Here is a 43199-nt window from a genome sequence, read left to right as displayed (position 1 = left end):
GCTAAAATGTAGAGGGAATAAAAAAGAACTGCTAGACTATATGAATAAAAGAGAATCATACTTTCGGAATGTAGACGAAGAAACCTACCAGGTGATGCGAGAATTCCTGCATTCCGAAAAGATGTTAAAAGAAAACGTAGAAAGGATAGAGGGAAAGGAAACGGTGGATATGTGTAAGGCATTGGATGAATTGTATAATGATGGAATAGAGCAGGGAATAGAGCGTGGAATGATTCGAGGAACAATAGAGACAATGAAGGAATTCAATATTTCTATGGAAGAGGCTATAGAAAGAATCTCGAAGAAATTCGAGATTACAAAGGAACAGGCAAAAGAAGAGGTGGAGAAGTACTGGAGCTGATATGAAAGTGGAACGTAAATCGGTGAAAAGATATAGGCAAATCTCTATCAGTATCGTTCTTCTTCTTGTTATCCTCATTCTGGGAGAGGTCTGGTGCTCTACTCATTGGCTGATTGTGCGGAACTATGAATATCAAAGCGAGAAACTGGAGCCAGGACAAGAGATTAATGTAGCAGTATTATCAGATCTTCATGATCATGAGTTCGGAGAAGAGAATGCGAGGCTGGTAAAAAAGGTAAAAGAACAAGAGCCGGATCTTATTCTTCTGGGTGGAGATTTTCTGAATGAAGACTCTGAAGATGCAGATGTGCCGTGTGCTCTTATCCGGCAGTTAAAAGACGTTGCGCCAGTCTATTTTTCTCTTGGAAATCATGAAGTTTCTTATATGGAGAACGGGCATACGGACCTGGTTGGGCAGCTGGAGGCGGCAGGCGCAGTTGTGTTGGACAAATCATATGAAGATATTGAGGTAAATGGAGTGCAGTTCCGGCTGGGCGGGCTGTATGATTATGCATTTGCTCTGGATGGAAATGACGATGCAAAGAACACACCGGAGCCAGTCAAAAGCTTCCTGGAAGATTATCAAAATACCGACCATCTAAAACTCATGATGGCGCATCGCCCGGAGAGCTTCTGCTTCGGAAATGCATCTTCGGTCTGGGATGTGGATCTGGTCATCAGCGGACATATCCATGGAGGGCAGGTGGTACTTCCGATTCTGGGTGGTCTGTACGGAGGAGATCAGGGATGGTTCCCGGAATATGTTCACGGGATGTACCGGAAAGACGATATGAATATATTCGTAACCAGCGGACTTGGAAGCCACCATCAGCTGCTTCCAAGATTCTGGAACCGGCCAGAGATAGCAACGATAAAGATTCATGGATAACGATAAAGGGCATCTGAAAATATGTGTTTTCAGATGCCTTTTCCATATGAGGCGGCAAAAAAGAATTCTGTTGCAAAAGAAATGTAAGCCATGCTATACTTGCATCACATCAAAATCACAGACGAGCCCGCTCGGGCAATTCTTGCGTCTGAATCACCGTTTCAAAGACGGTCTCGAAGGTCAAAGGCAATTCGCCGAAGCATTCAATTTTGATGAGAAAATGAATATCAGGAGGTACATGCATGGGAAAAGGAAATGCAGCAGTCAGAGAATGGATGAGCAACCCGGTAAGATTTTCAGATCTGTACAATGGGATCGTATTCCGGGGAAAGCAGGTGGTATTGCCGGAGGAATTGGAGTCGGCAGAAGGAGAAACGGATATCCTGCTGGAAGACAAAGAACAAAAAGTTCAGGAGATCCACAGATACCGTGACATTGTAATGCGTTGGAAAAAGGGAGCATTACTGGTGCTATTGGCATGTGAGAATCAGGAAAAAGTACATTACGCCATGACCGTGCGCAACATGCTTTATGACAGCCTGTCTTACGTGGGGCAGATCCAGCAATTGTGGAAAGAACGGGAAAAGGAAGAAAAACAGAAGATGACAGCCCCGGAATGCTCCGATGGGGAGACGGAGAAGAAAATCAAGAACTGCTGAGAGAATACGTGTCCAATTATCGCATTAACCTTGTAGACGCGGGAAATCTAGAACATCTGGAACGCTTCCAGAGTGATTTACAAGAAATATTGGGTACGCTAAAATGTAGAGGGAATAAAAAAGAACTGCTAGACTATATGAATAAAAGAGAATCATACTTTCGGAATGTAGACGAAGAAACCTACCAGGTGATGCGAGAATTCCTGCATTCCGAAAAGATGTTAAAAGAAAACGTGGAAAGGATAGAGGGAAAGGAGACGGTGGATATGTGTAAGGCATTGGATGAATTGTATAATGATGGAATAGAGCTGGGAAGAGAACAAGGAATAAAACAGGGAAGAGAACAGGGGATAGAGCTGGGAGTAGAAACATTGAAGGAATTCGGTGTATCCATGGAAGAGGCCATAGAAAGAATCTCGAAGAAGTTCGAGATTACAAAGGAACAGGCAAAAGAAGAGGTGGAGAAGTACTGGAACTGATATGAAAAGGCAGAAATCTGACAGCGTTCTCCTCCGAAAAACAAATATGATTGTATTTTTTTAGTACAATTCGCACTGGCTTTTATTAAGCTTGACAAGCATGGCTGTTTTTGCTAGGATGTAAGAAGGAGTATTGGAAAGAATGCCAAAGAATAATGAGGGCGAGAGAAACAAAAGAGGGAGTGGAGTGCTATATGAAGAAAGAATATGTTAAACCAGTGATAGAGAGCGAAGAATTTGTAGCAAATGAATATGTGGCAGCGTGTTATAAGATTGTCTGCAATGGAGGAGAGGAAGATTATATAAAAATGGAAAAGGCTCCAACATGGGATATGTACGACAATGACAACGATGGATTCGGTAAATCATTAAGCGGTCATTATTATAAAGGATTAATTGATGGAAAAGAAGGACATGATTTGACTCTTGATGGTTGGGTACACCTCGTTTCTTATGTTACAAATGTGGAGGGTACAAATGATCCGCATCCTAATGCTTCGGTTTAAAATTGAAATGAATTAGGAAAAAAGAAGTTGTCTTGACTTTGGAGTTTGGACGACTTTTTTCTTCGTATATTAAGGAGTTATGAGTTTTATATGAGTGTTTTATCTGAAAAGACAAAAATAGAAGAGCGTCTTGTTATCTCAGCCACCCGGAAGCGTATTCCTCTGGGTGGTTCTTTTGAATTATTGCCTCTGTGCAACATGGACTGCCGGATGTGTTTCTTACGGTTATCTCCAGAGGAGATGCGGGCTCAGGGGCGGCTTCGCACGGCGGATGAGTGGCTGGCTCTGGCGCAGGAAGCCAAGGAAGCAGGAGTGTTGTTCCTGCTTCTGACCGGAGGGGAGCCATTCCTATACCCGGAATTTGCCCGGCTGTATCGTGGCTTGGCGGAGATGGGACTATATCTGACGCTGAATACGAATGGAACCTTGATTACGGAGGAATATGCAGATCTTTTGGCAGAGCATCTGCCAAGGAGGGTGAATATTACGCTCTATGGTTCTTCTGATGTGATCTATGGGCGGCTTTGCAGGAATCCCCATGGATTTACGCAAGTGATGCGTGCGATTCATCTCTTGCAGGAGAGGCACGTGCCGGTGAAGTTGAATGGAAGCTTGACGCCGGACAACTGGGAGGATCTGGAGAGGATCCAGCAGATTGCTCATGAGCTGGATATCCCGTTGGAGGTGGATTCTTATATGTTCCCTTCTTCCCGAAAAGGGGTGTGTAAGTTCAATGAGAAGGCCAGACTTATACCGGAGAAGGCGGCGGAAGGATATGTGAAGATCCGTCGGGATGAATTGTCTGCGGAAGAGTTCCGTAAGCTTGCGAAAGCCATGGCCAAGTGTTATCATAAGGGGGAAGATTTTCCGGGAGAATGTGCCCCGGAACCATTGCCATGCAGAGCGGGGTTAAGTTCTTTCTGGATCAACTGGAAGGGCATGATGACACCTTGTGTTTTTATGGATAAGCAGGAGATTCCGGTATTCGAATGTGGATTTGCGAAGGCATGGGAATCTGTGAAGCAGGAGAGGGCTAAGCTGTTCCTGCCGCCGGAGTGTTCCCGGTGTGGGAAGCGTGCATTTTGTACGGTGTGCGGAGCATGTGCATATACGGAGACCGGCGATGTTCAGAAGCGGCCGGATTATATGTGTGCAATGACGACGGAGAAGCTTCGTCTGATGGCAGAATACGCAGATGAAGGGTCAGGCAATGAGAAAAGGAGATCTAAGAAATGAGAATTGCGAAGGAATTTATATTAAGAGAGATTGCGGGGGAATGTGTACTGGTGCCGACAGGGGCTACGACACAGGAATTCAATGGCCTGATCACGATGAGTGACACGGCCAGATTCATCTGGGAAAATATGGAGAAGGCAGAGAGTCTGGAGGAGATGATCCAGATGATTCTTGACGAATATGAGATTGATGAGGAGACGGCGAAGAAGGACGCTATCGGATTCATCTCTCAGCTTCTTCAGGCTGGTTTTGTAGAGTGTACGAAGGAGGATAAGACCTGGTAATGGGAAAGAAGAGTACACAGTATCGTCTTCGGATTCTGTTATTGGCAGTGGCTGTCGGGATGGGAATCTTATATATTGCCAATGAGTGGGTGCTTTATAGTCGATTTGACCGTTCTACACCAGAGATTACCTTTGACACAGATGTGCTGGAAGTATCCGTAGGCGTGACGGAAGAAGAACTGCTTGCCGGAGTGAAAGCTACCGATAAGAAAGATGGAGATGTAACGGATACAGCTATTATAGAGAGCATTTCCAAGATGCTGGGAGATCATCAGCGGGTGATTACCTATGCCGCTTTTGATCAGGATAACCATGTAGGAAAAGCGCAGCGAAAGATGAAGTATGTAGATTATACACCGCCACGTTTTTCTCTGGATGGACCGCTGAGGGCATATTCGGTCAATGCAGAGATGTCTGAGATCCTGGAACCGCTTCATGCATCGGATTGTATTGATGGAGATCTGACCAGTCAGATTGTCGTGACGGATACAGAGATGGTGTCTATGACGTCAGATGCTATGACAGCGCAGTATGAAGTACAAGTAACGAACAGCTGCGGTGACGTGGCAACGCTAAGGCTTCCGGTGAAGATTGTGATGAATAGTACTGGTGCATATGCAAGTGTGGAGTTGTCTCAGTATCTCATCTACTCTAAGGTGGGAGAAGGTGTGGACTTAGGTGCTTATATTGTGCGCGCATCTGCGGGAGGCCGGGAATATGGAGTGGGAGATGTGCAGATCAGTTCGGATCTGGATACTTCTATGCCGGGAATCTATACGGCGACATATACATTAAATACAGAACAGGCCAGTGCGTCTACGGATCTGATAATAGTAGTGGAAGAGTAGGATTATAAGAAGATGACAGAACGGATAGATATTGTAAATATATTAAGACGCGTGCTCAGGCAGTGGCTGGTGATTCTTCTGGTTGGAGTGATCGCGGCTCTTGGCTGTGGTATTGTGGCAAGCAGGATGTATCGGCCTCAGTATGAGACAAAGGCCATTATAGTTGTATATGAGCGAGATGGTGCCGGAGCTACCAGCGGTACCAGCGGAGCACAGGAGACGGCGGAGATCTTTCAGGAAGTGATTACCAGTAGTCTTCTGCAGAAGAAGGTTGCAGAGGCACTGGAGATATCCTCGCTTCCAGGCAGCATTTCTTGTGAGAGTATTCCGAACACGAATATGATCACTATGAAAGTACAGGCAGCAACTCCGCGGGATGCCATGATTGTTATGAATGGGATTCTGGATCATTATGGGGAAGTAACAGAGAAGCTTCTGAGCAATATGGTGCTTCAGGTACTGGAGGAGCCGAAAGTACCTATGGAGGCTATGGAAGCGTATGATGCAAAGCATTTGCTGGCCAAAGTGTTTCTTGTAACGGCAGCAGGAATCGTTTTTTTACTTGCATTGTTCTATTATTTCCGTGATGATATTAAGAATGAAGAAGAAGTAGAGAAGAAACTGGATACACGGTTATTTGCGACGATTTATCATGAAGATCTGAATAAAGGCCTGCATCTCGGGCTGCGAAAAGAGAAGACAGGACTTCTCGTGAGTAATCCGGTTACCAGCTTCGGCTATATTGAGACTTTCCAGAAGCTCTGTATGAAGCTGGATTATAAGGTCGGACGTAAGGGTAAGAAGGTAGTCCTTGTTACCAGTGTTCAGGAAAATGAAGGAAAATCCACAGTGTCAGCCAATCTGGCGCTGTCTCTTGCCAAACAGGGGAAGAAAGTACTTCTGGTGGATGCAGATCTTCGTAAACCGGCGCAGTTTAAATTGTTTGGGCAGAGATATACTAAAGGTGAGGCTCAGGTGGGAAGTGTTCTGGCAGGGAAAGCGGAGCTCTCTGAGGCAGTGAGGGAGATAGAACACACCGGTGTGCGACTTCTGGCAGGAAGCCGCAGTTACAAAAATGCAATGAAGCTCCTTGTAAGCCAGAGCGCAGCAAAAGCATTTGACCGGTTTGCAGAAGAAGTGGATTACGTTATTATTGATACACCGCCGCTTTATCTGGCGGCAGATGCAGAAGAGATCATGCAGCATGCGGCGGCAGGGCTTCTGGTAGTGCGGCAGAATACTTCAAAAGTAAAAGATATTAATGATGCAATTGATATTTTCAAGAAAAACGGATGCCAGCTTCTGGGGTGTATACTGAATGATGTGGAGACAGGGCTTCTTGGCAATGTGTTTCCGAGATCAGACAGTTATCAGCAGAAATATGGCTATGGGTATGAATATTATAATAAGAAGAAAGAACCAAAGGAGAATGCATAAATAAGCTATGGATAAGAAGGAAGAACTGAATTTAATAGATATTACTTCTTTTCTGGAAGATTTCCTGAAGACGGTAAAGAAGTTCTGGATCTCTTTGCTGATATGCATTCTGGCAGTGTCAGCAGGGTTCTATCTCTATGTCAGACTTCATTATCAGCCGGAATATCAGAGCCAGGCAACATTTTCGGTAAATACAGAAGGAAGCTCTGTTGTCGGCAGCGGTGCCAGCGGAAGTGAGCAGGTAAAAGAAAGCCTTCCATATATTCTGCAGTCCGATGTAATGAAAAATATGGTCATGGAAGACATGGAGTTAAGCACATTTCCTGCAACAATCGAGCTGGAGAGTAAGGAGTCTGCGAATTTCTTCGTACTCAAGGTAACTTCCGATGATGCGGGTATGGCATATGGGATTCTGCAGTCGATTCTGAAGAAATGTCCGCAGGCCAGTGTATATGTGCTGGGAAAGATTCAGATAGAGGTGCTGGATGATTCCGGAATCGCTGCGAGACCATGGAACTATCTGGACAAGCGCATGAGTCTTCTGGAGGGTGCTGCAGTCGGGGCGTTTCTCTGGCTGGTATTTGCCTTTTTCTATACGATGACCAATCATACGATCCAGAGAGAAGAAGATTTTAAAAAATATCTAAGTGTAACATGTATTGCGATCATACCGCAGATTATTTTTAAAAAAAGGAGAAAAGAATTCGACAGACATATTCATATCTACAATGATAAAGTAGGTTATGCTTTTCTGGAAGCGATGCGTACCATCCGTACAAGAGTGATGCGGGAAATGAATCGCGTTGGCGGACAGGTAATTATGGTAACCAGTTCTGTTCCGGGAGAAGGGAAATCAACGATTGCGGCAAACCTTGCTCTGTCTCTGGCAGAAAGGGGAAAGCAGGTGGCACTTGTAGACATGGATCTTCGCAATCCTTCCATTGGAAAAGTACTGGGAATGGAGGAGCGGACCAAGATTGGGATGTCGGATATTCTAAAGGGCAGATGTGCGGCAGAAGAAGCCATGCAGTCGCTGGAAGAATGGGGACTTGATGTGATCTTCGCAGGGGAGCCGCAATCGGATCCCGTGAAGCTTCTAAGTACAAAAGTATTGGGAGAAGTGGTTGATGGGCTGGAGGAGCGTTATGACTATGTAGTGCTTGATACGCCTCCGGCTGCCATGTTATCTGATGCTTCTGCAGTTGCAAGATGTGCAGACTGTGCGCTCTATGTGGTAAAACAGGACTATGCGCGAATCGAAAGAATCGCAGAAGGAATGGATATGTTGACGTTCTCGAAATTGCCGATTATCGGAGCAGTATTAAACGGTGCAGAGCGGACACTAAGTAGCTATGGCGGCTATCGTTATGGTCGTTATAGTCATTATGGGGTCTATGGAGAACGTGTAAAAGAAGGCGAAGAAAATGCGGAATATGTAGAAGTGGGCGAACAACAGGAGAAATAATCGTGAAGAAGAAGTATCAGTTTGGTCATGTAAATATAGAGGTGCATATGCCGGAAGGAATGCCAATTCCTGAAAATATGCAAAAATTCCTATGTGAAAGTGATGAAGTAGATCGTATTTATGAGATTGTATATACCAGAGCATTGAATGAAATCGAGCAGGCATTCAGAAAAGCCTGCCCGCAGGCAAGGGAGATTCGAAGAGAGAATCTGCGGGTGCTGACCGTGCCAGAGATAGAATGCCGGATCTTGAATTTTCATGGGGCTGACCGTCCCTATGGGATTGTCCTTGAAGAAGCGGGGAAGCCAATCCGGGTGTGGGTAGATGAAGAGATCCGGCCAATGCTTATCTATGATACGATATTTGTGTCACTGCTCGCACTGGAGAAACTGATGATTCAGCAGGATTCCCTGATCTTACATTCTGCGTATATGCTCAGAGACGGGAAAGCGATTTTGTTCTCGGCCCCTTCCGAGACAGGAAAATCAACGCAGGCAGATTTGTGGGAGAGATATCGCGGTACCAGAACGGTCAATGGTGACCGGTCTCTCCTTATCTGTGAGAAAGACGGCTGGTATGCCTATGGATGGCCGGTCTGCGGAAGCTCTGAGATCTGCTATAACGAATCCTGTCCGATTGAGGCAATCGTGATGCTCCATCAGTCGAAGACAAATGAGATCGTAAGGATAAAAGGATTTGAAGCGGTACAGAAGCTCATGGCTCAGATAACCATTAATATGTGGAACGCAGAATTTCAGATGAAAGCGATGGACCTGATCGAAGAAATGATTGGAGAAGTCCCGGTATTTGAACTGGGCTGTGACATCTCGGAGGAGGCAGTCAGATGTCTGGAGAAAGAATTGGAAAAATTGAATTAACATCATTGCAGGAAGAATTCTTAAAGATTCTGGAGAGCTTCATGCACGGAAAGACTTATCATTTTCCGGAAGCATTTGTACAGATAGAGGAATTATATCAGATGGCAGGGATCCATAAGATGACTGCTGCCGTCTATGAGCAGATCCGGGAGGAAGAACTGCTTCGAAAGCCAGAATATATGGGTCTGGCAGGAGTATTCAAGAATTACACTATGCGGGAAGTCATGATGCAGATGCAGCGGGCCGATGGTTTCTTGCGTATATATGAAAAAATGTGTGCCCAGGGAGTACGGCCTCTGGTAGTGAAGGGGATCATCTGCCGCAATCTCTATGAGAAGTCTGATTACCGCGTGTCCGGCGATGAAGACATTCTCGTGCGGAAAGAAGATTTCCCTGTCTGTGATGCAATCCTGGCAGCCGGAGGATTTCAGAGAGAAGAGCTTGACACAGCGCATCTGCCTCAGGAAATTCCTTATATCAATCCGCAAAATGGCGTGTATATCGAGATGCATTTTGACCTGTTTGCAGAAGAGTCGGGCGCTTATGGACACCTTAACAGGGAATTTGCAGATGCATATGCCACATGTATAGCAGAAGAAATCCAGGGCAAAACGATCTGGACCTTGCATCCGACCCTGCATCTGTTCTATTTGATCTGCCATAGCCTGAAGCACTTCCTGCACGGAGGATTTGGCATCCGCCAGGTCTGCGATATGGTCATGATGGCAGAACATTACGGAGAGCAGATCGACTGGGATTATATATATACGAGACTGCAGGCACTTCGCATGGAAGTATTCTGGAATGGTCTGGCGGAAATAGGACGAGAGTATCTCGGATTCTCCTGTGAGAAAGCACACTATCCGGCGTTCCTGCAGGAAGAACACGTCAACTGCGATCATTTACTTCTTGATCTCCTTGACAGTGGCATCTTCGGAGACAGCACTATGGAGCGCAAACACAGTTCCAACATCACACTGGCAGCGGCAGAAAGTGGGAAGAAAGATACGATGGCTTCTGTGAAAGCGTCCCTTTTCCCTGGAAAAGATTATATGAAGAGAGGATACCCGTGGCTGGACAAATATCCGTGGCTTCTGCCGGTGGCATGGGGCATGAGGATCGCGGGATATCTGGGCAATAAGAGGAAGGATGACAAAGAAGAACCAAGTGGAATGGAAATCGGAATGAGCCGGGTGGAACTGCTGCGGGAGTATGATATTATAGATTAAACGGAAACCAGTTAACACTCCATCAAATGATATTTTTACAGAATATTTGGGTAAAAATGGAATATATCTGTATGAATACGAATATTATTTATTTGTAAGTAATAATGAGGGAGTGGGTAAAAATATGAAGAAAAGATATGGGAAGCCATTAATGCATTGTGAGGAGTTTGTCCCAAATCAGTTTATTGCGGGATGTGATTTAAACATTGTAAGTGGCACAGATACAGTAAAGATCTATTGTGCAAAAACCAGTTATGTTACTGTATTTACCTCTGCTATAGGTTGTGCATATCAGCGAGCAGCATTTACATCTACATCTGAAGCCGAAAAGTTCTTTAGCCAATTGTTCCAATGGGGAGACGGTGTGGCAGAAGGTGGGAATGTTACAAACAACACTACTTCTTTGGGGTGGACTAGTACACAAAAAAATGCAGCAAATGCAGAAATAGATAATGGTCGACCGCTATATAGTGGTACTGTTGATTTAGGTGGATATAGCAGCAGTGGACATGGTTCAAGAGTTCACGCCGGTTACGCTCTTGATTATTTGAATGGTTTTGAAGAGGGAAAGGCGTTATCATAAAAAGATGTATTACAAAAGAGTGGATTTTTCATTCACTCTTTTTTTTATTAACAGGAGTGGCAATGGTTTATTATTTTGAATTTGCAAATCATATTTTTGCTATTCAGGCAGATTTTGAAATCCCATGGTGTGAATGGCATATGCATTTTTTGCAAACATCGTATGAGAAAAATTCATTTCCCGTTACGCATTATTATATCCAATGTTACGATTCAGAGCCGGATGTATCACGGCTGGTCTGTTTATACCATGGCAAAAATCAACATATATACCAGGGAAGTGAAGGGGAGATTCGTGTTCATTATCTTCTGGGTGAAGAAGTGAGTATCTACTGTGAAGAGAAGAAAGATGGATATTATATATTTATCAATCCTGTTTTGAAACAAGAAGCATATATGTATTTTGTAGCCATGATGTTAGAAAAGGTACTATTGGAAAGTAGTGCGCTAATCATACATTCTGCATATATAGAATATGAGGAGAAGGCAATTTTATTTACAGGGCCATCCGGTATTGGGAAATCAACACAGGCCGATTTATGGGTTAAATATAAAAATGCACATGTTGTGAATGGGGATCGTTCTGTTTTACAGAAACGCGACGGACGATGGACTGCATGTGGATTCCCCATATGTGGTAGTTCAAAGATTTCCGAAAATAAGAATTATCCAATCCGTGCAATTATATATCTGAGTCAGGATCCAACGGATACTGTACAGCGTTTGTATGGCTTTCAGGCATTTCGAAAAATATTAAGTGAGATTAGCGTGAATTACTGGAATGAAAAAGCAACGGAAAAAGCCTTGAGTTTAGTTGAAAATTTATGCAAAGAAATACCCATATATTTTTTGAAGTGTACACCAACTCTGGATGCTGTTGATTGTCTGTTTAAGGAGATTACGTAAATATGGATGTATTAGAGATGACAATGCCTTTTGAAAAACATATTTGTGCAAAAGCGGATGGGCTTCGCATTCCTATTGGGGCTACTGTAGAATTAATTCCTACTTGTAATATGGATTGCCGCATGTGTTATGTCCGCATGTCACCGGAGCAAATGAGAAGAGAAGGCCGCTTATTATCCGTGGAAGAATGGCTGCGCATCATTCGGGAAGCACAAGAGCAGGGCCTTTTATTTCTGCTTTTAACTGGTGGCGAACCTTTATTGTATCCAGGATTTAAAACTCTTTATCGTGAACTGAAAAAACTCGGGCTTATTATCTGTATTAACACAAATGGAACACTCATAGACGAAGAAATGGCAGATTTTTTGGCTGAAGATCCTCCGCGACGTGTGAATATCTCTATTTATGGCGCGTCAGATGAACGATATGGTGCATTATGCAACAATCCACAAGGTTTTAGTCAAATGATGCAAGGCGTACATCTGTTAAAGGAACGAGGAATTGCTGTAAAGTGGAATTACAGTGTAACTAGATTAAATGTAAATGATATGGAACAGATCTACCATCTGGCAGAAGAAAATGATATATACGTCGAGACTGCTTATTATATGTTCCCTCCGGCAAGAAAAATGAACGCATGCAAAAAAACGCCAGAATTCTGGCTGACAGCCAAAGAGACGGCAAAAGTACGGATTCTTGCAGAAATTCACGATTTGGGAGAAAAAGAGTTTTTAGAAAAATGTAAAGTTGTCAAAGCGCTAAGCGAGGGGAAAATCAAAATTGAAAAACCCATACAGAACTCTTCTTTTACATGTCGTGCCGGGACAAGTACCTTCTGGTTTAACTGGAAAGGAGAGATGTTATCATGCGGAATGATAGGCATAGGCGGAAATAATGTACTGGAACAAGGTTTTCCTGCATGTTGGGAAAACCTGAAAAAATGGACAAAATCCTACAAGCATCCCGCAAAATGTACAGAATGTCAGTACGAAACAATCTGCGTTCGTTGCGCTGCAGCAAGTTATGCAGAAGAACTGGACTTTGAAAAATCTCCCCAATACGTGTGCGAAGTGATGGAATGGTATGTTAAATATGTAAAAGAGATCTTGGAGAAGAAAGAATCTCAAATCCTGTCCCGTTCTTTCAAAAGGAGTCGATAGCTTTCCTTTGCATAACGGCACAAATAATCCGGCACACCGTTATAAGTTCCGGTTTCCAAGAGCGAAGCAGCGGCACAAATTTTACATAAAGGCTGGAATCGGCATCTGGTGCATTTTTCGTTAATACAGATATTCTGTATTTGGGTGGAAAGTGTGGCCCATGCAGATGCAAACCCCGTATCAAACACAGGAATGGACGGTTCTGGCATCATAACACAAGGTCGCATTTCTCCCTGCCAGTTGATCAGAAAAGAACAATTTCCTGCAAGGCAGGAGAGGTGTCTGTCCCCTCTGGGGAAATCCGGGTCGTCAACCCTTTCGATGCTTTGAAAAATATATTGTCGAAAGATATCTTCGGGAAATTGCAGCTTTAAGGTTTGCAGGGATGCCTGTGCTGCTTCTTCTGGAAGTATCCTCGACTGCTGCGAGAAAGGACGATTCCGCTCTCGAGTGCCAGGCATCATATAAGGGTCTATATGGACGGGCACACCTAATTCTGTGCCGATGTCAAACATTTTCTCCAGATGGTTAAGATTTTCTTTCGTGACACTGATGCTAACCTTTACATCTACCTGACGCTCCTGCAATAACCGGATGGCCCGAACGGTTTTGGAGAAGCCATCGGAATAATGGCACAGTCGCCTATAGTCTTCCTCATCCGCTCCATAAAGTGTAATGTTGATGCGCCTTGGTTTGTATTTTCCGAAAAAACTTGCCCATTCTTCGTCGATTAAGGTTCCATTGGTATTCAGGGTGAGTATCATGCCCATCTGCTTCAGCCCAAGGTATAGTTCCTGAAATCCAGGGAAAAGCAGAGGCTCCCCACCGGTGAGCAGCAAGAATAACGTTCCGGATTTAACCATTTGCTGACCAAGACTCAGCCATTCCTCGACTGTTCGCAGACGACCCTGACTTTCCATCTCACTTTTAGTCAGATGAATATAGCACATTTCACAGTCCATATTGCAGAGGGGAAGAAGTTCCATTACTCCGGTAATAGGGATTTTCAATTGCCTGGCCTGTTCCACCATAGCCTTCTCCGGCGTGGAAGTATCTTCTGTAAAGTCCATTGTTATTTCCTTTCTGATAGAATGAGAGCCGAAGCATGGCTTCGGCTCTGCGCTTATATGTTATTTATTATTGGTTATACCGATTCAGATACGATAATAAAAAATTAGGATTTGGTGGTTTCCCATGTACTCATATCCAGCTCACCAGTACAGTGAATATTATGCCCATCATCCCCTTGCCATACAATTACGTCCTCATTATAGCTTGTAGCTGCCAAAAGGGTGGGGATAAAGTAACCTTCCTTAAAAGTATCCTTAACCGGAGCCTCGTGTGTCTTACCACATGGGTAGTAATTACCCAACCTATGGTCTGGATTAGCCCCAATTCTTTGCAGTCCAGGTTCTCCATTCGTCTCGAGATAGACGATACCTCCAGTATTTAAATACTTTGAAGACTTGTCGCATTCAAACTTATAAACCTTATTCTCATCACCGCACGCCGCCACATACTCATTAGGTGTAAACTGCTGAACTATAACATTTGGTTTTTCCCATTTCTTCTTTATCATTATCACATACCCCCCTCTAAATTCTAATACCTCAAGGTATTTATTAGGAACAATGTATTGGCTATACTACGAAGCACCTTTTAACACTCATTTCTCGATTATAATTATATGCATTCAAGCTTGATAAGTCAAGAATATTTTGATGGCTGCGACGAGAAAAATAGAATGAATCTGTGCATTTTCTGTGTATTTGCAAGAAATCTGTGCCAAGAAGTATCGATTTATGCTACAATGCTTCTGTATAAGCATATGGCAGAGTGGAGGTTATCCATGAGAAGAGTTGATACGCAGGAGTATTTATCTGTATTGAAGGAACTGGTGCAGGAGGGGAAGGAAGTAAGCCTTCTGTTGGCTGGCAGCAGTATGTCTCCGTTCTTGATCCATGAACGGGATTATGTATATTTCCGGCAGCCGGACCGGGAACTTCGTAAGGGGGATATTGTATTTTTTCAGAGGAAGAGCGGGCAGTATGTGATGCACCGGATCTGGAAGGTGCGTCCGGAAGGATATTATATCGTTGGAGATGCGCAGATTGACATAGAAGGGCCGGTCCCTGGGGAACAGATATTTGCAATTGTGACAAAGGTGCAGAGAAAGGGCAGATGGATAGAGCCCGGAGACTTCTGGTGGGAGTTTTTTGAGCATGTGTGGCTTCATATGATACCGTTACGACGTATGATCATGAGCGTGTACGCGAAGATAAGAAGATAGAAGTTCTGATACGTGGAGGAATTAGATGGAAGAAAATCAAAGTGGAAAAGGAATATCCTTTGAATCGTTGGATATATTGATAAAGAGATGGAAGGATGGGACATTTTCGGAGATCATTGATGATTGGAAATGGATATTTTCCTATAGTAAGAGATACAAGGGTGCGATCATATTCTATACGCTGCTTGGTATATTCAGTACATCCATGGGGCTTGTGAGCAGTGTGGCGAGTAAGTATATGATTGATATTATTACCGGATATCAGACGAGCAAGCTGTGGATCATGATTGCGATCACACTGGGAAGTGCGGTGTTCAGTCTGGTGTTTTCCAATGTGATCAATCGTGTGTCAGCAAAGCTGAGTATCTATATTAATAATGATATTCAGGCGGATATATTTGATAAGATTATAGATGCAGACTGGCTGGAGATTAATAAGTACAGCAATGGAGATGTGCTGAACCGTTTTAACAGTGATGTGAGTACGATCAGTAGTAATGCCATTAGCTGGCTTCCGACGATTGTGATCGCAGTCTATAATTTTATCGCTACGTTTGTTGTCATCTGGCATTATGATAAGATTATGTCTCTGCTTGCATTTGCCAGTGCGCCGATTATGCTTCTGATGTCGAAGTTTTTGATCTCGAAGCAGCGGGAGTATGCAAGAAAAGTCAAAGAGATGAACAGTGATATGATGACGTTCGAAGTGGAGACTTTTTATAATTTTGATACGATCAAGTCTTTTGGCATCTCTTCTTTATATGGGAAGAAGATGAGGGAATGGCAGCGCAAATATAAGGATGTAAGTCTGGAGTACAATATGTTCTCTATTAAGACAGGGGTATTCATGTCAATCATGGGAATGATCGTGCAGTATGCGGCATTTGGCTACTGTCTGTTCCGTCTGTGGACGCATGATATTACGTATGGAACGATGACATTGTTCTTGCAGCAGAGAGGCAACCTGAATTCTGCGTTTAATAATGTGATTTCGATTATTCCGAACTTTTTAAACAGTTCTATATCTGCGCACCGTATCCGGGAGCTGGCACAGCTTCCGAAGGAAGTGCATATTGCGGAGAGCAGTAAGCTGGATGCGCTTGCAGAGCATGGATTCGAAGTGCGGATGCGGGATGTGGATTTTTCCTATGTGGAAGGAACACGGGTAATTACAAAGTCTTCGTTCCGGGCATGCCCGGGAGAGATCGTGGCTTTGGTAGGACCGTCTGGAGAAGGTAAGACAACCATGATTCGTCTGATCCTTGGATTGATTCGTCCGGAAGCGGGACAGGCGGTCATCAGGGGCTTGGATGGAAGTGAAGTGGAGATGAATGTGGAGACGAGACATCTCTTTGCCTATGTTCCCCAGGGAAATACAATTCTGTCGGGGACGATTGCGGAAAATATGCGGATGGTGAAGGAAGATGCCACGGATGAGGAGATTATTGAGGCGTTGAAGGTATCCTGTGCATGGGATTTTGTCGGAAAGATGCCGGAGACGATCAATAGTAATATCGGTGAGAGAGGCCGTGGCTTTTCGGAAGGACAGGCTCAGAGGATTGCAATCGCACGGGCAGTGCTTCGGGATGCTCCGATCCTGCTGCTGGATGAAGCAACGTCTGCATTAGATGTAACGACGGAACGGCAGGTGCTGAGAAATATTATCAGTCAGCGGCCGAACAAGACTTGTATTGTGACGACGCACCGGCCGAGTGTGTTGAATATGTGTCAGCGGGTATACCGGGTGATGGAAACGACGGTCACTGAACTGTCAGAGGAAGAAGCTGGAAAGATGGCGATGGATTTTTAGTAGTTTTTTACACAGAGAATGCATTTTGTGATATAATTACACATTATTGCATGAATAAAGGATGATAAAATGATAGATATACATGCGCATATTTTACCAGGTATAGATGACGGGGCGGAGGATATATACGATACTCTTGAGATGGCGAGAATGGCGGTAGACAGTGGCGTGAAAGCTATGGTGGCGACGCCGCACTGTAATCTGCCGGGGCTTTTTGATAATTATTTTAGCGATGCTTATGTCAAGGTGTTCCAGGATAGTGTACAGGCGTTGGCAAGGGAGAAGATTCCGCTTAGGCTGTATCCGGGAATGGAGGCTTTTGCGACGGATAATCTGCCGGATCTGCTTGTGGATGGGAAGATTATGCCGCTCAATCAGAGTCGCTATGTGTTGGTGGAATTTTCTTTTGATGAAGATCCTGATTTTGCAACGGATCTGCTGCGCAGGATGTGTGCGGTAGGTGCCAAGCCAGTAGTTGCACATGCGGAGCGATATGAATTTATTCAGGATCGGCCGCAGATTGCGTATCAGTGGAGACTGAGCGGATGTGTGATACAAGTGAATAAGGGGAGTTTTCAGGGGAGATTCGGAAGAAAGGCACAAAGGATAGCTTATCGTATGCTTAAGCATAATCTGGTCTCTGTTGTGGCAAGTGATGCACACAGTCCGTTTCAGAGGACACCGTATATGTTGGATGCATATGAGGAAGTGTGTGAGGAGTATTCTAAGAGATGTACAGATCTTGTGTTCAAACACAATCCTGAGAGAATCTGCAGTAATAGTCCCATATTGAAACGGAAACCAATCGAGTTTTCTGAGTATGATATATAGATAAGGAAGTAGAGTATGAAAAGATTAAGAATAGTCATATGTATAATATTTGCCGTGTCGTGTATTCTGTTTGCAGGATATCAGGTGAAGTTAAGAGTGTTGGAAGATCATACGGCACCAGAGATTCAGTGTAAGGAAGATACGGTGTCCGTCAGTGTGGCAGATCAGGAGGAGGCTCTCTTAAAGGGGGTTACGGCGAAGGATAATAAAGATGGGGATATTACAGATTCTATTCGCATCTCTGCAATGTCACATTTTATTAATAATAAGCGTACCGTGACGTATGTGGTCTTTGACAAGGCCAATAATATGGCAACTATGGAACGGACGGTGGAATATACAGATTATACGTCTCCGAAGATCCACATGCTGAAGCCTCTGCGTTTTTCCAGTACAGATCAGGCGGATACAACGATGTCAGAGTATCTGTCCGCGGAGGATTGTCTGGATGGGGATCTGACCAATCAGATTCGTACGATTGTGGATAACAGTTATTATAGTGGACAGGCAGGAACATTTCCAGTGACTCTGCAGGTCAGCAACAGTGCGGGAGATGTGTGCTCGGTAGCGGCAGAGATGACGATTACGGATTCAGATGACCGTCAGGAGCGTTATAAGGAGTATCCGCTTTTGTCAGAGTATATCGCATATACAACGGTGAATCAACCCATTGATCCGGCAACTTACCTGATTGGAATTGAGAAAAATGGGACGGAATATACTTATGAAGCGGATGGTGCTATGATTGCCGGAACCAGGGAGGCAATCGGAATTGCATCTTATGTAGATTATGAGAATCCAGGTGTCTATACGGTGGAATTTACTTATACAGGTGACAGTGGTGTGACTGCAGTTACCAAGTTGTATGTGGTTGTGGAAGGAGAATAGAATGAGCAGAGATGAGAAAAATAGAGACGAGATATCGGCAGCAGTTGATTCGGGAGTCGATCTTTTTACTCTGGTGCAGGATATTCTCAGGAATTGGTGGGTGATTCTTCTGGGAGCACTTGCAGGAGCGATGTTAACCTATGTAGTAACGAGTGTACAGTATGTCCCGGAATATACGACGACGGCTACATTTGTAGTCGGTTCCAAAGGAAGTAATAATACCTACAGTAATCTTTCAGCAGCATACAGTATGGCACAGACCTTTGAAAAGGTATTAAAAAGTAATGTCATGGAGAAGATTATCTGTGAGAATCTTGGAATGGAAGAAGTAGATGCGAAGATTACTACGGAGGTAAAGGAAGGGACCAATCTGCTCACGCTAAATGTGACAGCAGACACGGCGAAGGATTCCATAGATATTATCCGGACGATCATGGAGCACTACTCAGAAGTGTCTATTTATACAGTGGGAAATGCAGTCCTTAGTGTACTGGAAGAACCGAAGATGCCTTATGCATCGACCAATCCATTGAACACGAGAAGAGAGATGAAGAAGGGATTCTTAGGTGGAGCCGGAATGTGTATCCTCTTATTTGGACTCTTATCCTTTATGCAGAATTCGGTCAAGCAGGAGAAAGAGATCGAGAAAAAACTGGATGCGAGAAGTCTTGGAGCGATCAGCTATGAATTCAAATACAAGACGCTACGGGAGTTCGTACATCATAAGAAATCTGCTGCGCTGATTGATAATCCAATCGCAAGTTTTCCGTTTGTAGAGAGTTACAAGAAGCTGGCGGCGAAAGTGGAATATCAGATGGCGAAGGATGATCGCAAAGTTCTGGTGGTTACAAGTGCCGCGGAGAATGAAGGAAAGTCTACGGTGGCAGCGAACCTTGCAATCAGTCTTGCGGAGCAAGGGAAGAAGGTAATCCTTGTTGATGGTGATATCCGCAGGCCTTCTCAGTTCCTGATTTTTGATCTGAAGGTTGAGGAGAAGAATGAGCTGGGTGAATTCCTGAAAGGTTCAGGTGTGCTGACAGATATATTGATGAAAGGGGAACGACCGCATCTGTTCTTCCTTGGCGGAAGAAACTGTTATTCTTCTTCCACTGAGATTCTTCATACAGATAAGCTTCCGAAGCTGATAAATGCATGTAGAAAATATGCGGATTATGTAATCATTGATACTCCACCAGCAGGTCTCCTTGGAGATGCGCAGGTATTTGCACAGTGTGCAGATGCGGTATTGATGGTGGTAAGACAGAATTATATGCTGGCTGAAGATATCAATGATATTATGGATGATTTTCGTGATAATCATACGAAGATCCTGGGTGTTGTGCTCAATGGAGTCCAGACATTTTCCAGTGTGGCAGACAGCTCGGTCGGACGCTATTATGGCAAGTATGGATATGGACAATATGGTCATTATGGGAATTATAATAAGAATAGAGGGAATTGAGGCATATGGAAGATTATAGAGCAATGTCCGGAAAGGAATCTCGGGAAGCGCCTGAGAAGATGGATCTTACGTCACTTCTGGTTGACTTTTGTCAAGGAGTGCGTAAGTTATGGTGGCTGATCGTAGTTTTGACTGTGTTTTTTGCAGTGAAGAATTATTTTACTGCTACAACTACTTATGTGTCTCAATATGTTGCGTCGGCGACGGTATCGGTGAATTCTACCACTGGAAGTTCTGCGCAGGATATGGCACAGATATTTCCGTACATTCTTACCAGCGGTGTTCTGGAAGATGTAGTGGCGGAAGATCTGGGAGTGAATGCCCTTCCAGGTACGATTAGCGCAGAGGCGGATGAGGGAACCAACCTGCTCACAATCTCTGTGACGGCAGATGACCCGCAGGTGGCGTATAATACACTGGTCTCTGTGTTAGACAATTATCCGCAGGTAGCAGAGTTTGTTGTGGGAAAGACGCAACTCACCGTGTTGGATGAGACGGGAATTCCGTCAGATACAAAGCGTTCAGAGGTAATTCGAGGTTCCTATAAGAGAGGCGCTTTAAAAGGAGCTTTGATTGGATGTGTCATACTGGTTCTCTATGTGTTGCAGAGAAGAACGGTGAAGTCCAAGAAAGAATTAAAAAAGCAATTGAATCTGATGGATTGTGGAAGTGTTCCGTATATTCGGGTGAAGAAGCGTAAGAAAGAGACATTTCACAATACGTTAAGTCTGTTGAATGAAAGAATCTCACAAGGATATGTGGAAGCAATCCGAAAAATAAGAATTAAGGTAATGCGGGATATGGAGGAGAATGGTTTCCAGTCTCTTCTGATTACCAGTTCCATTCCAGGAGAAGGTAAGACGACCCTTGCGGCGAATCTGGCTATCTCAATCGCGAAGCAGGGGAAGAAGGTAATCCTTGTGGATTGTGATATGAGAAATCCATCTGTTGCGGGTGTGATGAATGAACAGGAGAAGCACCCTGGGCTTGGAGCGGTTCTGAAAAAGGAAGTTGCCATTAAGGATGCTATGGTAAATGTAGAAGTGCAAAATGGAAGTCTGAAGGTGCTCTACGGTGGTGAGAATGACGAAGGAAATACGAAGCTTCTGAGTTCAAAGAGCATGCGGGCGTTGGTTCAGGCATTGATTAAGCAGGCGGATGTTGTCATATTTGATACGGCCCCGTCGGGATTGCTGGCAGATGCCCCGGTACTTGCACGATATGTGGATGCAGCACTCTATGTGGTACGTTATGACCATACGAAGATGAGGCAGATTCGAGAAGGTGTGCAGGCTCTTGCGATGAGTGGCATCCACATCATCGGTTATGTATTTAACGGTGACAGTTCAAGCAGAAGCCGTGGATATGGGTATGGTTACAGCTATGGATATAAGCGTTATGGCGGCTATGGGCGTTATGGAAGCCGGAGTCATTATGGAAATTATACGGACGCAGAAAAAGGAACACAGGATCAAGACGGACGAGTCATTAAGGATTAAGGAGGCACTGTAGATGAAGTTTTTCAGAAAGCATAAAAAGCGGAAAATTATAGGAATTGTCATACTGGCAGTGATACTGTTGATTGTAGGTGTCTATGGTTCTATTATCTGGAAATTCTACAAAGATACGGTTGATATTGTCCCTGCAGATGAGGTGGATCCAAAGGCGAAGTCTGTAAAAATTGCAGAGGCAGATCAAAAGGATGACCAGGTGTATAATGTACTGCTGGTCGGTACCGATTCCAGAGATCCGAATTCAGACATGGGACGTTCTGACAGTATGATGCTGGTTTCATTTAACAAAAAGGAAAATAAATCTACGGTGGTTTCCTTCTTGCGAGATTCGCTGGTAGATATTGATGGCTATGGTAAGAGCAGACTTGGTCATACCTACGCATATGGAGGGGTCGGTCTTACAATCAATACCATTAATAAGACCTATGATCTGGATATTCAGAATTATATTACCATTAATTTTGAAAATCTGGTTGGCATTATCGACGAGATCGGCGGCGTGAAGGTATATATTTCTGAAGAAGAGGCAGAATATTATCGTCAGAACGGTATGCCGAATATCCAGTCCGGCGATGTGATCCTGACAGGTTCTCAGGCACTGGCACATGCCAGAAACCGTACACTGGGAAGTGATTTTGAGAGAACGAGAAGGCAGCGCAGCGTCATGTACGGAATATACCGCAAAGTAATGGAAGATAAAGATCCTTCCTCCATTCTCTCGCTGATCAATTACTGCATGAATCAAGTTGAGACGAATATGAGCGTGACAGAGATCTACGATATGGCCAAAGATGTCCTGGCGGTAGATAATCTGAAGATGCAGCAGGCAAGTCTTCCGCAGGATGGAACTTATACGGATATCACCTATGAGGGGATGGCAGTATTGGAGATAGATTTTGATGCGAATAAGAAGTTCCTGGAGGAATTGCTGTATTAATCGCTGGATGGTTGCGTGAATGGTAAGATTTGAATATGTTTTGTGATAAAAGGAGAGGCGTGTACTCTCCTTTTTGTGTATGGTGCGTGGGTGTTGAGTTATCTTGTGTATTCATATTGCGCATTTGTATTGTGTTGCGCATTTGTATTGTGTTGCGCATTTGTATTGTGTTGCGCGTTTGTATTGTGTTGCGCATCAACATTGGTTCATAGTGTGCATAACATTGTACATGGAAATAAAGAGGGAGATATGATAAAATGAGTAAGAGATATAGAGCATGCTCTGTAAAGGGTGCTCGGAATGTACGGAGGAAATATCTATGAAAAGAGGCAGGCGGATCCTGGCAGTCTTTTTGATGATGGTCGTCTTGTCGGTCATCTTATGTGGTGGAATCTGTCCGGGAATGATCCTGACGGTATCGGCCACAGAGATGGCAGAAGAAGGGGACGAAGGGCTGACGGAGCAGGAGAAAGCCGAAAAAGCGGAGCAGGAGTTGCAGCAGCAAGTCTATGCGATGCCGGTTGAGAGTAATGGGTGGGAGAACTGGCCTCAGGGACCCGGAACCTACGGCGAGGCGGCGATTGTGATGGAGGTAGGGACGGGAGCGATCTTGTATGCGAAGAATATTGACGATCACCACTATCCGGCAAGTATCACCAAAGTGCTGACTGCGTTAGTGGCGTTGGAGAATGGGCAACTGACGGATACGGTAACATTTTCCCATGACAGCGTAGCATTTCTGCAGCCGGGAGATTCTTCGGTGGGCTTGAAAGAAGGCAACATTATCTCGCTGGATCAGGCATTGCACGCTACTTTGCTTGCATCAGCCAATGAGGCGGCTTATGCGGTGGGAGAAAGTGTGGGAATCAATGCCGGATATGATTATAACTGGTTCCTGGAACAGATGAATACCCGGTGTAAGGAACTGGGCGGAGAGAATTCGAATTTTGTGAACACTAATGGGCTGCACGACCCGAATCATTATACCTGTGCGAGGGACATGGCACTGATTGGAAGAGAGTTGTTCAAGTATCCAGAATTCTTCAGTATTGTACAGACTTTGAATTACGAGATTTCTGAATCAGAGACCACGGAGCAGCACGTCTTCCAGCAGAAGCATAAGATGTTGATTCCAGGGAACTCGAATTATTATGAATATGCGATTGGTGGAAAGACCGGATACACATCCGATGCGCTGTCTACGCTGATTACCATGGCGGATAACGGCAACTTACAGTTGGTGTGCGTCGTGCTGCGCACCCATGGGGCAAATATATACCCCGATACAAGAAATCTCTTCGATTATGCATTTGCCAACTTCCAGAAGATCTCCGTGGAAGAGAATGAAACATCAGAAGATGTGGATGAATGCAGTGGATATGTCGTGGTGCCGAACGGTGTGGAATTCACAGACTTGGATATGGAGATTATTCCAGATGGCGGGACAAGTACAGAAGCAACATTAGAATATCGCTATGATGATCAGGTAGTTGGCTCTGCCCGGGCTGTGCTAAGCCAATCTTATCTGGCAGAACACGCCCAAAAAGTGCAGGATGTCAAAGAGCTGCGGGCGCAGACAAAAGAAAAATCGGAGGATAATGAGAAAAACCTGTGGGAAAAGCTCGTCGAGAAATTCGGCAAAAAGTCCCTGACCGAAAAAATCATCATCCTCGTAGCCAGCATCTTATTACTGGTGCTGATTGCAGTATTTTTACGCACCATGATCGTCAGAAAACGAAAGTAATTTGGGACGGGGGTTTTTTCATTTTCCTCCGTCCCAAATTAAAATATCCCTGTCCCTTTTTCGATTTACCCTGTCCCCTTTATACAATATGACGAAAAATATGCAGAATCATTGTGAAAAAATCCCTTGACGAATCAAGGGGGTTTTCAGTATAATAAAACCGCATATTGAGAAAAATGTTGACGAAGACAGTAGGTTATATTTGAACGATGCAGAGAATCGGGGATGGTGGGAGCCTGATACAAGTAGAATATATCTGAATATCACTTCCGAGTTGCAGTTCCTGAAAGGCGGTAAGTTGAACCGAGTAAAGGCTGCCGGGATTCGCCCGTTACAGAGAAGACATATGATAGTATGTTTAGGTGGTTTATAAACGTAAGTACAGCTTTCGTCCTATTCAGGACGGAAGCTTTTTTGTTCTATATCCACGAAAAAATTCATTTTGGGTACAGGGCATATTTCAATTAGGTACACCACATTTTTTATTTTGGGACGTAGTACTTTGCAAAAGTACTACGTCCCCAAGGAGGTTATTATGTATAAGAAGGTTTCTACAGATTTGAATTTTGTGGACAGGGAGAAGGCTACTGAGAAGTTCTGGGAGGAGAATCACATCTTTGAGAAGAGTATGAAGGAGCGTGAGGGGAACGAGATCTACATGTTCTATGATGGTCCTCCGACTGCGAATGGTAAGCCGCACATCGGGCATGTGCTGACGCGTGTTATCAAGGATATGATCCCGAGATATCGTACGATGAAGGGTTATGAGGTTCCGCGTAAGGCTGGATGGGATACCCACGGTCTGCCGGTTGAGCTGGAGGTTGAGAAGGCTCTTGGCCTGGATGGCAAGGACCAGATCGAGGAGTATGGTCTGGAGCCATTTATTAAGAGATGTAAAGAGAGTGTATGGAAATACAAGGGTATGTGGGAGGATTTCTCAGGTACTGTTGGTTTCTGGGCGGATATGGAGAATCCGTATGTTACGTATGATAATAACTTTATTGAGTCTGAATGGTGGGCATTAAAGAAGATCTGGGACAAGGGGCTTCTGTATAAGGGATTCAAGATCGTGCCTTACTGCCCGCGTTGTGGAACTCCGCTGTCTGCGCAGGAAGTTGCGCAGGGATATAAGGATGTTAAGGAGCGTTCTGCGATCGTTCGTTTCAAGGTCATTGGCGAGGATGCTTATTTTCTGGCATGGACGACGACGCCTTGGACATTGCCGTCTAATATCGGTCTCTGTGTGAACCCGGATGAGGAGTATGTGAAGGTAAAGGCTGCGGATGGTTATGTATATTACATGGCCGGAGCACTGCTTGATACGGTTCTTGGCGGTCTGGCGGAGAAGTCTGGCGCTGCTGAGGGAACCGCTGATTATGAAGTCCTTGAGACTTATAAAGGAAAGAACCTGGAGTACAAGGAGTATGAGCCGTTGTATCAGTGTGCTTATGACTGTGCAGCGAAGCAGAATAAGAAAGCGTTCTTTATTACCTGTGATTCTTATGTAACATTGACAGATGGTACTGGTGTGGTTCATATCGCACCTGCATTTGGTGAAGACGATGCCAAGGTCGGACGCAAGTATGACATGCCGTTTGTTCAGCTGGTTGATGAGAAGGGTAATATGGGAGAGACGACTCCATTTGCCGGATTATTTGTGAAGAAGGCTGATCCGGAAGTGTTGAAGGATCTGGAAGCAAGAGGACTGTTGTTCGATGCTCCGAAGTTCGAGCATAGTTATCCACACTGCTGGAGATGTGATACTCCGCTGATCTATTACGCTCGCGAATCCTGGTTCATCAAGATGACGGATGTTAAGGACGATCTGATCGCGAATAATAATACCATCAACTGGATCCCGGAAAGTATCGGTAAGGGCCGTTTTGGCGACTGGCTGGAAAATGTTCAGGACTGGGGTATCAGCCGTAACCGTTACTGGGGAACTCCGCTGAATATCTGGGAGTGTGAGTGTGGACATCAGCATTCCATCGGCAGCATTGCGGAATTGAAGGAAATGTCTGACAACTGCCCGGATGATATCGAGCTGCACCGCCCATATATTGATGAAGTGACGATCAAGTGTCCGATCTGCGGTAAGGAAATGCATCGTGTTCCAGAGGTTATCGACTGCTGGTTCGACTCTGGTTCTATGCCATTTGCCCAGCACCACTATCCATTTGAGAATCAGGAATTGTTCGAGAAGCAGTTCCCGGCAGATTTTATTTCTGAAGCGGTAGACCAGACCCGTGGATGGTTCTATTCTCTGCTGGCAATCTCTACTCTGATCTTCAACAAGGCGCCATATAAGAACGTTATCGTTCTGGGCCATGTGCAGGATGAGAATGGACAGAAGATGAGTAAGTCCAAGGGAAATGCGGTGGATCCATTTGACGCACTGGAGAAATACGGTGCAGATGCGATTCGTTGGTATTTCTATGTAAATAGTGCTCCGTGGCTGCCAAATCGTTTCCACGGAAAAGCAGTAACCGAAGGACAGCGCAAATTCATGGGAACTCTGTGGAATACTTATGCTTTCTTCGTACTGTATGCGAATATTGATGAGTTTGATGCAACCAAGTATGCATTGGAATATGATAAATTATCCGTTATGGATAAATGGTTACTGTCCAAGCTGAATACTTTGATCAAAGAAGTAGACGATGATCTTGGCAATTACAGGATCCCGGAAGCAGCAAGAGCATTGCAGGATTTTGTGGATGATATGAGTAACTGGTATGTAAGAAGAAGCCGTGAGCGTTTCTGGGCAAAGGGAATGGAGCAGGATAAGATCAATGCCTACATGACTCTGTACACAGCACTTGTAGAAGTCTGCAAGGCTGCAGCTCCGATGATTCCGTTCATGACGGAAGATATCTACCAGAATCTGGTAAGAAGCATTGATCAGGATGCGCCAGAAAGTATTCACCTGTGTGACTTCCCGGTTGCAAATGATGCTTATATCGATGAGGAACTGGAGTCTAACATGGATAAAGTCCTGAAGCTGGTAGTGATGGGACGTGCCTGCAGAAATACTGCAAACATCAAGAACCGTCAGCCAATCGGACAGATGTATGTGAAGGCATCTTTTGAGCTTCCAGAATTCTATCAGGAGATCGTAGAAGACGAATTGAACGTAAAAACTATGACATTTACACAAGAAGTCCGTGATTTTACGTCATATTCTTTCAAACCTCAACTAAAGACAGTGGGACCAAAATATGGTAAAATGTTAGGAGGCATTAAGGCAGCGCTCGGTACGATCGACGGAAATGCAGCAATGGATGAGTTGAATGCTACAGATGCCCTGAAGTTAGATATTAACGGACAGGAGATTACACTGTTCCGTGAAGATCTGTTGATTGAAAGCGCTCAGATGGAAGGCTATGTATCTGAAAATGATAATGGTATCACAGTGGTTCTGGATACGAATCTGTCAGAAGAGCTTCTGGAAGAAGGATTTGTACGTGAGATCATCAGTAAAGTACAGACCATGCGTAAGGAAGCTGGCTTTGAAGTGATGGATAAGATTGAGATCACTTATGAAGGAACAGAGAAGGCTGAGGCAGTATTTGCAGCAAATGCAGAGACCATCGGAGACGAGACTCTTGCACTGAAGGTGGAGAAAGCGGCACCTGCAGGTTATGTAAAAGAGTGGAAGATCAACGGTGAAAAGGTAACACTCGGTGTAGAGAGAAAATAATTGCTCTCTGTGTCTGAGAATAGGAAGGGAAGTTAAATATGTATAATCCAAGATTTGAGAAAGAAGCATTTAAGAAAGAAGTGGAAAGCAACGTAAAGCATCTGTTTCGTAAAACCGTGAAAGAAGCGACGCCTCAACAGTTATTCCAGGCAGTATCTTATGCAGTAAAAGAAGCAATTATTGATGACTGGATCGCAACGCAGAGACAGTATGACAAAGATGATCCGAAGATCGTATATTACATGTCTATGGAGTTCTTGTTAGGAAGGGCACTTGGCAATAACCTGATTAATATGACAGCGTATACAGAAGTAAAAGAAGCATTGGACGAGATGGGAATTGACCTCAATGCCATCGAAGATCAGGAGCCGGATCCGGCACTTGGTAATGGCGGTCTGGGACGTCTGGCAGCCTGCTTCTTGGATTCACTTGCATCTTTGGGATATGCAGCATATGGCTGTGGTATCCGTTATCGTTATGGAATGTTCAAACAGAAGATTGAAAATGGTTATCAGGTAGAGACACCGGATAACTGGCTGAAAGACGGCAATCCGTTTGAATTAAGAAGACCAGAATATGCCAAGGAAGTTCGCTTTGGCGGAAATATCCGTGTTGAGTACGACAATCAGACTGGGGATATTCGCTTTAAACAGGAAAACTACGAATCTGTTATGGCGGTTCCATATGATTATCCAATCGTAGGATACAATAATCATGTGGTTAACACCTTACGTATCTGGGATGCAGAGCCGATCGTAGACTTCCAGCTGGAGTCATTTGACCGTGGAGATTATCACAAGGCAGTAGAGCAGCAGAACCTGGCAAAGAATATTGTAGAGGTCCTGTATCCAAATGATAATCATTATGCAGGAAAAGAGCTGAGACTGAAACAGCAGTATTTCTTCGTATCTGCAAGTCTTCAGGCAGCAGTTGCAAAATATAAGAGAAAACATGACGACATTCACAAGTTATATGAGAAGATGACCGTGCAGATGAACGATACACATCCAACCGTTGCAGTTGCAGAGTTAATGCGTATCCTGCTGGATGAAGAGAATCTGGGATGGGATGAAGCATGGGAGATCACCACAAAAGTCTGTGCATACACCAACCATACCATTATGGCAGAGGCTCTGGAGAAATGGCCGATCGACTTGTTCTCAAGACTGCTTCCTCGTGTATACCAGATCATTCAGGAGATCGACCGCCGCTTTATTGAGCAGATCCGTGCAATGTATCCGGGTGATGAGAATAAGGTTAAGAGTATGGCAATCTTAAGAGACGGTCAGGTGAAAATGGCTCATCTTGCAATCGTTGCCGGTTACTCTGTCAACGGTGTGGCAAGACTTCACACAGAGATTCTGAAGAAACAGGAATTAAAAGATTTCTACCAGATGATGCCACAGAAGTTCAACAACAAGACAAATGGTATCACGCAGAGACGTTTCCTGATGCATGGTAACCCGCTTCTTGCTGACTGGGTAACCGAGAAGCTTGGAACCAAGGACTGGATTACAGACCTGTCTCTGATGAGTGGACTGAAGCCGTTGGCCGACGATCCGAAGGCTTGTCAGGAATTCATGGATATTAAGTATAAGAACAAAGAGCGTCTGGCAAAATATATTCTGGAGCACAACGGAATCGAAGTGGATCCAAGATCTATCTTTGACGTACAGGTAAAACGTCTCCACGAATACAAACGTCAGCTGTTGAATATTATGCATGTTATGTATCTGTATAATCAGATCAAAGAGCATCCAGAGAAACATTTCTTCCCAAGAACATTTATCTTTGGTGCCAAAGCATCTGCAGGATACATCCGTGCAAAACAGATTATTAAGCTGATCAATTCCGTTGCAGATGTCATCAATAATGACCGCAGCATCAACGGTAAGATTAAAGTTGTATTTATCGAGGATTACCGTGTATCCAATGCAGAGATGATCTTCGCGGCAGCAGATGTCAGCGAGCAGATCTCAACGGCTTCCAAAGAAGCATCTGGTACTGGTAATATGAAGTTCATGTTAAATGGTGCTCCGACTCTTGGAACTATGGACGGTGCAAACGTAGAGATCGTGGAAGAAGTCGGAATTGAAAATGCATTTATCTTCGGTCTGAGTTCAGACGAAGTCATTAACTATGAGCAGAATGGCGGCTATAATCCATGGGATATCTATAACAACGATCCAGATGTGCGCAAAGTCGTTGACCAGCTGGTAAATGGAACCTACTCAAATGGCGACACAGAGATGTACCGTGATCTGTACAATTCTCTTCTGAACACTAGGGGCGGCAACCGTGCAGATATGTACTTCATCCTGAAAGATTTCCGCGCTTATGCAGAGGCACAGGAGAAGGTAGGAGCAGCTTACGAAGACAAGGAAAGATGGGCGAAGATGGCTCTTCTGAATACTGCTTGCTGTGGTAAATTCTCTTCTGACAGAACCATTCAGGAATATGTGGATGATATCTGGAAACTGGATAAGGTGACTGTTGAAGTGAATAATGAGGTTCCTGAGTATTAATAAGATGTTCAAATCGTGAAAAAATAGAATAAAATATACGGCCCTTCCATACAGTGTATGGGAGGGTATTTTTATGCGAGCAAAGTTCAAAAAATTCGGATGTTATGTCATCATTATTATATTACTGCCATACGTGGTCACGGTGTTCCTGAATGGGCCAAGCATTACTTCTTACTCGCATGTGGATGAGACGTATGTGAAAGTAAGGGTGGCGGATGCTTCAGGGGATGAAGCTGCCGGTGGGGATGCTGCAGCAGGAACCGTAGTGGAGATGCCGATTGAGGAATATTGTGTGGGAATGTTAGCAAAAGAGATCCCGGCATCTTATGAAGAAGAGGCATTAAAGGCACAGGCGATTCTGGTACGGACGGATGTCTATAAGAAGATTAATGAGTCGGGAAGCGATACGGTATTGGAAGGTGACTTCTGGACACAAAAGCAGATGGAAAAGGCATGGGGTGGTAAATATTCGAAATATTATCATAAGCTTGAGAAAGTCTGGAGTGAGACCGAAGGGCAGGTGCTCAATTACGGAGATACACTGGCACTGACACCATTTTTCCGGCTGAGTAATGGCTGGACTCGTGATGCCAAAGAGGTATTGGAAAGTGAAGATTATCCTTACCTTAAGATCGTAGAATGCCCGGACGATATCGAAGCCGAGAAGCAGCTGCAGACGGTGACAGTAGATGATATGGACGCAGAAATCACGGCAACTGATACCGCAGGATATGTGTTGAATGTCCGTGTCGGACAGGAGAATGTCAGCGGAGAAGAATTTCGCAATACATACAAGTTGGCTTCGGGATGCTTTACCTTACAGCGCTGCAACGGACAGATTCGGATCACGACTAGAGGGATCGGTCATGGGCTGGGGTTAAGCCAGTATGAAGCTAATCAAATGGCAAAAAACGGCAAAGCATATGAAGAGATTCTGCAATATTTTTTTGAAGGAACCGAAATCAAAGAAGTCGCAGAAATATTACTGGATACAGAATAAGACCATCGCGATCTGGCAAAAATATAGTCAGAGGTGGTGATAAGATGAATAAAAAGCAAAAGCCTTCGCAGAAAAAGAAGGCTGCTACCGTTGCGGCAGTATTATGCTTTGTGGCAGCAATTGCAATAGTTGGAACATATACATTCAATGACTATAAAATGACACAGCAAAAAGAACAGCTTGCGCGGGCGGAGGAAACCAATGATACAGAAGATGAAAAAGATACAGAACCGGCAGAAGAGGCTAACAATCTAGTTGTCAGCAATCAAGATGAGACAGAGGAGCAGGAAGATCAGAATCAGGAAGACACTGCTGACACGGGCGGGATCAGTGGAAACGGAAGTGCAGTACAAAGTACATCCGGTAGCGGAACGAACTTAAGCTTCAATGAAGACAGTATACTCCTGTGGCCGGTAGACGGTACGATCCTGATGAGCTACAGTATGGACAAGACCGTATATTTCTCGACCCTGGATCAGTATAAGTACAATCCTGCAGTCATTATCTCCGGTGCCGAAGGTGACCAAGTCATCTCCGCGACAGCCGGAATCGTCAAATCCATTGATGTCACGGCAGAGACCGGAACGACCGTCAATGTAGATATCGGCAATGGATACGAACTATTCTATGGTCAGCTCAAAGAAGTCCCGGTTAAAGTCGGCGATTATGTGGAGGCAAAGACCGTGTTAGGTTATGTCAGCCAGCCGACCAAATACTACAGCGTAGAAGGATGCAACGTCTACTTCGAGATGCGAAAAGACGGACAGCCAGTAAATCCAGTCGAATACCTGGCAGAAGAATAAGTCTTGTTTGGGGACGGGGGTTTTTTCATTTTCCTCCGTCCCAAATTCAGATATCCCTGTCCCTTTTTCAAGTATCCCTGTCCCCATTTGACAATTGTTGAAATTTTTCTATAATAATAAACAATATGAAAAAATAAGTCGGAGCAGGAATATGAACTATACATATATTGTGAGATGTAAAGACGGAAGCCTCTACACTGGCTGGACAAATGATATAGAAAAGCGTATAAAAGCCCACAATGAGGGAAAAGGAGCGAAATATACCAAGTCAAGACGACCGGTAAAGTTGGTGTATTATGAGGAGTTTCAAACAAAAGAAGAGGCTATGAAAAGAGAGTATGCGATCAAGCATATGCGACGAAAAGAGAAAGAAAAGATCATTGGGGACAGGGTAAATTGAAAAAGGGACAGGGATATTTGAATCTGGGACGGAGGAAAATGAAAAAACCCCCGTCCCCAATTTTAAAGTACGAATGCGTACATGACGATGAAGTGGCAGGCGCTGCCACCCATGACAAAAAGGTGGAAGATCTCATGGCTGCCGAAGTATTTGTGGCGGCTATTGAAGAGTGGCAGCTTTAATGCGTAGATGACTCCGCCTACGGTGTAGATGATTCCGCCGGCGAGGAGCCAGCCGAAAGCAGCCGGTGACATGGAGTTGAGCAGTTGGGTAAATGCCAGCACGCAGGTCCATCCCATGCCGATATAAAGCACGGAGGATACCCATTTTGGACAGTATACCCAGAATGCTTTGATCAGAATCCCGACAATGGCGATTCCCCATACAATAGAGAGGAGAATGATTCCGGTCTTCCCTTTGAGGACCAGCAGGCAGATTGGTGTATAGCTTCCGGCAATGAGTACGCTGATCATCATATGATCGATTTTCTTTAAGATTGTATTGATTTTCTCGGATTTATTAAAAGTGTGATATGTGGTGCTTGCCGCATATAATAGGATTAAGCTTATCGCATAGATTGCGATTGAGATTACGTATATCCTGCTTGGTTCGTGTGCGGCCTTTATCAACAAAGGTACTGCTGCAAATATAGCCATGAGCATTCCGATGAAATGTGTGATGGCGCTTCCTGGGTCTTTGATGTGTTCTTCGATTGACTGTGCCATAGTAACACCTCCTGAAATATTGAAATCACAACAAGTAGTTTTTAATACTACATAATCTATATGTGTATATTATACCCGATATTCCTAAAATGCAAGCAGAATTTGAAAATTTAAGATTTTTCTTAGAAAATGAGTAAGTGTGTTCATAAATAATCAAGTGGCATGGTTAAATATAAAATAACTGGCTGTTTCTGTAAATCCACATTGATGATAACATAATTTGGAAAATCAAAGGAGTGTAGAGAAAGGTAGGAAGAGTGATGGAGGCAGAAACAGTGAAAACGAATTCGAGAGATAATGTAAAAGCGATGGTGATTACCGCTTTTTTTGCAGCAATTACATTTTTAGGAATACAGGCATTTCGCATCCCGCTCCCGGCAGCGATAGGAACACCATTTGTGCATTTTGGACATATTTTTGTTGTAATGGGGTTATTACTTCAGGGCGGAAAAAGAGGTGCGATATCTGGAACGATCGGTCTGGTCGTATTTGATATATTGAATGGATATATTCAGGATATTCCACAGGTCTTTATCGAGACAATGGTAAAATGTCTGATTGTGGGAGCGATCTTTTATTTGCTTCAGAATAGAGCAGTGCAGGATAAGAAGAGGGAGTATAGAAATGCGATTATTTGTGCGATTATCTATGGCTGTTTGAATATTGTGATCGAGCTTGTGATGGGAACGATTAAGATGATGTTGCTGGGAAGTGGATTTGCGGCGGCATTTGTCGGATCAGTCGTGTCAATTCCGGCAACAGCGATCAATGCTATATTTATGGTTGTTGCGATTGCGGTGCTGTATAAGCCCGTCAGCAATATTTACCGGCGAATCGCATGCTAGAATCGCAGGATAGATCCGCTGGCAAATAGATTACTCAGAATCAGGAATATGTTTTTTTATATAATGAATGAATTCCGTGGCGACGTGGGATAGTTGATGATCCTTGTTCCAGATTAAGACATAGGAAGCCGTCACGGAAGGGTTGACCAGTTCTTTTATGCAAATGTCAGAGCTTATGCCCACTTCTGCTGCAGAAGCGGGATATATGGCAATTCCGACGCCCTGGCGTGTTAATTCAAAGGCATTGAGCATATGGGCAATCCGACAGCAGATCTTAGGTTTCTGACCGGTCATCTGGAACCATCCGCTGATTTCCTGGAGACGGGATGCACGCGAAGGGATTATAAGGTCATAAGGTGCCAATTCCGCTAATTCAATGGTGCTTCCTTCATGACGTGCAAGTGGATGCGAGGACGGAATCATGGCAATCCAGGGCTCTTTATAGACGGAAAGTGCTTCTACACCTTCTGCATTATGAGGTTTCATGATGATTGCCAGATCGCATAATCCCTTCATGACGCGGTTTACGACGTCGTCCGAGTTCCCGTTCCAGAGATTGTACTGTACATGAGGATGAAGCTGATGAAAGCCCGCAATCCACTCGGAAAACAGACGGGGAGCATGGCCCTCTACGGACGCAAGAAAAAGAGTTCCCTGAAGTCCCTGCTTCATTTCGCGGATTTCTTCCGTAGATTTATTTACCAGATCGATCACCTGGATGGCATATTGGCGAAATAACTGACCTTCTTCCGTAAGCTGGAGCGCATGCGGATTACGGATAAATAATTTCACGCCCAATTCATTTTCCAGATCTTGAATCTGACGGCTTAGCGGAGGCTGTGCAATACAAAGCTTGTCTGCAGCCCTTGTAAAATTCATTTCCTCGGCAACCGCCAGAAAATAGCGAATATGTCTTAATTCCATCGTAAAATATCTCCATTCTATCATACTTAAAAGGTATCAATATAAGTTTATTATATGTATTTCCATATAAGGAGTCAATGTGTTATATTAAAATCAACAAAAGGAAGTATACTATGAAAGCTTTGCAGTTTGCACCAGATAACCCATGATGTTACGCAATGCTGAAAAAATGAATAAAGACTGTAATGGAAGAAATAGATAAGGGATACCGACAAATGTGCGTCAGGTATCCCTATTTCGTTGCCGTACTTCTGGGAAAAGCCGTCGGGCAGCAAGTTTTCACAGCTTATGAGTGGTCCATAATCTTACAATAGAGTAATGCAGCCAATGTACTTATGGATGTTGCGATAATCCCGGCGCCCACGATGGCTGCTGGATTCACACTCCCATACTGACTGCGGTAAGCAATAACATTTACAGGAATCAATTGCAAAGAAGAAATGTTAATGATCAAAAACGTGCACATCTCATTGCTTGCTACACCCCTTTTTTGAATCGGTCCCGGCTGACGCCCGCTCCTTCGATCCTCCTCCAATCGGCCAAGCTCCTCCATTGCCCGCAGGCCCGCCGGAGTCGCTGCCCATCCAAGCCCTAATACATTAGCGATCAGGTTCGTTGTGATATGCTCCTCAGCAGGATGCCCTACCGGAAGATTGGGAAATAAAAAGCGAATCAACGGTCGGATTCTGCGGGATGCACTTTGAATCAGCCCCGCTTTCTCGGCAATTTCCATTAGTCCCACCCAGAGAGACATGACCCCCATCATAGTAATACACAGAGAGATAGCCTCCTTGGAGGAATCAATAGCAGCATTGGTAATATCCGGCATACGGCCTGTAAAAGCTGCAAAAATAATTCCAAGAAGAATCATAGCTGCCCAAAGATAATTCAACATAATAAACACCTTGCAAAGCTTTTAGTATAGGATATGTTGTAAATTGGGGACGTAGTACTTTGCAAAAGTACTACGTCCCCAATTTACAAATGTGGTGTACCCAAATGAAAAATGCCCTGTACCTATTTGTCACTTTTCTCTAATTTTCTCCATACTGTGAATATCATTGTAACGAAGCAGACTGTTCCGCCTACAAAATTGGATATGGGTTCTGCAAGAAATACGCCATTTGTTCCAAGGGTAGCAATTGTTGGAAGCCATAAAGTGAGTGGAATTACGATAATTGCTTTTCGGAATAAGGAGAAAAAGACTGCGTGGCGATATTTACCCAATGCGGTGAAGGTGGATTGACCGGCAAATTGTAAAGCCATCATAAAGATTCCGAAAAAGTATAAATGCATGGCGGGTACGCCTTTTTCCAAAAGTTCAGGATCGCTGTTGAACAGGTGGATAAAAAAGCGCGGGAAGAAGAATAGTAGTGCCCATGCTGCGAGGGAAAAAAGGATACAGAATAGGGTGGTAAATTTTATGGAAGATTTTACTCGGTCGTATTTTTGGGCGCCATAATTAAAGCTCATTACGGGTTGAGCACCGCTTGTCATTCCATTAACTGGCATGGTAATAATTTCGCGGACAGAGTTGATAACGGTCATGATTCCAACGTATAAGTCGCCGCCATATTTCTGCAAAGTTGCGTTACAGATAATCTGGACAGAACCGTTAGTAATCGCCATAATAAATCCAGCCATGCCAAGAGCGGTAATCTCTTTGATCAGCGATGGCTGCAGTGTCATAGATTCTCTGGTCAACTTGATAATTGCTTTTTGGCCGATCAGGAAATGAAAAACCCAGATGGAAGAAACGCATTGGGAAATAATGGTAGCCAGCGCGGCGCCTTGAACATCCATGTGGAGACCAAAGATAAATATTGGGTCTAATATCAGATTGAGGACAGCGCCGATTGAAACAGTCAACATTCCGGTAATCCCGAATCCCTGAGCGTTGATAAAATTGTTCATACCAAGGCTGGTCATGACAAATAATGTTCCCAGCAGGTAAATGCGAAGATAAGCATCAGCGTAAGGATAGGTAACATCACTGGCACCGAAAAGATATAATAACGGATGCTTAAATACAAAACACAAAATGGCCAGGACCGTTCCAGATAATAAAAGCATAGTAAAAGAATTTCCCATGATCTTCTGCGCACGTTCCGTTTCCCTGGCGCCGCGGGACATGGAAAATAAAGGAGCTCCGCCCATGCCAAATAGATTGGCAAAAGCAGTGATGATCGTAATAATAGGCAGAGTAAGTCCAATTCCAGTCAAAGCTTCTGTGGAAGTATGCGGGATATGACCGATGTAAATCCGGTCAATGACATTATATAAGACATTAATTAGTTGCGCCAAAGTCATAGGAACCGCAAGACGCAAAATATTTGCAGCAATACTTCCCTGACCAAAATCCTTCTTTTGTTGCGTTTTCATGTTATGTGTTTTCATGTTACATGTTCTCATATCTATCACCATTACAATTTATAGTATTTTATATCATAAAAACCCTAATAAGTAGTATATGCGTAGTAAGAAAGATTTTCAATAATTGGGGACAGGGTAAAATCAAAAAGGGACACGGTAAATTTAATTTGGGACGGAGGAAAATGAAAAAAACCCCCGTCCCCAATTATAAAAAACCCTGTCCCTACATATAATGTAAGCAACTGTATGGGAAGTATGAAATGGGGAACTTATGTGAAAATCTTGATGTATATGACGGATTTTATTGTCCCGCTTGTTATCTTTGGAATTGTAAGTTATGGTGTTTTGATGAAGGTGGATGTCTATGATACTTTTATTAAGGGGGCGAAAAGTGGATTTTATACGGTGATTAAGATTCTTCCGACATTGGTAGGGTTAATGGTTGCAGTGGGGGTATTGAGGGCTTCAGGGTTCCTTGATTTTTTGTCAGATATTATTGGGAGATTTTCTGAGTACATAGGCTTTCCCGGTGAATTGGTGCCGCTTACAGTCGTGAAGATGTTTTCTTCATCGGCCGCAACGGGACTTTTGTTGGATGTATATAAGGAGTATGGCACAGATTCTTATATTGGACTGATTGCATCTATCAGTATGTCGTGCACAGAAACTATTTTTTATACAATGAGTGTGTATTTTATGACGGCGAAAGTAACGAAAACAAGATATACACTGGGAGGTGCCATGTTTGCTACATTTGCCGGACTGATTGCAAGTGTGATCCTAGCCGGGCTGATGGTCTGAGGAAAATATGAATATAGAATGAAAAAGGACTGTCTATGACAGCCCTTAGAATATGTATCTAATCACTATTAATTTTACTATTTATCTTTATCCTTGTTCTTGCTGCGTGGATTTTTCCAAATATTCAAGGCGGCGATGATACCGACAATATATAAAATGCTTATCAAAATCGTCGGATTGTCTTTGAGCAGGTATACGATAGCAACGATGGCCGCCAGAGAGATCGTTAGCTGGAAAGCGATCAGCAGTCGCTTCTCTTTCACTTCTTTTGCCTGTTGCAGAAATTCTAATCGTTGTTGCTCTAACTTGAGATAATCCATCAGATCCTCATCTTTAATACGCGAAAGAATCAATTTGTCCCTTGTGTTCTCAACATCACGGGCGCGGGAACGGAAGAAATGCCTGCGGGGTTTTTCTTCTTCATCGCAATCTATATCTTCGAAATCGTCGTATTCATATGAAGCCTTTTGCTCTGTAGTGTGAGACGTTGTAGATTCATTTGATGTTGCAGATTCTGTAGAAGATTCTGCACGTTCAGCCGCAATAGATTCTTTTGCTGCGGCAGAATCTACATCTCCACCAGGTACTGGATTAACGGAATTATCTGCTGTTATCTGTGATTCTGCTTCTATTGAATTTGATTTATTTCCAATCGGTACAATTTTATTTGCATCAGACTTGCTTTCGATATTCTCTTCTTTAACCATATTTACTTCTTCAGACACAAGCTATACCTCCCTGTTAAATTTCTTTTATCATAACAATTTCCGACATAAAATTCAACAAATCTGATGAATGCAATTCTTAAATTTTATGGTAGTCCGAGGAAAATGAAACACTTTAAAGTGTGAAAGTCTCTAAATCATCCGGTACAAACAAATTTCCATGATAATATTGCCGGCCTTCTTTGGTATATAGTTTTTTCCGTTCTGCCAGATGTGATTCTTCGGTATGATAGAGCAGAAGGTTAGGAATCCCGAGCTTTTCTGCAAGCTGGCAGGCTTCTTTTACTGTACTGTGGTGTTTTTCGTAAGGTTTGAACTTGTCTGCTTCGCGGAACAGACAGAAGGCTTCATGTAAGAGCCAATCACTGTCTTTTACATATTCAAAATTGACTTCGTTGTATGGTTCGTCTCCAACGCAAGTGAATTTTTTGCCATTATTCAGCCGCATGGTAAATCCAAATTGTTTCGCCTTTGTAGAAGCAATGTCAAAAAAGGTTATCGGACAGTCAAGGATTTCGCGCTGGTCACCATTTTCGACAATATCAAACCGAATTCTTTCGCCCATATGTCTGCAGACCTTTTGTTGAATGGTCATGTTGGCGATTGACTGAATTTTTTCAGACAATTCTCTGTGGCAGTAGATATGTAAGTCACCGTCATATTTTCCCTGATTCATTTTCTGACCGATAATGCGAATCAGCCAGATGATCCCAAGAACATGATCCACATGCTCGTGAGTAACAAAGATATCATGAATATCAGCAATCTCGATTCCGGTATCTTTTAAGACTTTTAATATCCGATTTCCGCCGCCGGCATCCACCAGAAAATGTCTGTCGCCATCCGAAATGGCAAAACAAGTATTGTAGCATTCTGATACGGCAGCATTTCCGGTCCCTAATATTGTTAGCTTCATATAAAAATCTCCATTCTTTTTCATAGTTAAGTAATTTTTAGTATAACACAGTAAATAAAGTAATGCACAGTTGCTTTCAGCGAGATTCACAATAATGGTAGTATTGGGGTAAAAATTACAAAAAGGGACAGGGTAAAGTCAAAAAGGGACACGGTAAATTTAATCTGGGACGGAGGAAAATGAAAAAACCCCCGTCCCCAATTCTTCAAATGACGCTGGCCCGATGTCGAGCACGGCTTTGTGGAATCTTTCTTGTGTGAATTCGCTTCCCCATTTTTCGATTGCTTCTTTTTTTAACTCCAGAAATTCGATATATCCAATATAATATTTCAGATAGTTTCCGGGATCGGCTATGATTAGGTGGAAGATATCTTCGATGGTATTGGTATCGGTGATTCCGTAGCTTCGGAAGAAGGATACGGTGTCGACCAGGGTCCAGCCGTCGTAGTGTATGCCCATGTCGGCGAGGGCGTAGAGCCCGAGGATGACGGAGCTATTCTTCTGCAGAAGTGTGGCCTGCGCTTTGGAGATGGGAGCGTAGTAGTAGCTCAGCATCTCACTATAGGTGGCCCAGCCTTCGGTGTATCCGCCGTAATTCAGAAGCGTGCGGATGGGATCTGGATTCTGGCTGGCGAAGTAGGTGGTCTGGTACAGATGACCGGGATATCCTTCATGGGCAAGGGTCGTGAACAGGGACAGATCGTCGGGCAGATGTCCCTGATTAATGTAGATGACGTTGTTTTCGGTGTTGTCGATGGCTGGAATCATATAGAAAGCCGGACTAAGATACTCTTCCATGGATTTTTGGACGTATTTGATCTGCGTATTCACCTGTGGCGGCTCAGGAAAGTCTTTCCCCAATTTGGATTCTAACGTTGTCAGGATGGCAGCGGGATTGGAGTCTTCCAGGATCGCCCCTTGTGTTTTAAATATGTCGGAAGAGACGGAAGCTTCTTCGGTGGCGGTGGATTGTTCCTGGGTCAACACTTTTTGCATAGCCGTGAGATCATCGATCATCTGATTTTGTGTCAATTGCTGAAGCTCTGGAATGCTGCGGGAGGAGCCGGTCTCACTGGCGACCAGAACCTCGTAATATTTCTTCCCTTCTGGCAGATAGCAGAGTCCATTATGGTTCTTTCCGCTGCCGCGCAGTGCGGTCAGGCCCTCTATTAACTCTTTATATGCCGGGAAAATGTATTCCTCGATACATCGGGAATTTTCTTCTATATATGTATTGCGCTGTGCATCCGTAAGATCCAGAGAATCCAGTCGTTCTTCGAAAGAAGAATAGAGATAATTGGAATTCCCCATATTGATAAATGCCTGGCATTCTTTGATAATGTCATCGGCGGAGTAAGAAGCCATAAATAGCCCCATCTCGGATTTTTCATTTTCAAATTCGATAATAGAACGGAAATATTCTGGTGTTTTGGTCAGAAGTTCCAGGTAGGTATCGATGTCAGAAGAGTCATAGAACTGATATTCCGACAGAAGTACCGGAAGCTGAGACTGGGTGCCGGTCAGAGGCGCCAGAGGTTCTTCGTACAGTGCATATTTAGATTCTGCCAGAGTATCCGCCAGACTGTCCTCCAGTATATCATAGGTGCGTTGGTTTTCATCACAAAGGCGGCTGCGGTCGTAAGATTGAAGAAGCGCAAGTGCATTTTCCGCAGAAGCGCAGATGGCTCCGGTGTCAGTAGTACAAGTACCGTAGGTTACCGGGGCATCCGTGATTCCAAAGGCTTCGGGATCTTTTAATGTATAGTGAAGTGTGATGGTACTGCCGGAGACTTCCGTGCAGAAAAGTTGATGTGTATATTCAAGAAAACGCTGATCTTCGCTTTTGTCGAGATGTAGGAACAGCTCTGTGGCTAAGAAGAAAAGAATGGCAATAGAGAAAACAATTGCCACAGAGCGTTTCTTAGAGATTTTTGTCATGATGGTCCCTGAAAAAATGATTTGTATCACTATATGCGGAAAATTATTTTACAATGCAGATAATTCTGAATGTAGCTCGTGCAAAATGTATCGGAAGAAGGATAAGAGAAAGACATCGAAATGATTCTTTTTCAGTAATTAAGAAACATATCGATGTCTTTTTTCATTAAGATGTTTGATATCCGTTTAAACAGTTCTTCTTTTTCTCAAGACGATTACAATTGCAGATGCTGCTATGAGCAGAGCTGCCAGAGGTGCTGTTGCCTCAGCAGGGTCTCCGGTTTTGACTACGGAAGAAGCATTTGCAGTGTTAGCTACATTTTCCACAACAGCAGTTGAAGTACTGGTATTCTGTCCATTTGTATTCTGCCCGGCGAAGCCCTGAGAACCATTGCCTTGTCCACCCTGATTGCCAGAGGATGGTGAAGCGACTATCGGGAAATGATAACTATCTGTGAGATTGCCGTAACCGTTTAAATTATCTTCGAAACCGTTGCAGCTCACATCGATGCATAGGTGTGTATTATCACCGATTGATTCGGCAGGGAAAGTTATCGTACCTTTGATTGTGACGGATGCCTTTGGGGCAAGACTTTGAATCACTGCATCAGGACTGGCTATCGTTACTCCATCCATTGCTTCGTAATCGATGATTGCATTCCAATGATAGAGTTCTGTGAAGAAATTCAGCCCTCCGGCTGTAACCGTGATATCTTTCAACGAAGAATCCGTATTATTTGTAATCGTTACAGCAAATGGGTAAGGGGTTCCGGCAACTGCTTCGTTGATTGGATTCCACTGAGTCAGTTCGATAGAAAAGATCTGCTGGATTGTAAGGTCAAAGAAATTCCATCCAATGATATCAGACTCTCCAGAGGCATCTGTCTCAGGATCTACATAAGTACCATATAAGTCAACTTCACCGAGGGATTCTCCTGGGTAGGCATCTGAATTGATTGTTACGGGTACTGTTACTGGCTCCGTGTTCTCAAGATTAATCGTAATATACCCATCTTCGTCTGTAGTTCCCATGGTGGAGGTAAATGGTCCGCTGATAGCAAGATAGAGATCTGTGTAACATTCTACTGCTTCGGAATCGATCGTAAAGGTAAGATTCAATTCGCTTCCA

At 43.9% G+C, this 43199-nt stretch carries 40 protein-coding genes and 1 pseudogene (1 of these 41 only partly in view); 31 read left to right on the top strand and 10 right to left on the bottom strand.

The window, feature by feature from the left end; genetic code table 11:
- The 15 genes and pseudogenes from JQM81_RS05375 to JQM81_RS05300 all read left to right on the top strand — a co-directional run.
- A pseudogene (locus tag JQM81_RS05375) lies at positions 1-361 on the top strand (transposase); the annotation flags it as partial.
- Position 362: 1 nt separating this feature from the next.
- The gene (locus JQM81_RS05370) at positions 363-1250 is read left to right on the top strand and encodes a metallophosphoesterase (RefSeq protein WP_235232509.1); all 888 of its coding nucleotides are present in this window, start codon (positions 363-365) and stop codon (positions 1248-1250) included.
- Between the two features lie 242 nt (positions 1251-1492).
- Positions 1493-1909: a hypothetical protein gene (locus JQM81_RS05365; protein WP_235232508.1), complete on the top strand. Its 417-nt coding sequence runs from the start codon at positions 1493-1495 to the stop codon at positions 1907-1909.
- Complete coding sequence (locus tag JQM81_RS05360) at positions 1819-2388, top strand: hypothetical protein (RefSeq protein WP_235232507.1); 570 nt, start codon at positions 1819-1821, stop codon at positions 2386-2388. The genes JQM81_RS05365 and JQM81_RS05360 overlap by 91 nt, the downstream gene beginning before the upstream one ends.
- Before the next feature lie 194 nt (positions 2389-2582).
- Positions 2583-2894 carry a hypothetical protein gene (locus JQM81_RS05355; protein WP_235232506.1) on the top strand — a complete coding sequence of 104 codons (312 nt, stop codon included), beginning with the start codon at positions 2583-2585 and terminating at the stop codon, positions 2892-2894.
- Positions 2895-2984: 90 nt separating this feature from the next.
- On the top strand, positions 2985-4130 hold the full coding sequence (locus JQM81_RS05350) for a radical SAM protein (protein WP_235232505.1): 1146 nt from the start codon (positions 2985-2987) through the stop codon (positions 4128-4130).
- A complete protein-coding gene (locus JQM81_RS05345; RefSeq protein WP_235232504.1) occupies positions 4127-4414 on the top strand; it encodes a PqqD family protein in 288 nt (95 codons plus the stop codon). Before JQM81_RS05350 ends, JQM81_RS05345 begins: the two co-directional genes overlap by 4 nt.
- Positions 4414-5262, top strand: a complete 849-nt coding sequence (locus JQM81_RS05340) for a hypothetical protein (RefSeq protein ID WP_235232503.1) — start codon at positions 4414-4416, stop codon at positions 5260-5262. The genes JQM81_RS05345 and JQM81_RS05340 overlap by 1 nt, the downstream gene beginning before the upstream one ends.
- Before the next feature lie 12 nt (positions 5263-5274).
- Positions 5275-6699 carry a polysaccharide biosynthesis tyrosine autokinase gene (locus JQM81_RS05330; RefSeq protein WP_328282596.1) on the top strand — a complete coding sequence of 475 codons (1425 nt, stop codon included), beginning with the start codon at positions 5275-5277 and terminating at the stop codon, positions 6697-6699.
- 7 nt (positions 6700-6706) lie between these two features.
- The gene (locus JQM81_RS05325) at positions 6707-8164 is read left to right on the top strand and encodes a polysaccharide biosynthesis tyrosine autokinase (protein WP_235232502.1); all 1458 of its coding nucleotides are present in this window, start codon (positions 6707-6709) and stop codon (positions 8162-8164) included.
- Between the two features lie 2 nt (positions 8165-8166).
- Entirely contained in the window at positions 8167-9042 is an 876-nt protein-coding gene (locus JQM81_RS05320) for a hypothetical protein (RefSeq protein WP_235232501.1), read from the top strand.
- The gene (locus JQM81_RS05315; protein WP_235232500.1) at positions 9009-10271 is read left to right on the top strand and encodes a nucleotidyltransferase family protein; all 1263 of its coding nucleotides are present in this window, start codon (positions 9009-9011) and stop codon (positions 10269-10271) included. Before JQM81_RS05320 ends, JQM81_RS05315 begins: the two co-directional genes overlap by 34 nt.
- A 124-nt stretch (positions 10272-10395) precedes the next feature.
- Entirely contained in the window at positions 10396-10854 is a 459-nt protein-coding gene (locus tag JQM81_RS05310) for a hypothetical protein (RefSeq protein ID WP_235232499.1), read from the top strand.
- A 62-nt stretch (positions 10855-10916) separates the two neighbouring features.
- Positions 10917-11759 (top strand): hypothetical protein, encoded by an 843-nt coding sequence (locus JQM81_RS05305; protein WP_235232498.1) that lies wholly within the window; start codon positions 10917-10919, stop codon positions 11757-11759.
- Positions 11760-11761: 2 nt separating this feature from the next.
- Positions 11762-12919: a radical SAM protein gene (locus tag JQM81_RS05300; RefSeq protein ID WP_235232497.1), complete on the top strand. Its 1158-nt coding sequence runs from the start codon at positions 11762-11764 to the stop codon at positions 12917-12919.
- On the opposite strand, the gene JQM81_RS05295 is transcribed toward JQM81_RS05300, so the two are convergent.
- Together JQM81_RS05295 and JQM81_RS05290 are read right to left on the bottom strand one after the other, a co-directional pair.
- The gene (locus JQM81_RS05295) at positions 12883-13989 is read right to left on the bottom strand and encodes a radical SAM protein (protein ID WP_235232496.1); all 1107 of its coding nucleotides are present in this window, start codon (positions 13987-13989) and stop codon (positions 12883-12885) included. The two genes, JQM81_RS05300 and JQM81_RS05295, sit on opposite strands and share 37 nt — an antisense overlap.
- A 104-nt stretch (positions 13990-14093) precedes the next feature.
- Positions 14094-14498 (bottom strand): hypothetical protein, encoded by a 405-nt coding sequence (locus JQM81_RS05290; protein WP_235232495.1) that lies wholly within the window; start codon positions 14496-14498, stop codon positions 14094-14096.
- 165 nt (positions 14499-14663) lie between these two features.
- Here JQM81_RS05290 and JQM81_RS05285 point away from each other — a divergent pair, with 165 nt between their 5' ends.
- The 14 genes from JQM81_RS05285 to JQM81_RS05220 all read left to right on the top strand — a co-directional run bounded on the left by JQM81_RS05285 (position 14664) and on the right by JQM81_RS05220 (position 32823).
- Positions 14664-15209 carry a S24/S26 family peptidase gene (locus JQM81_RS05285; RefSeq protein WP_235232494.1) on the top strand — a complete coding sequence of 182 codons (546 nt, stop codon included), beginning with the start codon at positions 14664-14666 and terminating at the stop codon, positions 15207-15209.
- A 25-nt stretch (positions 15210-15234) separates the two neighbouring features.
- Positions 15235-17019: an ABC transporter ATP-binding protein gene (locus JQM81_RS05280; RefSeq protein ID WP_235232493.1), complete on the top strand. Its 1785-nt coding sequence runs from the start codon at positions 15235-15237 to the stop codon at positions 17017-17019.
- Positions 17020-17088: 69 nt separating this feature from the next.
- The gene (locus JQM81_RS05275) at positions 17089-17850 is read left to right on the top strand and encodes a tyrosine-protein phosphatase (protein WP_235232492.1); all 762 of its coding nucleotides are present in this window, start codon (positions 17089-17091) and stop codon (positions 17848-17850) included.
- A 15-nt stretch (positions 17851-17865) separates the two neighbouring features.
- Positions 17866-18738, top strand: coding sequence for a DUF5011 domain-containing protein (locus JQM81_RS05270; protein ID WP_235232491.1), 873 nt, complete (start codon positions 17866-17868; stop codon positions 18736-18738).
- Position 18739: 1 nt separating this feature from the next.
- Positions 18740-20200 carry a polysaccharide biosynthesis tyrosine autokinase gene (locus JQM81_RS05265; protein ID WP_235232490.1) on the top strand — a complete coding sequence of 487 codons (1461 nt, stop codon included), beginning with the start codon at positions 18740-18742 and terminating at the stop codon, positions 20198-20200.
- A gap of 5 nt (positions 20201-20205) precedes the next feature.
- Complete coding sequence (locus tag JQM81_RS05260; RefSeq protein ID WP_235232489.1) at positions 20206-21699, top strand: polysaccharide biosynthesis tyrosine autokinase; 1494 nt, start codon at positions 20206-20208, stop codon at positions 21697-21699.
- A gap of 13 nt (positions 21700-21712) precedes the next feature.
- Positions 21713-22651 (top strand): LCP family protein, encoded by a 939-nt coding sequence (locus JQM81_RS05255; protein ID WP_235232488.1) that lies wholly within the window; start codon positions 21713-21715, stop codon positions 22649-22651.
- Positions 22652-22970: 319 nt separating this feature from the next.
- The gene (locus JQM81_RS05250) at positions 22971-24395 is read left to right on the top strand and encodes a D-alanyl-D-alanine carboxypeptidase family protein (RefSeq protein WP_235232487.1); all 1425 of its coding nucleotides are present in this window, start codon (positions 22971-22973) and stop codon (positions 24393-24395) included.
- Positions 24396-24597: 202 nt separating this feature from the next.
- Positions 24598-24768 carry a hypothetical protein gene (locus tag JQM81_RS05245; RefSeq protein WP_235232486.1) on the top strand — a complete coding sequence of 57 codons (171 nt, stop codon included), beginning with the start codon at positions 24598-24600 and terminating at the stop codon, positions 24766-24768.
- Between the two features lie 162 nt (positions 24769-24930).
- Complete coding sequence (gene ileS, locus JQM81_RS05240; protein WP_235232485.1) at positions 24931-28095, top strand: isoleucine--tRNA ligase; 3165 nt, start codon at positions 24931-24933, stop codon at positions 28093-28095.
- A gap of 38 nt (positions 28096-28133) precedes the next feature.
- Entirely contained in the window at positions 28134-30620 is a 2487-nt protein-coding gene (locus tag JQM81_RS05235) for a glycogen/starch/alpha-glucan phosphorylase (RefSeq protein ID WP_235232484.1), read from the top strand.
- 73 nt (positions 30621-30693) lie between these two features.
- Positions 30694-31620 carry a SpoIID/LytB domain-containing protein gene (locus JQM81_RS05230; RefSeq protein WP_235232483.1) on the top strand — a complete coding sequence of 309 codons (927 nt, stop codon included), beginning with the start codon at positions 30694-30696 and terminating at the stop codon, positions 31618-31620.
- Between the two features lie 44 nt (positions 31621-31664).
- On the top strand, positions 31665-32423 hold the full coding sequence (locus JQM81_RS05225) for a murein hydrolase activator EnvC family protein (protein WP_235232482.1): 759 nt from the start codon (positions 31665-31667) through the stop codon (positions 32421-32423).
- Positions 32424-32574: 151 nt separating this feature from the next.
- Complete coding sequence (locus tag JQM81_RS05220) at positions 32575-32823, top strand: GIY-YIG nuclease family protein (RefSeq protein WP_235232481.1); 249 nt, start codon at positions 32575-32577, stop codon at positions 32821-32823.
- 62 nt (positions 32824-32885) lie between these two features.
- On the opposite strand, the gene trhA is transcribed toward JQM81_RS05220, so the two are convergent.
- Positions 32886-33548, bottom strand: a complete 663-nt coding sequence (gene trhA, locus JQM81_RS05215; protein WP_235232480.1) for a PAQR family membrane homeostasis protein TrhA — start codon at positions 33546-33548, stop codon at positions 32886-32888.
- 275 nt (positions 33549-33823) lie between these two features.
- Here trhA and JQM81_RS05210 point away from each other — a divergent pair, with 275 nt between their 5' ends.
- The gene (locus JQM81_RS05210; RefSeq protein ID WP_235232479.1) at positions 33824-34393 is read left to right on the top strand and encodes an ECF transporter S component; all 570 of its coding nucleotides are present in this window, start codon (positions 33824-33826) and stop codon (positions 34391-34393) included.
- Between the two features lie 30 nt (positions 34394-34423).
- Here the strand turns inward: JQM81_RS05210 and JQM81_RS05205 are convergent, their stop codons facing one another.
- The 3 genes from JQM81_RS05205 to JQM81_RS05195 form a co-directional block, all read right to left on the bottom strand.
- A complete protein-coding gene (locus tag JQM81_RS05205) occupies positions 34424-35317 on the bottom strand; it encodes a LysR family transcriptional regulator (protein WP_235232478.1) in 894 nt (297 codons plus the stop codon).
- 286 nt (positions 35318-35603) lie between these two features.
- Positions 35604-36212, bottom strand: a complete 609-nt coding sequence (locus tag JQM81_RS05200) for a nucleoside recognition protein (protein ID WP_235232477.1) — start codon at positions 36210-36212, stop codon at positions 35604-35606.
- Between the two features lie 122 nt (positions 36213-36334).
- Positions 36335-37714 carry an MATE family efflux transporter gene (locus JQM81_RS05195; protein WP_235232476.1) on the bottom strand — a complete coding sequence of 460 codons (1380 nt, stop codon included), beginning with the start codon at positions 37712-37714 and terminating at the stop codon, positions 36335-36337.
- Positions 37715-37963: 249 nt separating this feature from the next.
- On the opposite strand from JQM81_RS05195, the gene JQM81_RS05190 reads away from it, so the two are divergent.
- Positions 37964-38491: a spore maturation protein gene (locus JQM81_RS05190; RefSeq protein ID WP_235232475.1), complete on the top strand. Its 528-nt coding sequence runs from the start codon at positions 37964-37966 to the stop codon at positions 38489-38491.
- A gap of 77 nt (positions 38492-38568) precedes the next feature.
- Here the strand turns inward: JQM81_RS05190 and JQM81_RS05185 are convergent, their stop codons facing one another.
- The 4 genes from JQM81_RS05185 to JQM81_RS05170 all read right to left on the bottom strand — a co-directional run.
- Positions 38569-39216 (bottom strand): hypothetical protein, encoded by a 648-nt coding sequence (locus JQM81_RS05185; RefSeq protein ID WP_235232474.1) that lies wholly within the window; start codon positions 39214-39216, stop codon positions 38569-38571.
- Positions 39217-39331: 115 nt separating this feature from the next.
- Positions 39332-40132 (bottom strand): MBL fold metallo-hydrolase, encoded by an 801-nt coding sequence (locus JQM81_RS05180; RefSeq protein WP_235232473.1) that lies wholly within the window; start codon positions 40130-40132, stop codon positions 39332-39334.
- Positions 40133-40291: 159 nt separating this feature from the next.
- Positions 40292-42070: a DUF885 domain-containing protein gene (locus tag JQM81_RS05175; protein WP_235232472.1), complete on the bottom strand. Its 1779-nt coding sequence runs from the start codon at positions 42068-42070 to the stop codon at positions 40292-40294.
- A 186-nt stretch (positions 42071-42256) separates the two neighbouring features.
- Positions 42257-43199 carry the 3' portion of a hypothetical protein gene (locus JQM81_RS05170; protein ID WP_235232471.1) on the bottom strand. 155 nt of this gene lie beyond the right edge of the window, so 943 of the gene's 1098 nt are visible here — the last part of the coding sequence; the start codon falls outside the window, past its right edge; its stop codon occupies positions 42257-42259.

Source organism: Faecalicatena contorta, from assembly GCF_021531895.1.
GTDB lineage: Bacteria > Bacillota > Clostridia > Lachnospirales > Lachnospiraceae > JAFBIX01.
The sequence above is the reverse complement of the archived record's forward strand: the minus strand, read 5'-3'. Positions and strand labels throughout refer to the sequence as shown.

Coding starts and splice junctions, on each gene's coding strand:
- JQM81_RS05370 (WP_235232509.1), top strand. CDS start 363: ATGAAAGTGGAACGTAAATCGGTGAAAAGATATAGGCAAATCTCTATC.
- JQM81_RS05365 (WP_235232508.1), top strand. CDS start 1,493: ATGGGAAAAGGAAATGCAGCAGTCAGAGAATGGATGAGCAACCCGGTA.
- JQM81_RS05355 (WP_235232506.1), top strand. CDS start 2,583: ATGAAGAAAGAATATGTTAAACCAGTGATAGAGAGCGAAGAATTTGTA.
- JQM81_RS05350 (WP_235232505.1), top strand. CDS start 2,985: ATGAGTGTTTTATCTGAAAAGACAAAAATAGAAGAGCGTCTTGTTATC.
- JQM81_RS05345 (WP_235232504.1), top strand. CDS start 4,127: ATGAGAATTGCGAAGGAATTTATATTAAGAGAGATTGCGGGGGAATGT.
- JQM81_RS05340 (WP_235232503.1), top strand. CDS start 4,414: ATGGGAAAGAAGAGTACACAGTATCGTCTTCGGATTCTGTTATTGGCA.
- JQM81_RS05330 (WP_328282596.1), top strand. CDS start 5,275: ATGACAGAACGGATAGATATTGTAAATATATTAAGACGCGTGCTCAGG.
- JQM81_RS05325 (WP_235232502.1), top strand. CDS start 6,707: ATGGATAAGAAGGAAGAACTGAATTTAATAGATATTACTTCTTTTCTG.
- JQM81_RS05315 (WP_235232500.1), top strand. CDS start 9,009: ATGTCTGGAGAAAGAATTGGAAAAATTGAATTAACATCATTGCAGGAA.
- JQM81_RS05310 (WP_235232499.1), top strand. CDS start 10,396: ATGAAGAAAAGATATGGGAAGCCATTAATGCATTGTGAGGAGTTTGTC.
- JQM81_RS05305 (WP_235232498.1), top strand. CDS start 10,917: ATGGTTTATTATTTTGAATTTGCAAATCATATTTTTGCTATTCAGGCA.
- JQM81_RS05300 (WP_235232497.1), top strand. CDS start 11,762: ATGGATGTATTAGAGATGACAATGCCTTTTGAAAAACATATTTGTGCA.
- JQM81_RS05295 (WP_235232496.1), bottom strand. CDS start 13,989: ATGGACTTTACAGAAGATACTTCCACGCCGGAGAAGGCTATGGTGGAA.
- JQM81_RS05290 (WP_235232495.1), bottom strand. CDS start 14,498: ATGATAAAGAAGAAATGGGAAAAACCAAATGTTATAGTTCAGCAGTTT.
- JQM81_RS05285 (WP_235232494.1), top strand. CDS start 14,664: ATGAATCTGTGCATTTTCTGTGTATTTGCAAGAAATCTGTGCCAAGAA.
- JQM81_RS05280 (WP_235232493.1), top strand. CDS start 15,235: ATGGAAGAAAATCAAAGTGGAAAAGGAATATCCTTTGAATCGTTGGAT.
- JQM81_RS05275 (WP_235232492.1), top strand. CDS start 17,089: ATGATAGATATACATGCGCATATTTTACCAGGTATAGATGACGGGGCG.
- JQM81_RS05270 (WP_235232491.1), top strand. CDS start 17,866: ATGAAAAGATTAAGAATAGTCATATGTATAATATTTGCCGTGTCGTGT.
- JQM81_RS05265 (WP_235232490.1), top strand. CDS start 18,740: ATGAGCAGAGATGAGAAAAATAGAGACGAGATATCGGCAGCAGTTGAT.
- JQM81_RS05260 (WP_235232489.1), top strand. CDS start 20,206: ATGGAAGATTATAGAGCAATGTCCGGAAAGGAATCTCGGGAAGCGCCT.
- JQM81_RS05255 (WP_235232488.1), top strand. CDS start 21,713: ATGAAGTTTTTCAGAAAGCATAAAAAGCGGAAAATTATAGGAATTGTC.
- JQM81_RS05250 (WP_235232487.1), top strand. CDS start 22,971: ATGAAAAGAGGCAGGCGGATCCTGGCAGTCTTTTTGATGATGGTCGTC.
- ileS (WP_235232485.1), top strand. CDS start 24,931: ATGTATAAGAAGGTTTCTACAGATTTGAATTTTGTGGACAGGGAGAAG.
- JQM81_RS05235 (WP_235232484.1), top strand. CDS start 28,134: ATGTATAATCCAAGATTTGAGAAAGAAGCATTTAAGAAAGAAGTGGAA.
- JQM81_RS05230 (WP_235232483.1), top strand. CDS start 30,694: ATGCGAGCAAAGTTCAAAAAATTCGGATGTTATGTCATCATTATTATA.
- JQM81_RS05225 (WP_235232482.1), top strand. CDS start 31,665: ATGAATAAAAAGCAAAAGCCTTCGCAGAAAAAGAAGGCTGCTACCGTT.
- JQM81_RS05220 (WP_235232481.1), top strand. CDS start 32,575: ATGAACTATACATATATTGTGAGATGTAAAGACGGAAGCCTCTACACT.
- trhA (WP_235232480.1), bottom strand. CDS start 33,548: ATGGCACAGTCAATCGAAGAACACATCAAAGACCCAGGAAGCGCCATC.
- JQM81_RS05205 (WP_235232478.1), bottom strand. CDS start 35,317: ATGGAATTAAGACATATTCGCTATTTTCTGGCGGTTGCCGAGGAAATG.
- JQM81_RS05200 (WP_235232477.1), bottom strand. CDS start 36,212: ATGTTGAATTATCTTTGGGCAGCTATGATTCTTCTTGGAATTATTTTT.
- JQM81_RS05195 (WP_235232476.1), bottom strand. CDS start 37,714: ATGAAAACACATAACATGAAAACGCAACAAAAGAAGGATTTTGGTCAG.
- JQM81_RS05180 (WP_235232473.1), bottom strand. CDS start 40,132: ATGAAGCTAACAATATTAGGGACCGGAAATGCTGCCGTATCAGAATGC.
- JQM81_RS05175 (WP_235232472.1), bottom strand. CDS start 42,070: ATGACAAAAATCTCTAAGAAACGCTCTGTGGCAATTGTTTTCTCTATT.